56 protein-coding genes and 1 riboswitch (2 of these 57 running past the window's edge) are annotated in these 55681 nt (G+C 67.5%); of the genes, 43 read left to right on the top strand and 13 right to left on the bottom strand.

Going from position 1 to position 55681, the window contains the following annotated elements:
- Both fabZ and lpxA read left to right on the top strand, forming a co-directional pair.
- A protein-coding gene (gene fabZ / locus F793_RS0103005; RefSeq protein WP_018866985.1) for a 3-hydroxyacyl-ACP dehydratase FabZ crosses the window boundary here: on the top strand, nt 1–363 show its 3' portion. The gene continues 132 nt to the left of window position 1, outside the view; only the last 363 of its 495 coding nucleotides appear in the window; its start codon lies off the left edge, out of view; it ends in the stop codon at nt 361–363.
- Nucleotides 360–1142 (top strand): acyl-ACP--UDP-N-acetylglucosamine O-acyltransferase, encoded by a 783-nt coding sequence (lpxA, locus tag F793_RS0103000; RefSeq protein WP_018866984.1) that lies wholly within the window; start codon nt 360–362, stop codon nt 1140–1142. The genes fabZ and lpxA overlap by 4 nt, the downstream gene beginning before the upstream one ends.
- A gap of 420 nt (nt 1143–1562) precedes the next feature.
- Here lpxA and lpxB read toward each other — a convergent pair whose 3' ends face one another.
- From lpxB to F793_RS0102985, 3 genes are read right to left on the bottom strand one after another with little or no spacing between them, the layout of a single operon-like run.
- Nucleotides 1563–2729: a lipid-A-disaccharide synthase gene (lpxB, locus tag F793_RS0102995; RefSeq protein ID WP_018866983.1), complete on the bottom strand. Its 1167-nt coding sequence runs from the start codon at nt 2727–2729 to the stop codon at nt 1563–1565.
- A 40-nt stretch (nt 2730–2769) separates the two neighbouring features.
- On the bottom strand, nt 2770–3867 hold the full coding sequence (locus F793_RS0102990) for a DegT/DnrJ/EryC1/StrS aminotransferase family protein (RefSeq protein ID WP_018866982.1): 1098 nt from the start codon (nt 3865–3867) through the stop codon (nt 2770–2772).
- Nucleotides 3864–4877 (bottom strand): Gfo/Idh/MocA family protein, encoded by a 1014-nt coding sequence (locus tag F793_RS0102985; RefSeq protein WP_018866981.1) that lies wholly within the window; start codon nt 4875–4877, stop codon nt 3864–3866. The genes F793_RS0102990 and F793_RS0102985 overlap by 4 nt, the downstream gene beginning before the upstream one ends.
- A 119-nt stretch (nt 4878–4996) precedes the next feature.
- On the opposite strand from F793_RS0102985, the gene rnhB reads away from it, so the two are divergent.
- From rnhB to glpK, 17 genes are all read left to right on the top strand, one after another.
- Entirely contained in the window at nt 4997–5599 is a 603-nt protein-coding gene (gene rnhB, locus F793_RS0102980) for a ribonuclease HII (RefSeq protein WP_018866980.1), read from the top strand.
- Nucleotides 5596–9069, top strand: a complete 3474-nt coding sequence (dnaE, locus tag F793_RS0102975; protein WP_018882033.1) for a DNA polymerase III subunit alpha — start codon at nt 5596–5598, stop codon at nt 9067–9069. Before rnhB ends, dnaE begins: the two co-directional genes overlap by 4 nt.
- 94 nt (nt 9070–9163) lie before the next feature.
- Nucleotides 9164–10129, top strand: a complete 966-nt coding sequence (locus F793_RS0102970) for an acetyl-CoA carboxylase carboxyltransferase subunit alpha (RefSeq protein ID WP_018866978.1) — start codon at nt 9164–9166, stop codon at nt 10127–10129.
- Between the two features lie 76 nt (nt 10130–10205).
- Nucleotides 10206–11411: a tRNA lysidine(34) synthetase TilS gene (gene tilS / locus F793_RS0102965; RefSeq protein WP_018882034.1), complete on the top strand. Its 1206-nt coding sequence runs from the start codon at nt 10206–10208 to the stop codon at nt 11409–11411.
- A 105-nt stretch (nt 11412–11516) separates the two neighbouring features.
- Nucleotides 11517–12236, top strand: coding sequence for an ABC transporter substrate-binding protein (locus F793_RS0102960; RefSeq protein ID WP_018882035.1), 720 nt, complete (start codon nt 11517–11519; stop codon nt 12234–12236).
- Nucleotides 12229–12819: a SiaB family protein kinase gene (locus tag F793_RS0102955; RefSeq protein WP_019583900.1), complete on the top strand. Its 591-nt coding sequence runs from the start codon at nt 12229–12231 to the stop codon at nt 12817–12819. Before F793_RS0102960 ends, F793_RS0102955 begins: the two co-directional genes overlap by 8 nt.
- Nucleotides 12819–13211 carry a DUF1987 domain-containing protein gene (locus F793_RS0102950; RefSeq protein ID WP_018866974.1) on the top strand — a complete coding sequence of 131 codons (393 nt, stop codon included), beginning with the start codon at nt 12819–12821 and terminating at the stop codon, nt 13209–13211. The genes F793_RS0102955 and F793_RS0102950 overlap by 1 nt, the downstream gene beginning before the upstream one ends.
- A 59-nt stretch (nt 13212–13270) precedes the next feature.
- Nucleotides 13271–14080: a GGDEF domain-containing protein gene (locus F793_RS0102945; RefSeq protein WP_018882036.1), complete on the top strand. Its 810-nt coding sequence runs from the start codon at nt 13271–13273 to the stop codon at nt 14078–14080.
- The gene (locus F793_RS0102940; RefSeq protein ID WP_018877455.1) at nt 14080–15756 is read left to right on the top strand and encodes a SpoIIE family protein phosphatase; all 1677 of its coding nucleotides are present in this window, start codon (nt 14080–14082) and stop codon (nt 15754–15756) included. Before F793_RS0102945 ends, F793_RS0102940 begins: the two co-directional genes overlap by 1 nt.
- A gap of 105 nt (nt 15757–15861) precedes the next feature.
- Nucleotides 15862–17529: a CTP synthase gene (locus F793_RS0102935; protein ID WP_018875547.1), complete on the top strand. Its 1668-nt coding sequence runs from the start codon at nt 15862–15864 to the stop codon at nt 17527–17529.
- Between the two features lie 64 nt (nt 17530–17593).
- On the top strand, nt 17594–18436 hold the full coding sequence (gene kdsA / locus F793_RS0102930) for a 3-deoxy-8-phosphooctulonate synthase (RefSeq protein WP_018882037.1): 843 nt from the start codon (nt 17594–17596) through the stop codon (nt 18434–18436).
- A 66-nt stretch (nt 18437–18502) separates the two neighbouring features.
- Nucleotides 18503–19780, top strand: a complete 1278-nt coding sequence (gene eno, locus F793_RS0102925) for a phosphopyruvate hydratase (protein WP_018882038.1) — start codon at nt 18503–18505, stop codon at nt 19778–19780.
- 193 nt (nt 19781–19973) lie between these two features.
- Entirely contained in the window at nt 19974–20381 is a 408-nt protein-coding gene (gene ftsB / locus F793_RS0102920) for a cell division protein FtsB (RefSeq protein WP_018882039.1), read from the top strand.
- Nucleotides 20374–21120: a 2-C-methyl-D-erythritol 4-phosphate cytidylyltransferase gene (ispD, locus tag F793_RS0102915; protein ID WP_018882040.1), complete on the top strand. Its 747-nt coding sequence runs from the start codon at nt 20374–20376 to the stop codon at nt 21118–21120. The genes ftsB and ispD overlap by 8 nt, the downstream gene beginning before the upstream one ends.
- The gene (gene ispF, locus F793_RS0102910) at nt 21117–21617 is read left to right on the top strand and encodes a 2-C-methyl-D-erythritol 2,4-cyclodiphosphate synthase (RefSeq protein WP_018866966.1); all 501 of its coding nucleotides are present in this window, start codon (nt 21117–21119) and stop codon (nt 21615–21617) included. The genes ispD and ispF overlap by 4 nt, the downstream gene beginning before the upstream one ends.
- Nucleotides 21614–22009: a VOC family protein gene (locus F793_RS0102905; RefSeq protein ID WP_018882041.1), complete on the top strand. Its 396-nt coding sequence runs from the start codon at nt 21614–21616 to the stop codon at nt 22007–22009. Before ispF ends, F793_RS0102905 begins: the two co-directional genes overlap by 4 nt.
- Before the next feature lie 22 nt (nt 22010–22031).
- A complete protein-coding gene (gene glpK / locus F793_RS0102900) occupies nt 22032–23552 on the top strand; it encodes a glycerol kinase GlpK (RefSeq protein WP_018882042.1) in 1521 nt (506 codons plus the stop codon).
- Nucleotides 23553–23720: 168 nt separating this feature from the next.
- Here glpK and F793_RS0102895 read toward each other — a convergent pair whose 3' ends face one another.
- The 5 genes from F793_RS0102895 to F793_RS0102875 form a co-directional block, all read right to left on the bottom strand.
- Nucleotides 23721–24569 carry a pirin family protein gene (locus tag F793_RS0102895; protein ID WP_018866963.1) on the bottom strand — a complete coding sequence of 283 codons (849 nt, stop codon included), beginning with the start codon at nt 24567–24569 and terminating at the stop codon, nt 23721–23723.
- 85 nt (nt 24570–24654) lie between these two features.
- Nucleotides 24655–25020, bottom strand: a complete 366-nt coding sequence (locus F793_RS0102890) for a hypothetical protein (protein ID WP_018866962.1) — start codon at nt 25018–25020, stop codon at nt 24655–24657.
- Nucleotides 25021–25025: 5 nt separating this feature from the next.
- Nucleotides 25026–25892, bottom strand: coding sequence for an ABC transporter ATP-binding protein (locus tag F793_RS0102885; protein WP_018882043.1), 867 nt, complete (start codon nt 25890–25892; stop codon nt 25026–25028).
- Nucleotides 25892–26863 (bottom strand): iron ABC transporter permease, encoded by a 972-nt coding sequence (locus F793_RS0102880; RefSeq protein WP_018866960.1) that lies wholly within the window; start codon nt 26861–26863, stop codon nt 25892–25894. Before F793_RS0102880 ends, F793_RS0102885 begins: the two co-directional genes overlap by 1 nt.
- Before the next feature lie 6 nt (nt 26864–26869).
- Entirely contained in the window at nt 26870–27772 is a 903-nt protein-coding gene (locus F793_RS0102875) for a cobalamin-binding protein (protein ID WP_018882044.1), read from the bottom strand.
- A gap of 146 nt (nt 27773–27918) precedes the next feature.
- Nucleotides 27919–28127: riboswitch (cobalamin riboswitch) on the top strand.
- Nucleotides 28128–28221: 94 nt separating this feature from the next.
- On the opposite strand from F793_RS0102875, the gene bluB reads away from it, so the two are divergent.
- From bluB to cobS, 8 genes are all read left to right on the top strand, one after another.
- A complete protein-coding gene (gene bluB / locus F793_RS0102870; protein WP_018882045.1) occupies nt 28222–28974 on the top strand; it encodes a 5,6-dimethylbenzimidazole synthase in 753 nt (250 codons plus the stop codon).
- On the top strand, nt 28971–29873 hold the full coding sequence (cbiB, locus tag F793_RS0102865; RefSeq protein ID WP_018882046.1) for an adenosylcobinamide-phosphate synthase CbiB: 903 nt from the start codon (nt 28971–28973) through the stop codon (nt 29871–29873). Before bluB ends, cbiB begins: the two co-directional genes overlap by 4 nt.
- Nucleotides 29874–29889: 16 nt before the next feature.
- Complete coding sequence (cobD, locus tag F793_RS0102860; protein WP_026280839.1) at nt 29890–30891, top strand: threonine-phosphate decarboxylase CobD; 1002 nt, start codon at nt 29890–29892, stop codon at nt 30889–30891.
- A complete protein-coding gene (locus tag F793_RS0102855) occupies nt 30888–32375 on the top strand; it encodes a cobyric acid synthase (protein ID WP_018866955.1) in 1488 nt (495 codons plus the stop codon). Before cobD ends, F793_RS0102855 begins: the two co-directional genes overlap by 4 nt.
- The gene (gene cobU, locus F793_RS0102850) at nt 32372–32893 is read left to right on the top strand and encodes a bifunctional adenosylcobinamide kinase/adenosylcobinamide-phosphate guanylyltransferase (RefSeq protein ID WP_018866954.1); all 522 of its coding nucleotides are present in this window, start codon (nt 32372–32374) and stop codon (nt 32891–32893) included. The genes F793_RS0102855 and cobU overlap by 4 nt, the downstream gene beginning before the upstream one ends.
- Before the next feature lie 145 nt (nt 32894–33038).
- A complete protein-coding gene (gene cobT, locus F793_RS0102845; protein WP_018882048.1) occupies nt 33039–34100 on the top strand; it encodes a nicotinate-nucleotide--dimethylbenzimidazole phosphoribosyltransferase in 1062 nt (353 codons plus the stop codon).
- Nucleotides 34097–34660 carry a histidine phosphatase family protein gene (locus F793_RS0102840; protein WP_019592769.1) on the top strand — a complete coding sequence of 188 codons (564 nt, stop codon included), beginning with the start codon at nt 34097–34099 and terminating at the stop codon, nt 34658–34660. Before cobT ends, F793_RS0102840 begins: the two co-directional genes overlap by 4 nt.
- Before the next feature lie 247 nt (nt 34661–34907).
- A complete protein-coding gene (cobS, locus tag F793_RS0102835) occupies nt 34908–35681 on the top strand; it encodes an adenosylcobinamide-GDP ribazoletransferase (protein WP_018882050.1) in 774 nt (257 codons plus the stop codon).
- 3 nt (nt 35682–35684) lie between these two features.
- Here cobS and F793_RS0102830 read toward each other — a convergent pair whose 3' ends face one another.
- Complete coding sequence (locus tag F793_RS0102830; protein ID WP_018882051.1) at nt 35685–35894, bottom strand: hypothetical protein; 210 nt, start codon at nt 35892–35894, stop codon at nt 35685–35687.
- A 17-nt stretch (nt 35895–35911) separates the two neighbouring features.
- Nucleotides 35912–36334, bottom strand: coding sequence for a putative toxin-antitoxin system toxin component, PIN family (locus F793_RS0102825; protein WP_018866949.1), 423 nt, complete (start codon nt 36332–36334; stop codon nt 35912–35914).
- A gap of 84 nt (nt 36335–36418) precedes the next feature.
- On the opposite strand from F793_RS0102825, the gene F793_RS0102820 reads away from it, so the two are divergent.
- The 6 genes from F793_RS0102820 to F793_RS0102795 all read left to right on the top strand — a co-directional run bounded on the left by F793_RS0102820 (nt 36419) and on the right by F793_RS0102795 (nt 42452).
- On the top strand, nt 36419–37045 hold the full coding sequence (locus F793_RS0102820; protein WP_018882052.1) for a YIP1 family protein: 627 nt from the start codon (nt 36419–36421) through the stop codon (nt 37043–37045).
- 769 nt (nt 37046–37814) lie between these two features.
- Nucleotides 37815–39215 carry a flagellin gene (locus F793_RS0102815; RefSeq protein ID WP_018882053.1) on the top strand — a complete coding sequence of 467 codons (1401 nt, stop codon included), beginning with the start codon at nt 37815–37817 and terminating at the stop codon, nt 39213–39215.
- Between the two features lie 263 nt (nt 39216–39478).
- Nucleotides 39479–39715, top strand: coding sequence for a flagellar protein FlaG (locus tag F793_RS0102810; protein WP_018866945.1), 237 nt, complete (start codon nt 39479–39481; stop codon nt 39713–39715).
- A 482-nt stretch (nt 39716–40197) separates the two neighbouring features.
- Nucleotides 40198–41565, top strand: coding sequence for a flagellar filament capping protein FliD (gene fliD, locus F793_RS0102805; RefSeq protein WP_018882054.1), 1368 nt, complete (start codon nt 40198–40200; stop codon nt 41563–41565).
- Nucleotides 41566–41603: 38 nt separating this feature from the next.
- The gene (gene fliS, locus F793_RS0102800) at nt 41604–42011 is read left to right on the top strand and encodes a flagellar export chaperone FliS (protein ID WP_018866376.1); all 408 of its coding nucleotides are present in this window, start codon (nt 41604–41606) and stop codon (nt 42009–42011) included.
- Nucleotides 42012–42062: 51 nt separating this feature from the next.
- A complete protein-coding gene (locus F793_RS0102795) occupies nt 42063–42452 on the top strand; it encodes a flagellar protein FliT (protein ID WP_018882055.1) in 390 nt (129 codons plus the stop codon).
- A 99-nt stretch (nt 42453–42551) separates the two neighbouring features.
- Here the strand turns inward: F793_RS0102795 and F793_RS0102790 are convergent, their stop codons facing one another.
- Nucleotides 42552–44750 carry a bifunctional (p)ppGpp synthetase/guanosine-3',5'-bis(diphosphate) 3'-pyrophosphohydrolase gene (locus tag F793_RS0102790; protein WP_018882056.1) on the bottom strand — a complete coding sequence of 733 codons (2199 nt, stop codon included), beginning with the start codon at nt 44748–44750 and terminating at the stop codon, nt 42552–42554.
- Between the two features lie 124 nt (nt 44751–44874).
- Between F793_RS0102790 and F793_RS0102785 the strand changes: the two genes are divergently transcribed.
- The 6 genes from F793_RS0102785 to F793_RS0102760 all read left to right on the top strand — a co-directional run bounded on the left by F793_RS0102785 (nt 44875) and on the right by F793_RS0102760 (nt 49651).
- The gene (locus tag F793_RS0102785; RefSeq protein ID WP_018882057.1) at nt 44875–45708 is read left to right on the top strand and encodes an alpha/beta hydrolase; all 834 of its coding nucleotides are present in this window, start codon (nt 44875–44877) and stop codon (nt 45706–45708) included.
- 138 nt (nt 45709–45846) lie between these two features.
- Nucleotides 45847–46875, top strand: a complete 1029-nt coding sequence (locus F793_RS0102780; RefSeq protein ID WP_018882058.1) for a hypothetical protein — start codon at nt 45847–45849, stop codon at nt 46873–46875.
- 71 nt (nt 46876–46946) lie between these two features.
- Nucleotides 46947–47693: a class I SAM-dependent methyltransferase gene (locus tag F793_RS0102775; protein WP_018882059.1), complete on the top strand. Its 747-nt coding sequence runs from the start codon at nt 46947–46949 to the stop codon at nt 47691–47693.
- 26 nt (nt 47694–47719) lie between these two features.
- Entirely contained in the window at nt 47720–47977 is a 258-nt protein-coding gene (locus F793_RS0102770; RefSeq protein ID WP_018875521.1) for a DUF167 domain-containing protein, read from the top strand.
- Between the two features lie 56 nt (nt 47978–48033).
- Complete coding sequence (gene pyrC / locus F793_RS0102765; protein ID WP_018882060.1) at nt 48034–49068, top strand: dihydroorotase; 1035 nt, start codon at nt 48034–48036, stop codon at nt 49066–49068.
- Nucleotides 49069–49171: 103 nt separating this feature from the next.
- Entirely contained in the window at nt 49172–49651 is a 480-nt protein-coding gene (locus F793_RS0102760; RefSeq protein WP_018866368.1) for a hypothetical protein, read from the top strand.
- A gap of 10 nt (nt 49652–49661) precedes the next feature.
- On the opposite strand, the gene F793_RS0102755 is transcribed toward F793_RS0102760, so the two are convergent.
- Nucleotides 49662–51626: a bifunctional diguanylate cyclase/phosphodiesterase gene (locus F793_RS0102755; protein ID WP_018882061.1), complete on the bottom strand. Its 1965-nt coding sequence runs from the start codon at nt 51624–51626 to the stop codon at nt 49662–49664.
- Between the two features lie 115 nt (nt 51627–51741).
- Here F793_RS0102755 and F793_RS0102750 point away from each other — a divergent pair, with 115 nt between their 5' ends.
- From F793_RS0102750 to F793_RS0102735, 4 genes are all read left to right on the top strand, one after another.
- Nucleotides 51742–52116 carry a DUF1992 domain-containing protein gene (locus F793_RS0102750; protein WP_018882062.1) on the top strand — a complete coding sequence of 125 codons (375 nt, stop codon included), beginning with the start codon at nt 51742–51744 and terminating at the stop codon, nt 52114–52116.
- A 322-nt stretch (nt 52117–52438) separates the two neighbouring features.
- The gene (locus F793_RS0102745; RefSeq protein WP_026280840.1) at nt 52439–53497 is read left to right on the top strand and encodes a PA0069 family radical SAM protein; all 1059 of its coding nucleotides are present in this window, start codon (nt 52439–52441) and stop codon (nt 53495–53497) included.
- A gap of 77 nt (nt 53498–53574) precedes the next feature.
- Nucleotides 53575–54384: a hypothetical protein gene (locus F793_RS0102740; protein WP_018866364.1), complete on the top strand. Its 810-nt coding sequence runs from the start codon at nt 53575–53577 to the stop codon at nt 54382–54384.
- Nucleotides 54385–54399: 15 nt separating this feature from the next.
- The gene (locus tag F793_RS0102735; protein WP_018866363.1) at nt 54400–55287 is read left to right on the top strand and encodes a mechanosensitive ion channel family protein; all 888 of its coding nucleotides are present in this window, start codon (nt 54400–54402) and stop codon (nt 55285–55287) included.
- A 17-nt stretch (nt 55288–55304) separates the two neighbouring features.
- Here the strand turns inward: F793_RS0102735 and F793_RS0102730 are convergent, their stop codons facing one another.
- Nucleotides 55305–55681, bottom strand: partial view of an ExeM/NucH family extracellular endonuclease gene (locus F793_RS0102730; protein ID WP_018882064.1) — the 3' end only. Its footprint extends 1333 nt past the window's final position; 377 of the gene's 1710 nt are visible here — the last part of the coding sequence; its start codon lies beyond the right edge, outside the window — the gene reads right to left on this strand; it ends in the stop codon at nt 55305–55307.

Below are 55681 nucleotides of genomic sequence, written 5' to 3'. Positions count from 1 at the left end.
TATCTTACGGGGATCAAGAATGTCAGCATCAACGAGCCGTATTTTCAGGGCCATTTCCCGATCAAGCCGGTGATGCCGGGGGTCCTGATCCTCGAGGCCCTGGCCCAGGCGACCGGGCTCCTGGCGTTCAAGACGGAAGAGGCGCGCAACGAGAATCAGGACAAGCAGCAGCTCTACCTGTTCGTCGGCATCGACGAGGCGCGTTTTCGACGTCAGGTGGTGCCCGGCGATCAGCTTCACCTGCGGGTCGATCTCAAGCGGACGGTGCGCGGGATCTGGCGCTTCGATGCAGTAGCGAAGGTCGGCGAGGATGTCTGCGCCACCGCACAACTGATGTGTTCTGGCCAGGAAATTCCGGCGTGATTGATCCGCGGGCCGACGTCCACCCCAGTGCCGAGATCGACTCCTCGGTGGAGATCGGGCCGTTCTCGGTGATCGGTGCCAACGTGAAGATCGGCGCCGGGACCCGGGTCGGGCCGCACGTGGTGATTAACGGGCCCACGGAGATCGGGCGCGACAACCGGATCTTCCAGTTCTCCTCGCTCGGGGAGGAGCCGCAGGACACCAGCTATCGCGGCGAGCCGACCCGGCTGGTGATCGGTGACCGCAACGTGATCCGCGAATCGGTGACGCTGCACCGGGGCACCGAGAAGGGGCTGGGCGAAACGGTGATCGGGCACGACAACCTGATCATGGCGTACGTGCACATCGCCCACGACTGCACCATTGGCAACAGCATCATCTTCTCCAACGCCACTTCGCTGGCCGGGCATGTGGAGATCCAGGATCACGCAACACTGGGGGGGTTCACCCTGGTGCATCAGTTCTGCCGGGTGGGGACCTATGCCTTTACCAGCATGGGGGCCGCCCTGAACCGCGACCTGCCGCCGTACTGCCTGGCGAGCGGAAACTACGCGCGTCTGATCGGGATCAACAAGGTGGGGCTCAAGCGCAATGGCTTTTCCAACGAGGCCATCCAGGCGCTCCATCGGGTATTCATTCAGGGCATGCGCGGCCGGGCCGGCCGCGAGAGCCACCTCGACACGATGTTCGAGGAGACCGACGTCCCCGAGGTGCGCAACCTGATCGGGTTTGTCCGTGGCAGCCGGCGCGGCATCCTGCGCGGCGGCCGCCCCCACTGACCTTTGCGCTCCAACTCCCTCGGTCATTGAACCACAGAGGACACGGAGTGCACGGAGAAGGGCAAAGGCGATTCACAGGAAGGTCGGAAGGGGCGAAGAAATTCCGATTCAGATGGTTTCAGTAAACGGGCCTTTCTGGCGGACCGTTGCTGTAACCGCAAAGTGAATGGGCCATCACCGGTATGTGATCCGGGGGCGACCCATTCGTCATTTTGGGTCACAAAGCGACGTGGCGAACGGCGAGGGCGCCCCGTCTCACGGAACATAGTCGCGCTACGTTCGCAGCCACGCTCCCTCAGGAGCTCCCAGATGCCCCCGAGCCCACCGGCGCCTCACCCCTGTAACCCCTTCCTGCCTTCCCAGCTTCCTGTATACCGCCTTTGACCTTTCCCTTCTCCGTGCACTCCGTGTCCTCTGTGATTAAATCAGCGTCTCCCTAGTCAACAGATGGCCGTGCTGGAGGAGTTCCTGCGCCATTTCGGCGACGCGGCGGTCGGCCCCACCATCCCCCAGGCGTTCTCGCACGCGGGCCAGCCGTTCACGCATGGCCAACCGTTCCTCGGGGTGTGTGAGCAGGCTCATGGCATCCCGCGCGAGGCGCTCGGGGCTGGCATCTTCTTGCAGGTACTCGGGTACCAGGCGCTCGCCCCCGACGATATTGACCAGGGCGATGTTCTCGAGGCGAACGAGGCGCGAGAACACAGCATGGCTCACGGCCCCCATCCGGTAGAAGACCAGCATCGGGGCCTGGAGCAGTCCGGCCTCGAGCGTGGCTGTGCCGGAGGCAATCAGCAGGAGATCCGCCCCGGCCATCAGGGAATGGGTTTGCGTATCACCTCCCACGAACTGCAGGGGCAGGTCGTCCCAGGCCGCGAGCTCGGTCAAGCGATCGGTCGTTACCCCGGGTGCCATCGAAACCACGAACCGTACATCCGGATGCGCGGCATGGATGCGCCGGACCGTGTCTACGAGCATGGGCCAGTGGCGCTTCAGTTCGCCGCTCCGGCTGCCGGGCAACAGGCCGACCAGTCGCGTCTCGGGCAGCAGGTCCAGCGTTTCCCGAATCGGTGTTTGCGGCGGTTGCACCCGGTCCACCAACGGGTTGCCGACATAGCGCACCGGTACGCCGGCGGTCTCGTAGACCTCGGTCTCGAACGGGAACAGGACCGCCATGGCGTCGACGCAGCGGCGAATGCGCTTGATGCGCCCGGAGCGCCAGGCCCAAAGCTGCGGGCTGACGTAGAACAGCACGCGAATCCCGAGGCGGCGGGCATGTGCCGCGAGGCGCAGGTTGAACTCCACGTAGTCGACCAGGACCAGTAGGTCCGGACGCTCGGTTTCGAGATGGCGGCTCATGCGCCGGAACAGCCGGCGCAGGCGCGGGTAGTTCACCAGCACATCGACCAGGCCGACCACCGCGAGCTCGGAGACGTCGATCAGCGTGTCGACGCCGGCGGCCCGCATCTGTGTCCCGCCCATGCCCGAGTAGCGCAGTCCGGGCTCGAGCGCGGAGAGCTCGTGGACCAGCCCCGCCCCGAGGGCGTCTCCCGAGCTTTCCCCGGCGCAGATCACCACATGCTGCGTCATTGCCGGAGCGGGGCTCCAGTCGGCGCGGGGCGGGGTGGCGTCATGCGAGGGCTTCGCGGATCTTCCCGCAGATCATGTCGATGGTCGCGTCCTCGAGTTCCGGGAACACGGGCAGCGACAGGCAGCGCGCGGCGATGTCTTCGGTGACGGGCAGCGATTCCGGGCGATTCTTCAGGTCGGCGAAGGCCTTCTGCTGGTGCAGGGGCACCGGGTAGTAGATCGCGCAGGCGACCTCGGCGGCCTTGAGGGCCTCCATGATGGTATCGCGGTGATCGGTCAGCAGCGTGTACTGGTGGTAGACGTGGGTCCCGATACCGTCCTCGAAGGGCACCTCCACGGGCAGGCCGGCCAGGCCGTCGCGGTAGCGCGCGGCGACCCGGCGGCGCTCCGCGTTGTAGGTATCGATGTGCGGCAGCTTCACCCGAAGGATCGCGGCCTGCATCTCGTCCAGCCGGCTGTTGTAGCCGATCTCGTCGTGGTAGTAGCGCTCGCTGGAACCGTGATTGCGCAGACGGCGCAGGGCCTCGGCGGACGACGGGCAGCTGGTGGTGACCAGGCCGCCGTCGCCGAAGGCCCCGAGGTTCTTGCTGGGGAAGAACGAGAAGCAGCCGAAGGCATTGCCCGCACCGGTCTGCACGCCGTCGACCGTCGCGCCAAAGGACTGCGCACAGTCCTCCACGATCATCACCTTGTGCTTCTCGGCGATGGCCTGCAGGCGTGGCATGTCGGCTGGCTGGCCGAACAGGTGCACCGGCAGGATCGCCCGGGTGCGTTCGGTGATCGCAGCCTCTACCTGATCCGGATCGATGTTGAAGGTGCGCGGGTCGATGTCCACAAAGATCGGGTCGGCCCCGACGTAGCGGATGGCCTCGGCCGTGGCGATGAAGGTGAACGGGGTGGTGATGACCTCGTCACCCGGGCCGATCCCGGCCGCGGCCAGGGCCAGATGCAGGGCATCGGTGCCCGACGCGCAGGTGATCGCGTGCTCGACGCCGAGGTAGTCGGCCAGTTCCTGTTCCAGGGTCTGCACATTGGGGCCCAGGATGAAACGGGCGCCGGCCAGCACGTCCTGAAGGGCGGCATCGATTTCGGGGCGCAGGCTCTGGTACTGGCGCTGCAGGTCGACCATCGGGATCACGGCTTGACTCCTGTGGGGTTCGCATCGAGGTGGCTGTGCGGGCCGTCGGCCCGGCTCATGATGTTCAGGTTTTCATAGACCAGGTCGGTGATGCGGCTGGCCGTCTCCAGAGCGCGCTGGCCGTCGCGGCCGCTGACGACGACCGGACCCTGGCCGCGGACCGCGGCCACGAAAGCCTGGATCTCGGCGAGCAGGGCATCGGCCTCGTCGAACACGCTCTCCTCGCGATGGATGGCCGGGGCGCCGGTCTCCGGATCGGGGTCACCGATATGGTTCAGCGACAGGATGCGATTCTGGAAGTCGACGGATGCGTAGGCATGCGACTGGAAGATGCGCATGCGGCGCTCGGACTTGGTGCTGATGCGGCTGGAGGTGACATTGGCGACGCAGCCGTTCGCGAACTCCAGGCGGGCGTTGGCGATGTCGATGTCGCCGGTCAGCACCCGGGCACCGGAGGCGCGGATCTCGGTCAGCGGCGCGTCCACCAGCGACAGGATGATGTCGATGTCGTGGATCATCAAGTCCAGGACGACCGAGACATCGGTGGCGCGCGGCTTGTAGGGCGCCAGGCGGTGGGACTCGATGAATCGGGGATGCAGCGGGCTCTCGGTCAGTCGGCGCAGGGCGGCATTGAAGCGTTCCAGATGCCCGACCTGGAGTACCACGCCCTGCTTCTCGGCGATCCGGTTCAGGGCCTCGGCCTGCTCCAGGGTCGCGGTGATGGGCTTCTCCACGAGCACGTGGCAGCCGGCCTCGAGGAAATCGCGGGCGATGTCGTAGTGAAGGGTGGTGGGGGCGGCGATGGAAACCGCATCGACCTGCCCGATCAGGGCACGATGATCGGTCTCCGCACGGCAGTCGTTGTCGGCCGCCACGCGTTGGGCGGTTTCGGGGTCGGCGTCGACCACGGCCACCAGTTCGGTATCGGGGAGCGCAGCGTACTTGGCGGCATGCCATCTGCCGAGGTGGCCCACGCCGATGGCGGCGCAGCGTAACGGGGATTGGGACATGGGTAGGCTCGGATCCGGAGGGGGTGTGCTAGGATTTTCGGCGCTATTGTAACGGATCCCCGGCGCGGCGCATGGTCGCGTTCGGATGATTGCCCGCAGTTCACCGTGGTGGAGACTCCATGACAGAGGCAGCGCAGCGCCACGTCGCCGGCGTGGACGAGGTCGGGCGCGGGCCGCTGGCCGGGCCGGTGGTCGCGGCGGCCGTGATTCTGCCGCAGGACTACGCCTGTCCCGGCCTGACCGACTCCAAAAAGCTGAGTGCCCGGCGCCGGGAGGCGCTGGACGTACAGATCCGCGCGGATGCACTGGCGTGGTCGCTGGGGCGGGCCGAGGCCGCGGAGATCGACACACTGAATATCCACCGCGCCACTCTGCTGGCGATGCAGCGAGCCGTGGCCGGTCTGGCCCTGGCACCCGCGCACCTGCTGGTCGACGGGCGCTTTACCCCCGAGGGGCCCTGGACGGCCGAGGCCATCGTCGGCGGGGACGGTTCGGTGGCGGCCATCAGTGCAGCCTCGATCATCGCGAAGGTGGCCCGCGACGGCTGGTTGCGTGAACTCCACGGCGACTACCCCGAGTACGGCTTTGACCGGCACTCGGGCTATCCGACGGTGGCCCATCGCGAGGCCCTGGAGCGCCTGGGTCCGTGTCCCCAGCACCGGCGCAGCTTCGGGCCCGTAGCGCGTGCCATCGCCGCGCGGGAGCAGGAGGCCGGCGCATGAGCGAAGCCCATCCCGGCTTCGTGCACCTGCGGGTGCATTCGGAGTACTCCCTGGTCGACGGCCTGGTGCGGCTGAAGCCGCTGGTGAAGGCCGTCGTCGATGGCGGCATGCCGGCCGTCGCGGTCACCGATCATTGCAACCTGTTCGGGCTGGTGAAGTTCTACCGCGCCGCGATCGCACAGGGCGTGCAGCCGATTATCGGGGCGGACGTGCTGGTACGCGATGCGCGCGCCGACGGCAGCCTGGCACGGATGACGCTGCTGGCGCAGAACGATCCCGGCTACCGCAACCTGACGCGGCTGATCTCGCGGGCCTGGCAGGAAGGCCAGGAGAAGGGGATCCCGCGGGTGGACTGTGCCTGGCTGGACGCGGCGGCCGAGGGCCTGATCGCGCTGTCGGGGGGCATCGACGGGCTGTTCGTGAACGGTTCAGGGACCGCCCGCGCCCTGCTGGCCGAGGATCTGGAACCCTGGATGCGGCGCTTCCCGGGGCGCTTCTATCTCGAACTGGTGCGCTCGGACCGGCCGGGCGAGGAGGCCTGGATCGAGCAGGCCCTGGCCGCGGCCGAGGCCTTCGACCTGCCGGTGGTGGCGACCAACGATGTCCGTTTCCTGCGTCCGGAAGATTTCGAGGCCCACGAGGCCCGGGTCTGCATTCACGACGGCGTGACCCTCGATGATCCGCGGCGGCCGCGGCGCTATTCGGAGGCGCAGTACCTGCGTTCGCCGGAGGAGATGGCGGAGCGGTTCGCGGATATTCCCGAGGCCCTGGCCAACAGCGTCGCGATCGCGCGGCGCTGTTCGGTCAGTCTGACCCTGGGCGAATCGGTGCTGCCGGACTTCCCGGTGCCCGAGGGGTACACGGTGGAGGATCACCTGCGCGAGACCTCGGCGAGGGGTCTGGCCGCCCGCCTGGAGCGCTTCTGCTTCGCGCCGCAGGAGGACTACGAGGCGCGGCTGCAGCGGGAACTGGACGTGATCTGCCAGATGGGGTTCCCCGGGTACTTCCTGATCGTGGCGGATTTCATCCAGTGGGCCAAGGACAACGGCATCCCCGTGGGCCCGGGCCGTGGCTCGGGCGCGGGCTCGCTGGTGGCGTATGCGCTGGGTATTACCGACCTGGATCCATTGCGTTACGAGCTTCTCTTCGAGCGGTTTCTGAATCCCGAACGCGTCTCCATGCCCGACTTCGATGTCGATTTCTGCATGGAGAAGCGCGACGACGTGATCGACTACGTCGCCGAACGCTACGGTCGCGACAAGGTGTCGCAGATCATCACCCACGGGACCATGGCCGCGAAGGCCGTGGTGCGCGATGTCGGGCGCGTGCTGGGCCATGGCTACGGCTTCGTCGACCGGATCGCCAAGCTGATCCCGTTCGAACTGGGCATGACCCTGCAAAAGGCCCTGACCGAGAGCGAGGACCTGAAGGCGCTGTACGACGAGGACGAGGAGGTCCGCGCGATCATCGACCTCGCGCAGAAGCTCGAGGGCCTGACCCGCAACGCCGGCAAGCATGCGGGCGGGGTGGTGATCGCACCCTCCGCGCTGACCGATTTCTCGCCGCTGTACTGCGAAGACGATGGCGGATCGCTGGTGACCCACTTCGACAAGGACGATGTCGAGGCGGTCGGCCTGGTCAAGTTCGACTTCCTCGGCCTGCGTACGCTCACCATCATCGACTGGGCGGTCGAGAACGTCCGCAAGATGGATGCCGAGGAGCGGGTCGACCTGGACGCGATCCCGCTGGATGATCCGGACACCTTCCGCCTGTTGAAGGATTACCAGACCACCGCGGTGTTCCAGCTGGAATCCGGCGGGATGAAGGATCTGATCAAGCGTCTGCAGCCCGACAGCTTCGAGGAGATCATCGCGCTGGTGGCGCTCTACCGGCCGGGGCCATTGCAGTCGGGCATGGTGGACGACTTCATCGACCGCAAGCACGGTCGTGCCCAGGTCGAGTACCCGCATCCGGATCTGGAACCGATCCTGAAGCCGACCTACGGCGTCATCCTGTACCAGGAGCAGGTGATGCAGATTGCCCAGGTGCTGGGCAACTACACCCTGGGTGGCGCGGACCTGCTGCGGCGCGCGATGGGCAAGAAAAAGCCCGAGGAGATGGCCAAGCAGCGCGAGATCTTCCTCGAGGGCGCACTCGGACGCGGGGTCGACGAAGGGGTCGCGACCTACATCTTCGATCTGATGGAGAAGTTCGCGGGCTACGGCTTCAACAAGTCGCACTCGGCGGCGTATGCCCTGGTCGCCTACCAGACGGCGTGGCTCAAGGCGCATTATCCGGCGCCCTTCATGGCGGCGGTGCTGTCCGCGGACATGGACAACACCGACAAGGTCGTCGGGCTGATCGAGGAATGCCGCAACATGGGGCTGGAAGTCCTGCCGCCGGACGTGAACCAGTCCGATTACCGCTTTACCTGCCGCGACGCGCAGACCGTCGTCTACGGCCTGGGGGCGATCAAGGGTGTGGGCGAGTCCGCGATCGATACGCTACTGAAGGCGCGCGGGCAGGGCGGCGACTTCCACGGGCTGGTGGACCTGTGTCAGCGGGTGGATCTGGGCAAGCTGAACAAGCGCGTGCTGGAGACGCTGGTGCGTGCCGGGGCCATGGACGGTCTGGGCGCGAATCGCGCGACGCTGCTGAACGATATCCCCATGGCCGTGGCGGCCGCGGAGCAAACGGAGCGCAACGCCAGCCTGGGGGTAGTCGACCTGTTCGGCGACCCGGCCGCGGCCGTCATCCCGGAGAGCGCGACCCTCGAGGAGATGGAGGATGACGAACGCCTGCGGGGCGAGAAGGACACCCTGGGGCTCTATCTGACCGGTCACCCGGTGGAGCGCTATCGGGCGGAGCTGCTGCGCCTGACCGGGACCACCCTGCAGGCCCTGGAGGCCAAACTGGAGGATCGCCCCGACGAGACGCAGGGCCAGAAATGGCGCGGTAAGCAGGAGACCGTGCGCATAGCGGGCCTGATTGTCGGCGTGCGCGTGCGCAACACGCAGAGCGGGCGCATGGGGATCGTTACCCTGGATGACCGCAGCGGGCGGGCCGAGGTGGTGCTGTTCAACGACGACTTCACCCAGTACAAGGACCGCCTGGAACCGGACGCGCTGCTGGTCGCGGAAGGCACCGTCACGCTGGACGACTATGCCGGGGGTACCCGCATGCGGGCGCGGGCCGTCTACAGCCTGGACGAGGCGCGCGCGCAGTGGGCGCGGGCGCTGCACCTGTGCCTGGAGGGCGTGGTGCCGGAACAGGTCGCCCACCTGCGAGGGCTGATGGAGGCGCATCGCGAGGGGCCCTGCCGTGTGCACATGTGCTACCGCCGGGATGGGCTGGAGGCCGATATCAGCCTGCCGGAGGGCTGGACGATCCGGCCGGACGAACGCCTGTTGCGCGGCATCCAGCAGTCGCTGGGGCCGGACTGCGAGGCGCAGGTGCTGTACGGTCGATAGACCGCTGCGCATCGGCACGGGAGCGGCGCGCGCCGCGATTGGTTACAATTCGCGTCTTTCGCTGGCCTCTACCAACAAGCCTTCGGGACTCTGCATGAATCCGGACTTTCTCGACTTCGAACAGCCCATTGCCGAACTGGAGGCGAAGATCGGCGATTTGCGCTATGTCGGCGACGACGCCGAGGTCAACATCCAGGAAGAGATCCAGCGCCTGGAGGACAAGTGCCGGTCGCTGACCGAGAGCATCTTCGCCAAGCTCACGCCGTGGCAGGTCGCGCAGATGTCGCGGCATCCGCGGCGTCCCTACACGCTGGACTACATCCCCGATCTGTTCGACGAGTTCGAGGAGCTGCACGGGGACCGCGCTTTTGGCGACGACCCGGCGATTGTGGGCGGGGTGGCGCGTCTGGATGGTCGCCCGGTGATGCTGATCGGCCATCAGAAGGGGCGCCAGACGCGGGACAAGGTGTACCGCAACTTCGGCATGCCGCGGCCAGAGGGGTATCGCAAGGCCCTGCGCCTGATGGAGATGGCCGAGCGCTTCCGCATGCCGGTGCTGACCTTCATCGATACCCCCGGCGCCTATCCGGGCGTCGGTGCGGAAGAGCGCGGGCAGAGCGAGGCCATCGCGCGCAACCTGCGGGTGATGGCGCGCCTGGATACGCCCATCATCGCCACGGTGATCGGCGAGGGCGGATCCGGCGGGGCGCTGGCCATCGGCGTCGGGGACGCCACGCTGATGCTGCAGTATTCGACGTATTCGGTCATCTCGCCCGAGGGCTGTGCCTCCATCCTCTGGAAGAGCGCGGAGAAGGCCTCGGAAGCGGCCGAGGCGCTGGGAATCACCTCCGAGCGCCTGAAGGAGCTGGGGCTGGTGGACCGGATCGTGCCGGAACCTCTGGGCGGTGCCCATCGCGACCCGGAGGCGATGTCGACGCGCCTGCGTACCGCGCTCCTGGAGACCCTGGACGGCCTCGAGGGACTGGATCCGGGCAAGCGTCTCGAGCGGCGCTATCGCCGCCTGATGGACTACGGTGCCTTCCAGGAAGCCGCTTCCTGAGCGGGGCGCCCCGGCGCCCGATCCCGTAGCCACCGCGCTGCGGGCATTTCTCGACCCCCCTCCTGCCCGCCGGCGCGTGCGCATTGCCTTCAGTGGCGGCCTGGACTCCACCGTCCTGCTGCACGCGGCGGTGCGTCTGGGCATTCCCGGTCTCGAGGCCATGCACGTGGACCACGGTCTGCGGGCCGACTCCGGGCGCCAGGCCGAGCATTGCCGTGCGGTGGCCCGGGCGCTGAACTGCCCGTTCCGGACCTGCAGGCTGGAACCGCTTGATCCGCGCCCGTCGGGGCTGGAGGCCGCCGCGCGCGAGGCGCGCTACATAGCATTGCGCGACGGGCTGGAGGAGACGGATATCCTCCTCGCCGCGCAGCACGCGGACGATCAGGCCGAGACCTTCCTGTTGGCGGCCCTGCGCGGCAGTGGACCCGACGGGTTGCGGGGGATGCGCCCACTGCGACGGGAAGGGGCCACCTGGCTGGGCCGGCCGCTGCTGGACCTTCCCCGGGCGGCGCTGGTCGAGTATGCCCGGCGCGAGGGTCTCGACTGGTACGACGATCCGAGCAATCGCGATGCGCGCTTTGATCGCAATTTCCTGCGCCAGTCGGTCCTGCCGCTGTTGCGCGAACGCTTCGGGAGTGTGACCGGCCTGGCGCGGGCCGCCGGCTGGCAGCGGGAGGTCGCCGGTCAGCTGCGGACGCATTTCGCCGATCACATGGAGGCGGCACGGGACCCGGAGTCCGGTGGGCTGGACCTTGCTCACGTGCGCAGGCTGGATAACGGGTCCGCCCGCGGGCTGGTGCGGCACTGGCTGCAGGCACAGGGGCTGCGGCCGCCGGGTCACGCACGCCTGGGGGAATTCCTGCGCCAGGTGGTGGCGGACAACCCCGACGCCAGCCCGCGGGTGGAATGGGAAGACGGCTGGATGCGCCGCTACCGCGATCAACTATGGGCCGGGCCGCGGCAGGAGGGGCGCGAAGGGCAGAAGCCTCCGCCCGATCAGGAGTGGCCCGCGGACCAGCCGGAACTGCGGCTCGCGGACGGGCGGCGCCTGACGCGTTCGGGCCTGCGGAAGCTCGGCGTCGCGCCCGATGCCCCCCTGACCGTTAGCTATCGCCGTGGGGGCGAGCGGGTCGCGACGCCGGCCGGCCACCGCCCGCTGAAGAAGCTGATGCAGGAGCGCGGGATCCCGCCCTGGGCGCGTCAGCGGATTCCGTTGTTGCGTCAGGCGGATGGCGTGATTGTCGCAGTCCTCTGGCCGGACCGAGCTAACGCGCGGAGTTGACGGAGCCGTCCGAATCGGACAATTCTTGGGCCGTCTTCATGGGTTTCGGGTGAGCGGCACGTGACAGGTTTCGCGGCACAGTGCGGGCGACGTACGGGCACAGCCTTGCTGGCGGCCGCGGCGTTTCTGGCGGCGCCGCTGGCAGCCGACACGTTAACGCTGACCACCGAGAGCTATCCCCCCTTCAATTTCGAGACCGAATCCGGGGAGCTGGACGGGATCTCCGTCCGCGTGATGGATCAGCTCCTGGAGGCCGCGGGAGTGGACGCGGAGATCCGGCTCCTGCCCTGGAGCCGCGCCTATGCCGAGGCCCAGTCGGTCCCCGGTACCTGCGTCTTTTCAACGACGCGCACGCAGGAGCGCGAGGATCTGTTTACCTGGGTCGGCCCCCTGGTCGAGAACCAGTGGCATGCATTCGTGCTGGAGGGGTCGGACGTAAATGCATCGTCCCTGGCCGAACTGGAGCGTTACCGCGTGGGCGGCTATCGCGACGATGCCGTGGCCCTGCATGTCGAACGTCAGGGGATTCCGGTGGATACCGCCCCCAATGATCGGCTGAACGCGCGCAAGCTGGCGGCCAACCGGATCGATGTCTGGGTGAGCGGTGAGCACCTCGCGCCCTGGTATGCGCGCCTGGAAGGGATCGGGGAACTCGAATCCCTGTTCGCGTTCAACGATACGGTGATGTCGCTCGCCTGCCACCCGGAGACCGAGCGCGGACCGCTGGACCGCATGCAGGAAGAACTGGATGCGATGCGCACCGACGGACGCTACGCGGCGATCGTCGAGGCCGTACTGAACAGCAATGGAGAGCGAGATGAGTGAGGCAGCCGAGGCGCAGGCGGCGTCATCGACCCTGATTGCCGAAGAGGTGCTGGGGTTTCAGCGCAACATGACCCGGCGCGGCATCATCTTTTCGTTCACCGGTTACATCTCCGAGGGCATCCTGAAGGCCCTGGGCGATGCGCTGCGCCAGAAGATCCGGCTCGAATCCACCGACACGAAGACCGTGAACCGGGTCTTTTCGGTCTTTGTCGAGCAGGTGCAGAACATCATCCGGTATTCGGCCGAACGCATCGAGCACGATGACGAGCCCCCCGTCGAGCTGAGTTCCGGGATGATCACGGTCGGTTCGGAGAACGGCCGCTTCTTCGTCATCTGCGGCAATGTCATCGGGCGCAAGGACGCCGACACCCTGGCGGCGCGCCTGCGCGAACTGGCCGCGATGGACAGCGACGAGCTGCGTCGCTTCTACAAGGAAAAACTGCGCGAGCCGCCGGACGAGGGCAGCAAGGGCGGCAGTATCGGCCTGATCGAGATCGCACGGCGGGCGAGCGAACCGATCCAGTTCGATTTTCAGCATATTTCCGATGCCCAATCCTACTTTGTCCTGAAGGCCTACATCTGATGGCAGTCGTCGAGACCATTGAACACGAGGCAACCGACCGGACCCCCGCGGTGCAGTTCGATTTCGCGGCCGGGCAGTACCGACTGTCGGGGGAGTCGTATCCGGAAGATGCGGCGAACTTCTACGGCCCCCTGACCCAGGGGCTGCGCCAGGCAATCGAGGACCGCGCCAGCGACGAGGTGGAATTCACGGTGGAAATGATCTATTTCAATTCGTCCACCGCGAAGGCCCTGATGAACATGTTCCAGATCCTGGAAGACGGGGCGGAGGCCGGGCTGAAGGTCCGTATCAACTGGTGCTATCACGAGGATGACGAAACCATGGAGGAGTTCGGCGAGGATTTCTCCGAGGACTTCCAGCACGCCGACTACCGCATGTGTCCGCTGACATGACCGCCCCCTCTCGTGACGACTCCATGAAACCCTCCAGCCGGCCCCGCGACGGGCAGGAGATGGACGAGGGCCTGGCCGACTTTTCCCTGTTCGAGCAGGAAAAGGCCATCATGCAGCGTTCCGAGCAGATGCTGGAGGCGCTGGACGCAGTGGCCGACGGGGTGAAGGTGCTCGCCAAGGCCTATTCCGAGAGCTACCGCGCGCAGCGGCGCATGATGCGCATGAGCGATCGCATGCAGGCGGATCTCCAGGATGCCAACCGGCAGCTGCGCGAACAGGCCGAACACCTGGCCCAGCTCAACAATGCCCTGTCCGACGAGGTCCGCGAACGCGAGCGCCTGACGGCCGAGCTGGAGCGCCTGGCGCTGGAGGACGCCCTGACCGGCCTGTTCTCGCGCCGCCGCGTGATCGACTGTGTCGAGGGCATGGCCGACAGCGTGGGTGACGCGTCGCACTCGCTCGCGGTGATGATGCTGGATCTCGACGACTTCAAGACCCTCAACGATACCCATGGCCATGCCGCCGGGGACTTCGCGCTGGAAAGCTTTGCCGAGATCCTGCGCGGCGAACTGGGGGCGGAACAATACGCGGGGCGCATGGGCGGGGAGGAATTCCTCATCGTGGCCGCGGACCTGGACGTCGAGGCCGCCCTGGCCCTGGCCGAAAGGATCCGCTCGGCGGTGGAGAACGCCCGCCTGCACTGGAAGGACGAGCCGCTGTCCCTGGCGGTATCGATCGGGCTGGTGGTGACCACGAACCCCTGGCCGGATGCCGGCGAACTGGTCGCGCTCGCCGACGACCTGCTGTATCGCGCCAAGAACGAGGGGCGCAACCGTGTCATCGTGCAGACGCACGGCGACCACGGATGATGCCGGAGACCCGGCGCCGCAACCGGAGCCTCGTTGCCAAGCTGGCGGTCGCCACGCTGCTGGCCGCGCTTGCGCTCAGCCTCCTCAGTAGCGCCTACGTCATTGCCTCCGACTGGAATGCCTTCCGGGCCGAGACCCAGGCCCAGGTCGATCGTCTGCAGCGTCTGGTCGAGCCGCCCGCGGCGGAGGCCGCCTTTCAGTTGAGCGCCGATCAGGCCGACTCGCTGGTCCAGGGCCTGCTCGTCTTCGACGAGATCCGGCGGGTGGAGATCCTCGACGATTTTGGCAATACTCTGGCCGAGGACGAACGGGCGGCGGAGGCCGCGTCCGGGGACTGGGCGCAGTGGCTTTTTGGCGACCTGCGGGCACACGAGCTTGAACTCACGCATCCGGGAACCCGGGGCAACGTTCAGGGCGTGGGGCAGCTGCGCATGGAGCTGGACCCCGGTGTCCTGGGGCGGATCTTCGTGGCGCGCCTGCAGACCGGGGTCGTGACCAGCGTGACCCAGGCCGTGATCGTCTCGCTGGTCGTCGTGGTGCTGTTCTACTTCCTCATGCTGCGTCCGATGCTGAAGATCTCCCGCGCCGTGGCGGATACTGATCCGGACCAGCCAGCCCATTGGCCCATGCCCCGCCTGGGGCATCACGAGAATGACGAGCTGGGGGCCCTGGGGCGTTCGCTGGACCGCTTGCTGCGCGCCTTCCAGGAGGGACTGGATGCGCGCGACGGGGCCCGCGGAGAGCTGAAGGCGCTGAACGCCGATCTGGAGCGCCGTGTGGAGGAGCGCACCCGACAGCTGGAAGACGAAAAGGCCGAGACCGAACGGGCGATGGCCCAGGTGGACGAGGCCAACCGGGAACTGGAGCGCAGTAACCGCCTGGTGGTGGAGAGCATTCGCTATGCCCGGCGCATCCAGACCGCGATGCTGCCGGACAAGCACGCCCTGGACGGACATCTGGACGAGGTGCAGATCTACTGGGAGCCGCTGCACCTGGTCGGCGGGGACTATTTCTGGGTCGAGGCCATCGACGGCCACAGCATCCTGGTGGTGGCGGACTGTACCGGGCATGGCGTCCCGGGGGCGTTCATCACGCTGGTGGTGGCGTCGGCGCTGGACCGCATCCTGCACGAACACCGTCTGCTGGAACCCTCCGCGATCCTGCGCGAGATGGACCGGCTGGTGCGTTCACGGCTGCGTCAGGACGGTCAGGATTCGGATTCGGATGACGGGCTGGAGGCCGCGGTATGCGTCTATCGGCCGGAAGACCGGATGCTGGCCTTCGCCGGGGTCGGGCTGCCCCTGATGATCGAACGCGGTGGCGAGATCGAGGAAATCCGCGGCGTGCGCGGGGGGCTCGGCTACCGCAGCCTGGAGCCCGCGCAGCCGGTCGACCACGAGGTGCCGGTGGAGCCGGGAACCGAATTCTTCCTGATCACCGACGGTGCGCATGATCATGTCGGGGGCGAGCCGCCACGCTTGTTCGGGCGCCGTCGGCTGCGCCAGGTCCTGGCCGAGAAGAGTGGCCGCGATCTGTCCGCCAAGATCGACGCTGTCGTGCGTGTGCTGGAGGATTATCGCGACGGAGAACCCCGGCGCGACGACATGACCCTGGTGGCCTTCCGCCCGCTGGCACGGGGTTCCCGGAACGAGGTGTTGCCCCCGCCTTCCGATTGAGCAGGGGCGGGTGCTCTGGTACTCTTTCAGGCGTTTTCCGCCCACCCCGCGTGCCAGGTTCGCGCCGGGACGGGGCGCTTGTCAGCTCCCAGCCAGGTTTCCCGCATGACGCGTTTTGTTTTCATCACCGGAGGCGTGGTCTCGTCTCTGGGCAAAGGTATTGCATCCGCCTCGCTGGGGGCGATCCTCGAGGCCCGCGGGCTCAAGGTGACCCTGCTCAAGCTGGATCCGTACATCAACGTCGATCCGGGCACCATGAGCCCGTTTCAGCACGGCGAGGTCTTCGTCACCGACGACGGCGCCGAGACCGACCTGGACCTGGGGCATTACGAGCGCTTCGTGCGCATCCGTACCTCGCGGCGCAACAACTTCACCACCGGCCAGATCTACGAGAACGTGATCCGCAAGGAACGCCGCGGGGACTACCTCGGCGGTACCGTGCAGGTGATCCCGCATATCACGGACGAGATCAAGCGCTCCATCCACGAAGGGGCGGGCGATGCCGACATCGCGCTGATCGAGATCGGCGGTACCGTGGGCGACATCGAGTCCCTGCCGTTTCTCGAGGCGATCCGCCAGATGGGCGTGGAACTCGGCCACGAGAATGCCCTGTTCATGCACCTGACGCTGGTCCCGTATATCGAGGCCGCGGGCGAGATCAAGACCAAGCCAACCCAGCACTCGGTCAAGGAACTGCGTTCCATCGGGATCCAGCCGGATATCCTGCTGTGCCGCTCGACCCAGGCAATCCCGGACGGCGAGCGGCGCAAGATCGCGCTGTTCACCAACGTCGAGGAGAAGGCGGTCATCTCGGCGGTGGACGTGGACAACATCTACAAGATCCCGCTCTGGCTGCATTCGCAGAAGCTCGACGAGATCGTGCTGCGCAAGCTGCATATCGAGGCGCCGCAGGCGGATCTCTCGGACTGGAAACACGTGGTCAATGCCATGGAGTTCCCGGAGTCGGAGATCACCGTCGGCATGATCGGCAAGTACGTGGACCTGACCGAATCCTACAAGTCCGTGAACGAGGCCCTGACCCATGCCGGGGTACAGGTCGGCACCCGCGTCCGGATCCGCTATCTCGACTCGGAGAAACTGGAAGGCGCCGAGAACGAGGCCGCACGGGAACTCGAGGGCCTGGATGCCATCCTGGTGCCGGGCGGCTTCGGCGAGCGCGGCGTGGAGGGCAAGATCGCCGCGGTGCGCTACGCACGCGAACACGACGTGCCCTATCTCGGGATCTGCCTCGGCATGCAGGTCGCGGTGATCGAGTTCGCGCGCGATGTCGCGGGCCTGGAAGGCGCGCACAGCACCGAATTCGCGCCCGATACCCCGCATCCGGTGATCGCGCTCATTACCGAGTGGCAGGATCAGGAAGGCCGTATCGAGCGGCGCGATGCCGACAGCGACCTGGGCGGCACCATGCGCCTGGGAGCCCAGAGTGCGCGGCTGTCGTCCGGTTCGCGCATTGCCGAGGCCTATGGTCGCGAAAAGGTGGAAGAACGCCACCGCCATCGCTTCGAGTTCAACAACGCCTACCGCGAACGGCTGGAGGCGGCCGGGCTGCGCATCTCGGGCGTGTCGGAATCCGGCGAACTGGTGGAGGCCGTGGAACTCCCGGGGCATCCGTGGTTTGTCGGCTGCCAGTTCCACCCGGAGTTCACCTCCACGCCGCGCGATGGCCACCCGCTGTTCACCGGTTTTGTGCGTGCCGCCCGGGACTACCAGGAAGCGCGCGAACCCGAAACCACCACGGCGCTGACGGAATAGGGCGCCGATACACGATTTTTCGCGGCCGTGCCCGGAGGGTGGCGGCCGCCGTACAGGACAGGACATGCAGCTTTGTGGTTTTGAAGTCGGCCTCGACCGGCCCTTTTTTCTGATTGCCGGACCCTGCGTCATCGAGTCCGAGGCCATGGCGCTGGAGACGGCCGGGGCCCTGAAGGCGATGGCGGATGACCTGGGCATCCCGTTCATCTACAAGTCGTCGTTCGACAAGGCCAACCGGTCGTCCACCCGGAGCTTCCGCGGCCTGGGCATGGCCGAGGGTCTGCGCATCCTCGACAAGGTGAAATCGGAGATCGGCGTGCCGGTACTGACCGACGTGCACGAGGACACGGCGCTGGACGAGGTCGCCAGCGTAGTGGATGTGTTGCAGACGCCGGCGTTCCTCTGCCGTCAGACCAACTTCATCCAGAATGTCGCGCGCCAGGGGCGTCCGGTGAATATCAAGAAGGGCCAGTTCCTCGCACCCTGGGACATGGGCAATGTCGTCGACAAGGCGCGCGAGGCGGGCAATGACCAGATCATGGTCTGCGAGCGCGGGGTTTCGTTCGGCTACAACACCCTGATCTCCGACATGCGCGGCTTGGCCCAGATGCGCCAGACCGGGTGCCCGGTAATCTTCGACGCGACCCATTCGGTGCAGCAGCCGGGTGGGCAGGGCGCGTCCTCCGGTGGCCAGCGCGAGTTCGTACCGGTGCTCGCGCGCGCCGCGGTGGCGGCCGGGGTCTCCGGGCTGTTCATGGAGACCCACCCGGATCCCGAGAGGGCCCTGTCGGATGGCCCCAATGCGTGGCCGCTGCCAAAGATGGCCGAACTGCTGCAGACGCTGAAGGCGCTGGACGCCGCGACCAAGGCGCAGCCGTTCGCGGAGGCGGAATACGGCCTCGGCTGACCCCCGATTTTTCGATAATGCGTCCCGGGCGGCTCCGTCCGGGCGGGTACTTTTCAAGGAGAGAGCATGTCCCAGATTGCGGAGATTCACGCCCGCGAGATCATCGACTCCCGGGGCAACCCGACGGTCGAGGCCGATGTTGTCCTGGATTCCGGCGCCATGGGGCGCGCGGCGGTCCCGTCCGGTGCCTCCACGGGGGCCCGCGAGGCCCTGGAGCTGCGCGATGACGAGAAGCGCTACGGGGGCAAGGGCGTACTGAAGGCGGTGAGCCATGTGAACGGCGAGATCCGCGACGCGCTGCGCGGCATGGAGCTCGACCAGACCGCGGTGGATCGCCGCATGCTGGAACTGGACGGCACCGAGAACAAGTCGCGCCTGGGGGCGAACGCCCTGCTGGCCGTCTCCATGGCGGCCTCGCATGCCCTCGCGGCCGATCGCGAGCAGCCGCTGTTCGAGACGCTGGGCGGGGAAGACGCCACGCTGCTGCCGGTGCCGATGATGAACATCATCAATGGCGGGGCCCACGCGGACAACAGCGTGGATATGCAGGAGTTCATGATCCTACCGGTGGGCGCGGACTCGGTGCGCGAGGCGGTGCGCTACGGCGCCGAGGTCTTCCATGCGCTGAAGAAGGTCCTGGCCAAGCGCGGCCTGGCCACGGCGGTGGGCGACGAGGGTGGCTTTGCCCCCGATCTGCCGTCCAATTCCGCGGCGATCGAGGTGATCCTGGAGGCCATCCACAATGCCGGCTTCAAGGCGGGCGAGGACATCTGGATCGGCCTCGACTGCGCCAGCTCCGAGTTCTACCGCGACGGCCACTACCACCTGGACTCCGAGGGCAAGGCCTTCTCGGCGGACGAATTCTCCGACTATCTCGCGCACTGGGTGGACCAGTACCCGATCCTGACCATCGAGGACGGGATGGCCGAGGATGACTGGGATGGCTGGAAGACCCTGACCGAGCGCCTGGGCAAGCGCGTGCAGCTGGTGGGCGACGACCTGTTCGTCACCAACACGCGCATCCTGCAGGAAGGCATCGACAAGGACATCGCGAACTCCATCCTGATCAAGCTCAACCAGATCGGCACCGTCACCGAGACGCTGGAAGCGATCGAACTGGCGCGCAAGGCCAACTACACAGCGGTGATCTCGCACCGCTCGGGCGAGACCGAGGACGTCACCATCGCGGACCTGGCGGTCGCCACTCGAGCCGGCCAGATCAAGACCGGTTCGCTGTCGCGTTCCGACCGGGTGGCCAAGTACAACCAGCTGATCCGGATCGAGGAACACCTGGGGAGCCGGGCCAGCTACCCGGGTATGTCGGCGTTCACCTTCGGGCGCTGAGGCGGTTGCGGGGCGGCCGTGTCGAGGATGCAGTCCGCAGCCTGCGGCGCGGTTCCTGTCCCGGGGCGTCCGGGCCTCGTAGAATGCCGGGCATGCCGGCCACTCGTAAAAGCCCTCGTTCCGTTGTACCCGCGCTCGGCGCGGTGCGCGGGCGAGGGCTTTTCTTTGGGTTCAAGTCGATGGAGTGCGGGTGATGCGCGGCCTGCTGATCGGGCTGGCGCTTGTGCTGCTGGCACTGCAATGGCCCCTGTGGCTGGGCGAGGGGAGCTGGCGCGACGTGCGCGACCTGCGCGAGCAGGTCGAGCGCCAGCAGGCCTCGAACGCCGAACTGGAGCAGCGCAATCAGGCCCTGGAGGCGGAGGTGCGAGACCTGCGCGGCGGAACCGAGGCGGTGGAAGAACGGGCCCGGCGCGACCTGGGGATGATCCGCGAGGACGAGGTCTTCTTCTTCGTGGTGGGCGAGGACGAACCCGCCACGCTGGACATCGAGCCGCTCCCCGGATCGGCCGGGCAGACCGAGCCCGGTCCCGACTCGCGGGTGCCCGAGGAGGCCGAGCCGGCCACCGACACCCTGCCACCGGAGGATCCCTTTGATGGCTGACACCGGGGGCGCAGCGGCGCGCGAACCGGCCTTCTGGGCACTGATCCCGGCGGCCGGCATTGGCCGGCGCATGGGGTCCGACCGTCCCAAGCAGTACCTGACGCTGGGTTCGCGGACGATCCTGTCGCATACCCTCTCGATCTTCCTCGAGCATCCGCGCATTCGCGGCGTGGTGCTGGTGCTGGGACCCGACGTGGATCCCGACGCCCTGGATCTGCCGCTGGCGGGCGGGCGGCTGTTCCGTGCCGCCGGCGGAGCGGAGCGGGTGGATTCCGTGCAGAATGGCCTGGACTTCCTGGCCGAACGGGCGCACGCGGACGACTGGGTACTGGTCCATGATGCGGCCCGTCCCTGTCTGCCGCAGGCGGATGTGGACCGCCTGTTGCGTGAGTTGCGGGATGACGCGGTGGGCGGGTTGCTGGCCAGCCCCAGTACCGACACCATCAAGTGGAGCGATGGCGGCGGCCGCGTGGAGCGGACGCTGGACCGGGAGCGGGTCTGGCGCGCCCTGACCCCACAGATGTTCCGGCTGGGGATGCTGCGAGAAGCGAATGCGCGCGCACGCGATGCGGGTCATGCGGTGACTGACGAGGCCAGCGCGATCGAGTTTCTGGGGCAGGCCCCGCGGCTGATCGAGGGTTCGGCGATGAATATCAAAATCACGCGGGCGGAAGATCTGGAGCTGGCCCGTCTCTACCTGATGCAGCAGGGCCGGCTGGAAGGACGGTTCAGCGCATGAGCGGGTTGCGCATCGGCCAGGGCTTCGATGTGCACGCCTTCGGTGAAGGGGATCATCTGGTCCTCGGCGGCGTGCATATCCCGTTCGAGCGTGGCTTCGTCGCGCATTCGGACGGCGACGTGCTGCTCCATGCCGTCTGCGATGCCCTGCTCGGCGCCGCCGCCCTGGGTGACATTGGACGACACTTTCCGGATACCGATCCCGCATTTCGCGGCGCGGACAGCCGCGTCCTGCTGCGGGAGGTCCTCCAGCGTGTTGCGGCGGCCGGCTGGCGCCCGGTCAACATCGACTCCACCGTGATCGCGCAGGCGCCAAAGCTGGCGCCGCACGTCCCCGCCATGCGCGATCATATCGCCGCGGATACCGGCCTGGTGCCCGAGGCCGTCAGCGTGAAGGCCACGACGACCGAACATCTCGGGTTCACCGGGCGCAAGGAGGGCGTGGCGGCGCAGGCAATCGTGCTGCTGGAACCGGCCTCGGGGATGCTGCGGGTATGACCGGGGCCGGGCGCGGGAATGCGGGAGTCCTCGGCCTGCATCACGCCAGCCTGGTCATTGCGGACGTTCAGGCCGCGCGCGAGTTCTACGGGCACCACCTTGGGCTGGCGCCGCTGGAGCGGCCCGAACTCGGATTTCCGGGGCTGTGGTACGACCTCGGCAACGGCCAGGCCCTGCACCTGCTGCGGGTGCCCAACCCGGACCCGACCGAGCGGGCGGTACGGTGCGGGCAGGACCGTCACCTGGCGCTGCGCGTGGAGGACCTGGAAACCTTCGCGGCGCGGCTGGAGGCCGCGGGCTTCGCGGTGGAACACAGCCGCTCCGGCCGCCCCGCGGCATTCGTGCGGGATCCCGATGGCAACGCCATCGAGTTGATCGAGGACGGTGCCTGAATCGGCCAGGGAGAGTCCCCTCATGAGCGACGCGCGCTACATCCTCGCCCTGGACCAGGGCACCACCAGCTGCCGGGCCATCCTGTTCGACCGCGCGGGCACGATCGTCGGCGTGGCGCAGAAGGATTTCGGCCAGATCTATCCCCAACCCGGCTGGGTGGAACACGACCCGATGGAGATCTGGGGCACCCAGATCGGTGTGGCGCGCGAAGTACTGGAGACCCGCGGCATCAAGCCCTCCCGGCTGGCGGCGATCGGCATCACCAATCAGCGCGAGACCACGGTGGTATGGGACCGCGCCACGGGGGAGCCGATCGCCAATGCGATCGTGTGGCAGGACCGGCGTACCGCCGCGTTCTGCGACGAACTGAAGGCGCAGGGCCTCGAGGGCCTGCTGCGCGAGCGTACCGGTCTGGTCGTGGATGCCTATTTCTCGGCCAGCAAGCTGCGCTGGCTCCTGGATCACGTGGACGGGGCGCGCGAGCGCGCGGAACGGGGCGAACTCGCCTTTGGCACCGTGGACAGCTGGCTGATCTGGAACCTCACCCGCGGGGAACGTCACGTGACCGATGTGACGAACGCCGCGCGCACCCAGCTGTTCAACATTCACACCCTGGAATGGGATTCCGATCTGCTGGAGCGGTTCGAGGTCCCTCCCGCGATGCTGCCCGAGGTGGTGGACTCCAGTGGCGTGCTGGGCGTCACCGGCGCCGAGATGTTCGGTGGCGCGGAGGTCCCGATCGCCGGCGTGGCGGGGGACCAGCATGCGGCCCTGTTCGGTCAGGGCTGTTTCGAGCCCGGCATGGCCAAGAACACCTACGGGACCGGCTGTTTTCTGCTGATGAACACGGGTGGCACGCCGGTGGAGTCCCGATCCGGCTTGCTCACCACCCTCGCGTGGTCGCTGGACGGCCGGGTGGAATACGCGCTGGAGGGCTCGATCTTTATTGCCGGGGCCGCGATCCAGTGGCTGCGCGACGAGCTTCACCTGATCGACGCGGCCGAGGATTCCGAGTACTACGCGGGCAAGGTGGCGGACGCCGACGGGGTCTACGTGGTGCCCGCCTTCGCCGGGCTGGGTGCGCCGTACTGGGACATGTACGCGCGCGGCGCCATCTTCGGCCTGACCCGTGGAACGCGCAAGGAGCACATCACCCGCGCCACGCTGGATGCGCTGGCCTATCAGACACGCGATGTGATCGATGCCATGGCGCAGGACGCCGGGATCGGGCTGAAGGCCCTGCGGGTCGACGGCGGGGCCGTGGCCAACAACGTGATGATGCAGTTTCAGGCCGACATGCTCGGGGTGCAGGTCGAGCGCCCGGCGGTGACCGAGTCCACCGCGTTGGGGGCCGCCTGGCTCGCGGGACTGGCGGTCGGCTTCTGGACCCGTGACGAGTTGGCGCAGAAGGGTGGGCTGGACCGGGTGTTCGAGCCGCAGATGGACGCGGCCACGCGGGAACAGTACTACCGCGGCTGGAAGAAGGCCGTGAAGCGCACCATGGGCTGGGCGCGCGAGGACGACAGCGACTCGACGCCGTAGCGGGTGATGGTCTGGGGCCTTGCCGACGCGGGCGGGGGCTTCGCCGCCACGGCGGCTCCCACAGGGGGCTGCAGGTAGAGCGATGGCTTCGACAGGCAGCCCGGCCCAGATCACTGTGGGAGCGGGCTTGCCCGCGAGCCCCTGCCAGGCTCGGATTGGGCCCGGGGCTCAGTCCATGCTGGCCGGCTCGGCGGCGAGCTGGCCGGACTGGTAGTCGCTGATGGCCTGTTCGATCTCGTCGGAGGTGTTCATCACGAAGGGGCCGTAATGCGCGATCGGTTCGCCCAGCGGCCGCCCCTTGAACAGCAGCACGCGGGCATCCTGCTGGGCGATCAAGTGGATCTGGGTCTGGCCGCTCCACACACCCATCTGGCCGGTCTGCAGGCCGATGAGCTCGCCGTCGAACACGTAGGCCAGCACGCGGTCCTCGAGCTGCACGGCGAGCGACAGGCGATAGCCGGCGGGCAGCGTCAGGTCGGCCATCGCGGCGCCTTCGCCAATCTGCGCCAGCGGGCCCTCGGTATCCCCGGCACTGGTCTGCCAGGATCCGGCAATGGCCTTGAAGCGCAGCGGGTCGTCGTCTTCCGGCAGGTGGCGCATTGCGTCGGCGTGCACGTCGCGATAACGCGGCGGGTCCATCTTGCGCCGGGCGGGCAGGTTTACCCACAGCTGGAAGCCGTGCAGGCCCTCGCTGTCGAGCAGGGGCATCTCGGAGTGGATCACGCCGCGGCCGGCGCTCATCCACTGGGCCTCGCCGGCCTCCACGCGGCCCTGATTGCCCATGGAGTCCTCGTGCGTCAGGCCGCCATGGACCAGGTAGGTCAGGGTCTCGAAGCCGCGATGCGGGTGGGCGGGAAAGCCGCCGATGTAGTCCTCGCGCGCGCTTGCCTTGAGCTCGTCCAGCATCAGGAAGGGGTCCAGCCCGCCACGAAAGTCATGGATGCGCCGAATCTTCACCCCGGCCCCGTCCTGGGTGGGATGGGAGGTCTTCACGCTGTCCGGCGGTGTCGGGTTCATGGCGTTCTCCTTCGCAACAGGTCTGCACCATACCGACCATGAAACGAAAAGAAAATTGCATCGTTTCCCGTCATGGGGCCTTTTGTCAGGCGGTGGACAGATCCCAGGAATCGGCAAACGCCTCCAGGCTCTCGATGAAATCGGGATCGTGTTCCTGACGGTTGATGGTCAGGTGCAGGACGACGGCCTGCGGGTCGGGCGGGTGCCCGGTGGTTAGCGTCCAGGCCAGGCCGTTGGGGCAGTCGGGCAGGGACAGGCGCACGCCACCGTTGATGACCTCGCGGTGCACCCGGAACTCGCCCCACAGGCAGTAGACCACGCCGGCATCGGGACCGTTGTCCTGGATCAGCGTGTCGATGGCATCACTGTGAGCGGGCAGGGCGGGGACGTTCAGCCGCCGCTGCAAGGTTTCGGCATCCAGGGTCGCGGGCAGGTTGCGGAAGAATTCCATGGCGGTCACTCGTTGCGCGGCAGGAACACGGGCAGGCCGTCGACCTCGCCTACGCTCAGGCGCTGGTTGTAGAGGCGTTCCAGGGCACTGGGCACGAGCATGGTGGCGGTCGGGCCCCAGCATGCCTGGCCGTCGGGGAACAGCAGGAGCAGATGGTCGCAGTAGCGCGCGGCCAGGTTGACGTCGTGCAGGACCAGTACGGCGGCCCGGTGCGCCTGGGCAACGATGCCCTGCACGCGGTTCAGCACGGCGACCTGGTGATGCAGGTCCAGCTGACTGGTGGGCTCGTCCAGCAGGAGCAGGCTGGGGTCCTGGGTCAGCACGGTGGCGATGGCCAGACGCTGCCGCTCGCCCCCGGAGAGCGTGTCCACCATGCGGTGCTCCAGCTCGGCGAGATCCATCTCCGCCAGGGCGGCCCGGGCGCGGGCGTAATCCTCGGAGGTCTCGATGTCCCAGGGGCGCAGGTAGGGGTGCCGACCGATCAGCGCGGTCTCCAGCACCGTCGCGGGGAAGCCGTCGTGGTGGGTCTGGAAGACCAGGCCGATGCGCCGCGCCAGTTCCGCGCGGGGCAGGCGGGTGATTGCCTGGCCACGGACCTCGATGGTGCCGGCGCGTGCGGTCCGCAGGCCGGCGAGCGTTTGCAGCAGCGTGCTCTTGCCCGCGCCGTTGGGGCCCAGGATGCCCCAGCACTGCCCGGGGTCGACGGTCAGTTCCAGCGGGGCGCCGGGTGCGCGCCCCGGGATGTCGATCACCAGGTCGCGGGTGGCGAGTAGCGTATCCGGGCCCGGCTTCTGGTGGACGCTGCGCGCGCCCAGGCCCGGGGCTTCATGCGGCCGGCTGTGGGCGGGGGCGATGGGTGGACGGGGTGCCATCAGCGGCTCCGGTACAGCAGGAACAGGAACACGGGGACCCCCAGCATCGCGGTGATTACGCCGACCGGCAACTGCTCCGGGGCGATCATGGTGCGGGCGAGGGTGTCGGCCAGGGTCAGCAGGATGCCGCCGCCCAGCGCGGAGGCCGGCAGGATCACGCGCTGGTCGTTGCCGAAGACCAGGCGCAGCATGTGCGGCACGATCAGCCCGACAAAGCCGACCGCGCCGACCTGCATGACTGCGGTCGCGGTGATCAGCGCGGCGGCGACATAGATGCTCCATTCCACCGGGCGCACCGCCACCCCGAGTGCCGCGGCCTGCATCGGGCCGCGCGCGAGCACGTTCAGCGTGCGGCCCAGCGGCAGGGCGAGGAACACGACCAGCACCAGCAGGATCCAGGCGGGATAGGGGTTTCGCGCGTGGGACACATCGCCCATCAGCCAGTACAGCATGCCCGGTAGCTCGGCCGTGGGGCTGACTGCGAGCAGGAAGCTGATCATGGCGCCCCAGCCCGCCGCGACCACCACGCCCGTCAGAAGCAGGCGCGTGGGGGTCCAGCTGCCGGTACCGTGCGCCAGGCCGAACACGATCACCGTGGACAGCAGGGCACCGGCGAACGCGGCCAGGGAGACGGAAAACATCGACAGGCCCGCGAGCATCGCCAGCAGGGCGCCGACGGAGGCGCCGCCGGAGAGGCCCAGCACGTAGGGGTCGGCCAGCGGGTTGCGTAGCAGCACCTGCATCAGCGCGCCGGCCAGACCCAGCAACCCGCCTGCGGCAAAGGCCGCCAGGGCGCGCGGCAGGCGCAGCTCCAGCACCAGCGTGTCGTGCAGGCGGCTGCCCTCGCCGAGCATCACCGCCAGCAGGTCGCCGGGCGCGATCGCGACACTGCCGAAGGCCAGCGCGATCAGCACCGCCAGCAGCGACGCCGGCAGCAGGACCGCGGCGGCAAGGAGGAAGGCGCGGGTCACGAGGGGTCAGTCCACCCGGCGGAGTCGGGCCCGCTCGAGCTCCTCGCACATCAGGCGGGTGCCCTCGGCGATGCGCGGGGTATGGCGCTGCAGCAGGGACGGCGGGATGAAGAACAGGTTGTCGCGCTGGACCGCGGTCATGTCCTCCCATTGCGTCCAGGCGATGACCCAGTCGGGGCGATCCTCGCCCATGCCGCCGCCAATGATGACCTCCGGATCGGCCTCGATGACCGCCTCGCGATCCATGCGCGGGACCAGGCGATCCAGGTGGCCGAATACGTTTACCCCGCCGCACAGGCGGATCGCCTCGCTGATCAGGTGGTCGTCGTTCACCGTCATCAGGGGCTGTTCCCACACCTGATAGAACAGGCGTACCGGGTCGCGTTCGGCGTAGTCCTGGCGCAGGGTGTCGATCGCCTCCTCGAAGCTTCGCACCGCCTCGTCGCCCTGCGTCTCGGTGCCGGCGAGCTGGGCCATGCGGCGCATGCTGGCGGCCACGCCGTCGAAGCTGCGGGGCTCCGACACGTAGACGTGGAAGCCGAGCTCGCGCAGGTGTTCGATCTGGGATTGCGAGTTTCCGCTGCGCCAGGCAACGACCAGGTCCGGATCGAGCTGCACGACGCGCTCCATATCGATGCGGCTGTAGCCGCCCACGCGGGGGAGCATCTCCGCCTCCGGCGGGAAATCGCTGTGCTGAGTGGCGCCCACCAGCTTGTCGCCGGCCCCGACCGCGAACAGCACCTCGGTGATATGCGGGGCGAGGCTGACGATACGCTCGGCGGGTTGTTCCAGCCGGATCTCGTGACCGTCATCGTCGGTCACCGAGACCGGGTCGGCCAGTGCCGGCGCGGTGCAAAGCAACGTCGCGACGAGCAGGGCGGAGGAGCGTCCGAGGGTCTTGAAATTCATAAAAATCCGGTGGTTGTGGCGCTGTTGCGAGGTCGAATGGAGGACGTCTGCGGTAGTGCGCGCAAGCCGCAAAAGCGTTTCATCATAGCAGCATGGGCAAGATGGTTTGGTGCCCAAATTGGTCGGGGGCGCGCCGAACGCGTATCATACGGCGGCTTGAATCAGGTGCCTGCAATGCGCAGGTGAAACGGGAAGCCGGTGCAAATCCGGCGCTGCCCCCGCAACGGTAAGTGAGCGGCGAACCACACCGCAGGCTTGGCCACTGTGCCCCCACGGGTCACGGGAAGGCGTCTGTGGCATCGGCAGCCGCCGACGCTCGCGAGCCCGGAGACCGGCCTGGTGATGACGCATCCTGCGATCGTGCGGCGGGCAACGATCGAGGGCACGGGCACCATCTGCGGTGCCCGTTCCTTCGTGGTTTCGCCGTGCCGTCGCCCCGACGGAAACGCATGACGAACCCAGACCCCAAACCGACAGCAGAGCATCCGAACGCGTTCGCCTCGGCCGAGCGCGAGGCGGTTTATCGCGTGATCGGGGAACGCCGCGACATGCGCCATTTCCGTCCGGATCCGGTGGATGGCTCTACGCTGCGCCGGCTGCTGGAGGCCGCCCACCGCGCCCCCAGCGTCGGGTACATGCAGCCCTGGCGCTTCCTGCGGGTAACCGACCCGGCCCTGCGCGAGGCCCTGCATGCCCACGCCGCGGACGAGCAGGCCCGCACCGCCGAGGCCTGCGGGGAGCGCGCGGCGGAGGTGCACCGTCTGAAGCTGGAAGGGATCCGCGAGGCGGGGGAGTTGCTGGTCGTGGCCCTGACCGACGGCCGCGAACGCTATGTGCTGGGGCGCCGGACGCTCCCGGAGATGGACCTGTGCTCGGCGGCCTGCGCGATTCAGAACCTGTGGCTGGCGGCCCGCGCGGAGGGGCTGGGCATGGGCTGGGTCTCGCTGTTCGATCCGGACTGGCTGGCGCGGCAGCTGGACATGCCGGAGGGCGGCTATCCGATGGCGGTGCTGTGCCTCGGTCATGTGGAGCGTTTCTACGACCGGCCGATGCTGGAGACCGCGGGCTGGGATCGCCGGCGGCCCCTGGAAGAACTGGTCTTTCAGGATCGCTGGGGCGTGCCCGGCGAGCTGGCAGCCGACCCGGATGCGGCAGGCGCCGGAAACGGGGCGGACGATCGGACCGGATCCGACAGCGCATGAGCGCCTTCCTGATCCTGATGGGCGCCCTGATCCTGGATCGCTTGTTCGGCGATCCGCGGCGATTCCATCCGCTGGCCGGGTTTGGTCGGCTGGCGGCCTGGGCCGAGTCCCGCTGGCATGCGCCCAGTCGCCTGCGCGGGGCGTTGCTGCTCGCGGCGCTGGTCCTGCCATGGGTGGCGCTGGCCGCTCTGGGGGCGTCGCTGGCCTGGGGCTGGTTGCTGTCGCTGGCGATCCTGACCCTGGCGATCGGCTGGCGCAGCCTGGACGAACACGCCGAGGTGGTCGCGCGGGCCCTGGAGACGGATGATTTGCACGGTGCCCGCACGGGCGTGGGGATGCTGGTCAGTCGGGACACGGAGGCCCTGGACGTGCGCGGGGTGAGCGGGGCGACCATCGAGTCGGTCCTGGAGAACGGCAACGATGCGCTGTTTGCCACGATCTTCTGGTTCCTGGTCGCCGGGGCGCCGGGCGTGGTGGCCTACCGGCTGGTCAACACCCTGGATGCGATGTGGGGGTACCGTAACGAGCGGTATGCCACGTTCGGCTGGGCGGCCGCGCGGCTGGATGACGCCATGAACCTGATCCCGGCGCGTCTGACGGCCCTGGCCTATGCCCTGGCGGGGCGCGGGCGGGACGCATTGCAGTGCTGGCGTGAACAAGCCGCCGGATGGAAGAGCCCGAATGCCGGGCCGGTGATGGCCGCTGGGGCCGGTGCGCTGGGCGTGGTGCTGGGCGGCCCGGCGCCCTATGGCGGCCAGCGCGAGTGGCGTCCGCGTCTGGGCATGGGCCGCCTGGCCGATGCCGCGGGCATTCGCCAGGCGGTGGCGCTGGTGGACCGGGCGCTGGCGATCTGGATGGCGTTCATCGTGATGGGGGTGATTGTCGTTGTCCTGTTCTGATCGGCAGAAGGCCCCCATGCCCGAATCCCGGGCGCTCATGCAGGTGCACGGGGGTGGCGTGCGCCAGGCAGCTGCGCGCTACGGCATTCCGGCAAGCGAGTGGCTGGATCTCTCCACCGGCATCAACCCGCATGGCTATCCCGTGGGCGAGGTCCCGCAGCGGGTCTGGGCGCGGCTGCCGGAACCGGACGACGGGCTCGAGGCCGCGGCCGCTGACTATTACGGCACGGCGGCCCTTCTGCCCGTCGCGGGCTCGCAGGCGGCGATCCAGTTGTTGCCGGCGCTGCGCTCGGGTTCGGCGCGCGTCGGCATCCTCGAACCCAGCTACAACGAGCACGCCCGGGCCTGGCGCAAGGCCGGGCACACGGTACGCCCGCTGAGTGGCGAGGCGATCGCCGCCGCGCTGCCCGATCTGGACGTGCTGGTGCTGGTCAACCCGAATAACCCGACGGGTCAGTGCTTCGAACGTGCGGACCTGCTGGCCTGGCATGCGGAACTGGCCGCGCGTGGTGGCTGGCTGATCGTGGACGAGGCCTTCATGGATGTGACGCCGGGGGCCAGTCTCGCGCAGGACGCACCGCGCGAAGGCCTGGTGGTGCTGCGTTCTCTCGGCAAGTTCTTCGGGCTGGCGGGCGCGCGGGTCGGGTTCGTGATCGCCGACGGCGCGATGCGCGCGCAGCTGGCCGCCCGACTGGGTCCATGGGGCCTCGCCGGACCTTCGCGCTGGGTTGCTACTCGGGCGCTGACCGACCGTGCCTGGCAGGCCGAGACACGTAGCCTCCTGCAGGCGCGCGGCCAGCGCCTGGCGGAACGGCTGCGTGCGCACGGGCTGGCGCCCACCGGCGGCACCGCGCTGTTTCAGTGGTGCCGGGTGGAGGATCCCGCGGGCTGGCAGGACCATCTGGGCCGGCAGGGCATCCTGGTGCGTCGATTCGATGCGCCCGGGAGTCTTCGGTTTGGCCTGCCGGGTGACGCGGCCGAGTGGCAGCGTCTCGAAGCGGGGCTGCAGCGGGCATGACGGGCACGACGCTGATGGTGCAGGGGACGACCTCGGATGCTGGCAAGAGCGTGCTGGTGGCGGGGCTCGCGCGGGTGCTTTATCGCCACGGACTGTCGGTGGTGCCGTTCAAGCCGCAGAACATGGCGCTGAACAGCGCCGTCACCGCCGATGGCGGCGAGATTGGCCGGGCCCAGGCCCTGCAGGCCGCCGCCTGCGGCCTGGAACCGCATACGGACATGAATCCCGTACTGCTCAAGCCCAGCTCGGACGAGGGTGCGCAGGTGATCATCCACGGGCGGCCCGCGGCGGAACTGGATGCGCGGGCCTATCACGACTACAAGCCGGTGGCCCGCGAGGCGGTGCTGGCGTCGCACGGGCGCCTGACCGATCAGTACGACCACGTGCTGGTGGAAGGCGCGGGCTCGCCGGCGGAAATCAACCTGCGCGCGGGCGATATCGCCAACATGGGCTTCGCCGAGGCGGTGGACTGCCCGGTGATCCTGGTCGCGGATATCGACCGGGGCGGGGTTTTCGCGCATCTGGTGGGCACGTTGGCGCTTCTGAGCGAGACCGAGCGTGCGCGGGTTCAGGGCTTCGTCATTAATCGTTTTCGCGGCGATATCAGCCTGCTGCAGCCGGGGCTGGACTGGCTGGAACAGGAGACCGGCAAGCCGGTGCTCGGCGTGATTCCGTACCTGCACGGGCTTTATCTGGATGCCGAGGACGCCCTGCCGCGCGAGGCGGTGCCGGAGAAGGCTACGGATGCGCTGAAGGTGGTCGTGCCGGCCCTGCCGCGCATCTCCAACCACACCGATTTCGACCCGCTGCGCCTGCACCCGGCGGTGGATCTGCGGTTTGTCGGGCCCGGCGAGTCGTTGCAGCCGGCGGATCTGGTGATCCTGCCGGGCTCCAAGTCGGTGCCCGACGACCTCGTCTGGCTGCGCGATCAGGGCTGGGAGGCCGCGCTGCAACGGCATGTGCGCTACGGTGGCAAGGTGCTGGGCATCTGTGGGGGCTTTCAGATGCTGGGGCGCGCCGTGCACGACCCCGACGGCGTCGAGGGCCGGACCGGTTCCACGCCGGGGCTTGGCTGGCTCGATATCGAGACCCGCCTGGCCCCCGAGAAGCGTCTGGAGCGTGTTCACGGGGATCGTGTGCTGGGCCGGGAGGCAGGCGTGGAAGGCTACGAGATTCATGCGGGCATCACGACCGGGCCCGGACTGGAGCAGCCGCTGCTGCATCTGGCGCACGGGCCGGATGGCGCGTGCAGCGAGGACGGTACGGTGGCCGGTACCTACGTGCATGGCGTATTCGACCGTTCGGAGGCCGCCGATGCCTTGCTGCACTGGGCGGGTATGCGGGCCGGTTTGGGACAGGGAGAAGACCTGGCCGCGGCGCGCGAACGCGGTCTTGCACGCCTGGCGGATACGCTGGAGGAACACCTGGACATGAAGCGTGTACTGACCCTGCTGCGGGCGGAATCGGGAGAGCCGGTGGCATGAAGACCCTGGTCCTGGGCGGCGTGCGTTCCGGGAAGAGCCGGCTGGCCGAACGCCTGGCGGCGGAATCCGGCCGGCCGGTCACCTATGTCGCCACGGCACGGGCCGACGATGCCGAGATGGCGCGCCGGATCGAGCGTCATCGTGCCGACCGCCCCGGCGACTGGGGCCTGGTCGAGGCGGACACGGGACTGGCGCGGGCACTGGAACAGGCCGCTGGCCCGGGCCAGTGCCTGCTGGTCGATTGCCTCACCCTGTGGCTGACCCAGCTCCTGTGCACCGATGACGAGGCCCGGATCGAACGCGAGCGCGAGGCCCTGATCGAGACGATTCCGGGCCTGCCGGGCACGCTGGTGTTCGTCTCCAACGAGACGGGGATGGGCATTACCCCCATGGATGCGCTGTCCCGCCGCTTCGCCGACGAGGCTGGCTGGCTGCACCAGCGCCTGGCCCCCGAGATGGACCGCGTGGTCCTCACCGTCGCCGGTCTCCCGCATGTGCTCAAGGGTGACCTTCTGTGATCCAGGGCGGGCTTTGCTGTGGCCAGGGTGACGAGGGTTCGCGGGCAAGCCCGCTCCCACAAGGCTGCCGCACATGCCTTTGTGGGAGCGAGTTTGTTTGTGGGAGCGGGCTTGCCCGCGAAGACGGATCGAATAGGGAGAACATGTGACCGAAGACTGTGACTGGCTGCAGGTGCCGCCGGCGTCCCTGAGCGCCGAGGCGCGCCAGGCAGCGGCCGAGCGGCAGGCCCAACTGACCAAGCCGCCGGGTTCGCTCGGGCGGCTGGAGGCGATCGCCGAACGCCTGGCCGCCATGCAGGGCGTGGCCCAGCCGACGCTGGAGCAGGTGCACATCGCGGTGTTCGCCGGTGACCACGGCGTTGTGGCCGAGGGTATTTCCCGTTTCCCGCAGGCCGTGACGGCGCAGATGGTCGCGAACTTCGCGAACGGCGGTGCGGCGATCTCGGTACTGGCGCGGCACCTGGGCGCGTCCATCGAGGTGATTAACCTGGGTACCGTGGCTCAGCCACCGGCCGTCAGCGGCGTGCAGCAACTCAATCTGGGTCCCGGCACCGCCAACCTGGCCCGCGAACCGGCGATGATGCCGGCGCAGCTGGAGCGCGCGCTGAACGCCGGCCGCCAGTGCGCCGAGCGCGCCCGAAGAGGCGGGGCGCAACTGTTCATCGGTGGCGAGATGGGCATCGGCAATACCACGGCGGCCGCCGCACTTGCCTGTTCATTGCTGGACCTGCCGCCGGCCGATCTGGCCGGGCCCGGCACGGGTCTGGATGCCAATGGCGTGCGTCACAAGGCCGAGGTGATCGAACAGGCGTTGAGCACTCACGTCGATGTGCGCGGTGATGCGCTGGGTAGCCTGCGTTGTCTGGGTGGCTTCGAGATCGCTGGCCTGGCCGGCGCCTATATCGCCGCAGCACAGATCGGGTTGCCGGTACTGGTGGACGGCTTCATCAGCACCTCGGCGGCGCTGGTGGCGGAACTCCTGTGCCCGGGCACCGCGGAGTGGTTCTTCTACGCCCACAGTTCGGCGGAGCCGGGCCACCAGCGACTGCTGCAGGCGCTGGCGGCCGAGCCACTGCTCGATCTCGGTATGCGCCTGGGCGAGGGGAGCGGGGCGGCCACCGCCGTGCCCCTGCTGCGCTTGGCCTGCGAGCTGCATTCGGGGATGGCGACTTTCGCCGAGGCGGGTGTGAGCGGAGAGGGCAGTTGAGCACGGACGCCACACGCATCGGCCTGCTGCGGCACGGCGAGACCACGGGCCAGGGGTTTTGTGGGCGTGGCAGCGATGTCCCGCTGACGGAAGCAGGCTGGCACGCAATGCGCGAGACACTCGCGCGTGACGCCGACTGGGATCGCGTCGTCTGCTCGCCGTTGATGCGATGCCTCGGGCCTGCCGAGGCGTTCGCCGGGCAGGCAGGCGTGCCACTCGCCGTGGACGAACGCCTGGCCGAACTCGACTTCGGCGACTGGGAAGGCCGTACGGCGGCAGCGCTGATGGAGACGCAGGCCAACGCCCTGGGTCGCTTCTGGGAAGATCCACTGAATCACGCGCCGCCCAATGGCGAGTCGCTTGGGGCGTTCCGCGAGCGTGTGGTCGCCGGTTGGAATGACCTGGCGCCCAACGAAGGGGAGCAGGTCCTCGTGATCGCCCACGGTGGTGTCATCCGCCTGATCCGCGCCCTGCACGAGGGCTGGCCGCTGGAAAAACTCCTGAGTATCGACGTCCCGCTCGCGTCCCTGCATATTGTCGAGCCATGGCAGGCCTACTGATGATTACCCATCCCGCGCTGCACCAGGACCCCGAGCCAACCCGAGCCCGGGCACTTGCGTGCTGTTCTGTGGGAGCGTGCTTGCACGCGAAGCCCCTGCCCGCGTCGGGCTGTGGCAAAGGCTTCGCTGCCCGCGTCATTGGGGACAAAACCTGTAGGAGGCCAGCCCCCTGGCCGATGGGGCGTTGGCATAGTTCCGATCGGCCAGGGGGCTGGCCTCCTACAGGTCGGGATGGCGGAGGGGGTGTATGAACCCCGTGATGACGCCCCTCTGGCTGGCTATCCAGTTCCTCACACGCCTGCCGACCCCCGCGCTGGAGCCGCGCCCCGAGGATTTGGGGCGTTCGGTACTGACCTATCCGCTGGTCGGGCTCATCCTGGGCCTGATCGTGGTGATCGTCGGCATCGGGCTGTCCGCCATTCCCGGCGCGCCGACGCTCCTTGTCGCGGCATTGGTGCTGACATTCTGGGTGGCCCTGACGGGCGCACTGCACCTGGACGGTCTGGCGGACACGGTGGATGCCTGGGTCGGGGGGCAACGCCATCCGGAGCGCGCCCGCGGGATCATGAAGGACCCGGCCTGCGGTCCCATGGCTGTCGCCGCGCTGATCCTGATACTGGCGCTGAAGGGCACGGCACTGGTGGCCGTGGTGGAAGCCGGTGCGTGGATTGCCGTCCTGCTCGCCATCGTGCTGGCGCGCCTGGTGCCGCCGGTGCTGTTTCTGACCACTCCCTACGTGAACCCGGTGGGGCTGGGCGCGGAGATGGCACAACACCTGCCACACAGGGCCGCCAAGGGCACCGTTGGTGTCGCTGCCCTGCTGGTACTGGTGCTGGGGCTGGTGTCGGGGCTGTGGGGCGTGATCCCGGGTCTGATCGCCGCCGGGGCGCTGCTGTGGGGCGCCACCCGCCTCCTGAAACACTGGCTGGGCGGCTTCACCGGCGATACTGCCGGCGCCACGCTGGAGCTGGTGGAGACCTCCGTGCTGGTCATCCTCGTGCTGGCGCTCGGACTTTATTAGCCCTCAATCCGGCGAGGCCCCTCCCATCGCCTTGTCCAGCAGTGCCAGACCTTCCTGTTCCCGGCCCTGACCACGCTGGGCGCGCACTCGGAAACGAGTTTCCGCATCGTGTTCAGCAATCATCAACGTGGCCATCTCGTCCACAAGGCGGTTCACGCTGGTCCCGCGTTCGCGCGCCAGCGCCTTCAGCCGTTCGTACTTCTCATCAGGCAAACGTACGGTTAAAGCCGTCATGTGCGGATCTCCTTCAGCAGTTCGGCGGGATCGAGGATACGAATCTCCGGAAACTGCAGGTCCATCTGGACAAAATCGCGTTGGTTGCGCGTCACAATCATCTGGCAGCCGGCCGCTACCGCGAGTTCAATCAGGTGATTATCGCCTTCATCACGGAGGTTGGGTCGCCATCCAAAGTAGATTCGTGACCACATGCACCGCGCGGCGAAAATATCCAGCAACCGTTCCCGTTCGGCGGTCTCTAGCAGGCTCCCTTCAAAAAGCTCCGAGCGACCCAGCACATCCTCGTACTCCCGGAACAAGGCAGTGCCCATAACGGGCGTCACGCGCCCTTCGATACAAGCACGGATGGCTTGATTCGCCGGGCCGATGCCCATACAGGCGCCGACGAAGACGTTGGTATCGAAGACCACCTTCATGTCGAAATGGTATCATTTATGCCACCAGCGATGAGTGTGTCGGTGTGTCATGTGATGGTCATGTTTTTGCCACATACTCTCGAAATGACCGTGAGCGGCCAATTCAACCCACTGCGCTGGACGTCGCGTGCGCTCATCAACCCTCTGGGCGCGGTGCGTGACGCGCAGGCGATCGAGCAGGCGCCGCCCTGGTGGCAGACCTTCCTGCGACTTGTCTTACCGGTCCTGCTGCTCAGCGTGGTGATCAGCCAGGTCCTGTACCAGATCATTCCCACCGGACTGCCGGCCGAGGCGATGCCCGGGGTATGGGGGTTTGGCGTCTACAGCGTGCTCGCCATGAGTATCGGTGTGCTGGGCCTGGCGTGGTCCGCGCACTACCTGGGCGAACTCTTCCAGGGGCGCGGGGACCCGGACCGGGCCATGCTGGCGGTCAGTATCGGCCTGCTCCCGGCCTGGGTCGCCAAGGTCGCCGCCGCCTTTCCCTGGCCGTGGGGCAACGGCATCAGCCTGCTGCTGATCCTGTATTCGCTGTGGCTGCTGTACTGGTCGCTGCGTGGCATCCTCGGGCTGCGCCGCGGCAACCGCATCGGCCTGTTCGTGGCCACCGTCTTCTGCGGCGCCTTCATCACCCTCATCTTCGGCTGGGCCCTGATGGACCTGATCCCCGGCGCCACACCCGAGCACCGCATCGGCACCACCTGGCTGATCTGAGCCCCCGTTGTCGGGGCAACACTTGTAGGAGGCCAGCCCTCTGGGCGATCGGGTCGGACATCTGGCATTGATTAAGGAAATCGCCCAGGGGGCTGGGCTCCTACAGGAGCGGGACCGGCGGTGGGGGCTATCGCGTTGCGTGGGTGGTGCGGAGCCAAGGTTGAGTTCCGGGGCCTGTGTACAAAGCCTCTGAAACGCCGATCAGGTACTCGTCCTCACGATCCATCAGATTAATCAGCCGCGCGAGCCGCTGCGGTGGCGTCGTGACGGTCACAGAGCGCCACCCGTGGGGTCGGCATGCGTATCGATGGGGCGGTGCGGCGCCCTGCGTGGGTGCACGACGATATCCACCCAGCGTTCTCCCAGCAGATGTGGTCGCCACCCTGGGGTGGCCGTCCCGTGCTCCCCGTTTCCGTAACTTTCTGCCACAGAACCGTCATCCCGGAAACGGTGCAGCGGTTATCCGGGATCTCTGCGGTGCGGGCCGCCCGTCGGTTGGGGGCTGGTCCGGCGTCTGGAGGTCCCGGCTCTCCGCTGCGCTGCGGCTGGGGTGACGGCGGGGTGTTTGGTACGGATGATGGCGTGGCTGTGGCGGGTTGGAGGGCGCATGCGGCGCGGGCGGCAACGATTTGCCGCCCGCGGTGAAAAAAATTTGGAGGATGGGCTAAAGGTTCTGTGGGGGAGGTCGTTAAGGGTCCTGAGAGCGGGGATCGTCCCGTTCACCAGAACCGCCCGAGGCGGTGACGAACGACTCTACAGGAGAGCGATCATGTCCCAAGTAATCAACACCAACGTTCTTTCCCTGAACGCGCAGCGTAATCTGGGCAATTCCCAGGGTGCGCTGGCTCAGAGCCTGGAGCGTCTGTCCTCGGGCCTGCGTATCAACAGCGCCAAGGACGACGCGGCCGGTCTGGCCATTTCCGAGCGTTTTACCACCCAGATCCGCGGCCTGAACCAGGCCGTGCGTAACGCCAACGATGGCATCTCCTTCTCGCAGACGGCGGAAGGTGCGCTGGGCACGATTGGAGACAACCTTCAGCGTATTCGTGAGTTGGCGGTGCAGGCCGGTAACGACTCGAACTCCTCTCAGGATCGCCAGGCACTGAATAACGAAGTTTCGCAGCTGGTCGCCGAAATCAATCGAGTGGCCGATTCCACCCAGTTCAATGGTCAGGACATCCTGAACGGCACGTTGGAAGAGCTGGTATTTCAGGTTGGGGCCAATCGCAACCAGACGATCAGCGTAGAAGGAGTGAATGCTCAGGGCTCGCAGCTCGGGGCTCAGGTGGCTGACGGCGCGGCGGCACTGCTGGGAGACTTTACCGACGGTCTGGTCCTTTCTGATCTGGGTGGGGATTCTCTTTCGCTGCAGGGCGTTGGCATCGACCTGACCGATCTTGACGCGGACGCCACGTCGCTCGCACAGGTGGTGAACCGTATCAACGATGCTTCGGCAGATTCCGGAGTTCGCGCCTCTCTGGCCCCCACCGCAGAAGCTACTTTGGCGGTGACAGCCGCGGATGATGACGGCACATTGAACATCAATGGCGTCAACATCGCGATTGCAAATGGTGATGGTGCGGAAGAGATCGCCGCAAAGATCAACGACCTCTCGTCTCAAACCGGCGTGCGCGCGGATTTTGATGGTAACGATCTGACCCTGGAATCGAACTCGGATATCCAGATGTCGGTGACTGGTGGTGGCGCTCTGGATGTCGAGGGCCTTGGGGACGGTGACTCCGGTTCCATCCTGCGCGGCATCGAACTCTCCAGGGAGATTGGTGGGGATATTCTCATCGGTGGTGAAGATTTCGCAGCGCTGGGGTTAAGCGATGATGTGGCTGATCAGGAATCCCTCTCGATGAATGACATTGACGTGTTGAGCCGAGAAGGTGCGACAGACACGTTGCGCGTGGTCGACTTTGCCCTGGATCAGGTCAATGGGCTGCGTGCGGAGCTTGGTGCCGTACAGGTACGATTCGAGAACACGATCTCCAACTTGGAGATCTCGTCGGAGAACCTGTCCGCCGCCCGTTCGCGGATCCAGGATGCGGACTTCGCGGCCGAGACCGCCGAGCTGACCCGCGCCCAGGTGCTGCAGCAGGCGGGTACCTCGGTGCTGTCGCAGGCCAACGCCGTTCCGCAGAACGTGCTGGCCCTGCTGCAGTAAGCTCGATCACTCGGGCTTCTGGTTGAGGGAGGATGGCGAGGGCGCCATCCTCCCCTTCTGAAGAGGACAGCGATATGAGTGATGGAATCGGCAATATCACATCACCGCTGGTGGCAGTGAACCCGCGCGGGGGGGAGGGGGCCAAGGTCCCGGGTCCCGGTGCGGGTTTTGTTCGTGGCGAGGGGCGGCCGGAGGCCGTTGCGCGTACGGGCATTAGCACGGAATCTTCGGCTCGTGGCTCCACCGGACCGGCGATCGAGGCCATGGATATGGATGAGGTCAATCAGGTGGTCGAGTCGATCAATTCCTACCTGCAATCCACCAAGCGGGCGCTGGAGTTCAGTGTGGACGACAGTAGTGGCCGAACGGTGATCACGGTGATGGACGGAGAACGCGAAGAGGTGATCCGCCAGATCCCGCCGGAGGCCGTGCTGGCCCTGGTGGAACAGTTCCAGACCGAGCAGGAGCTCGGCGGTACGGGGCTCGCGGATAAGGCCTGAGGGCTGTTGTTACACCTACAAGCGTGATGTTGTGTTGAGCCGGGCCCGGCAGCGGGTCCGGCTTTTTTGGTTCCGGCGTCTGGGTGTGGCTGCCTCATTCCTTCTCGACCGTGCGCCCCCTATGTCATCCCGGCCGAAGCGGAGCGTAGAGCCGGTATCTCTGGAGACGGGACTATCCCAAGCGGCGGGATTCGCCAGGCGTGGGAGATCCCGGATAACTGCTTTGCAGTTTCCGGGATGACGGGGCTGGGGGTTGGGGGTGATTGTGGCAGGTGCGAGTGTCGGCTATGTGCCAGGTTCTGGAGATTGCTTCGCTTCGCTCGCAACGACGGGATTTTCCGAGGGATCAAGTCGGGGCGCGGTATGCCGATTTTGAGGCGGTTTTCCTGCGGGGGGCTCAAGTTTTGGGCTAGGCTGTCGTAAATAGATATATCGCACGTGCAAAGGGTCCGGGACGCCGGGCGCCGAGGAGCAGAAAGACCATGGCCATTAGTTCACTGGGTGTCGGTTCGGGGCTGGATCTGAATCAGATCGTGGGCGACCTGATCAATGCCGAACGCGTCCCGAAGGAGCAGCGGTTCGATCGCCGGGAAGGTCGGATCGAGGCGCAGATCTCGGCATTCGGCAATCTTACGAACGGCGTGGAGCAGCTGGGTGGGAGTCTGGGCCAGCTGGCTGGATTCGAGTTGTCCCAGTCCGCAGAGGTGTCGGATTCCAGTGTGGCCAGCGTGACGTCCGACGGCACGGCGGCGAATGGCAATTTCTCGCTGCAGGTGGATCAGCTGGCGCAGGCGCAAAGCGTGGCCACCGCGGCGGGGCAGTTCGCCGACGGGGATGCCGAGGTGGGTGCCGGTCAGTTGGAGATCAGCGTGGGCGGCGGGAACGCCATCACCATCGACGTGGAAGAAGGCGATACCCTGCGGGACGTGCGCAATGCGATCAACGAGGCCGGGGGCGGTGTCACGGCCTCCATCGTGAATGACGGCAGTGGCGCGCGCCTGGTCCTGAATGCGACGGAGACAGGGGCCGATAACACGATCTCGGTCGCGGTGAACGGGGACACGGCGGCGACCAACGAGGGTCTCGGCCGCCTGGCCAGCGACAACCTGGAAACCACGCAAGAGGCCCGCGATGCGGTGGCCGTGATCAACGGTCTGACCGTGACCAGCCCGACGAACACGCTGGACGACACGATCGAGGGCCTGAGCATCGAGCTGCAGGGGACGTCCGCGTCGCCGGTGACCGTTTCGGTGAGCGAAGACCAGGACCAGCTGCGCGAGGCCCTGCAGGGTTTTGTCGAATCGTATAACGCCCTGGTTGGCCAGACCCGTGAGCTGACCTCGTTCAATCCGGACTCGGAGGAGGGATCGGTTCTGACGGGGGACAGCACGGTACGGGGGATTCGCAGCCGCCTCGGCAATGCCCTGATCCAGCCGGCCCAAGTGCCGGATGCCAATGCCCAGACCCTCGCGGAGCTGGGGATCGTCTCCAACCGCGACGGGACGCTCTCGTTCGACGGCGCGCGTTTCGACCGGGCGATGGAGACCGACGGCTTCGATCGCGTCACCGAGATCGTGCGCGAGGTTGGTGGCCGGATGCAGGAGGTCACCAACAGCTTTATTGGGCCGGAAGGTTTGATCAATGCGCGTACGGACGGGCTGCGCAATGACCTGGAGCGGATTGGGCAGCAGCGCGAGGACCTCGAGGTCCGTCTCGAACGTATGGAACAGCGCCTGATCGGGCAGTTCTCGCGGATGGACAGTGCCGTGGCGCAGATGCAGAGCACGGGCGATTTTCTGATGGGGCAGCTGGCGAATATGCCGCTGGCCCAGAACAATTCTCGTCGATAGTCGCGCCGCTGGGGCGAACGGATAACGGAGAGCAACGCATGTACGGACCGGGCATGAATCGAGCGGTGAACCAGTACCGGCAGTCGGGCGCGCTGGCCGAGGCCCAGGTAGCGGACCCGTACCGGCTGATCCAGATGCTTTTCGAGGGCGCACTGGAGCGGATTGCCGTGGCCAAGGGTGCGATGCAGCAGGGTAACGTGGGCCTGAAGGGCGAGAAGATCGGCAAGGCGATCGATATCGTCGAGTCGCTGCGGGCCGTGCTGGACCACAAGCACAATGCCGAACTGGCCGGGAACCTGGATGCCCTGTACGAATACATGAGCCGTCGTCTGCTGGAGGCGAACGCCCAGAATGACCCCGCGGCTCTGGACGAGGTGGCCAAGCTGCTGCGCGAGATCAAGGCGGGCTGGGACGAGATCCCGGCTGACCAGCGCCGGGCAGGCTAGCGGAAGGCCTTGCATGGCTCTTTGCGCGGTTTTTGAGTCCGGCCTTTACCCATGAGCGGTCCCGCCACTTCGAACAGTGGGGCCGGTTCGGAAGCCACGCTCGAAGATGCCGTCGAGGCGATCCGCACCCACATGGCGCGCGCGGTGGCTGAAGAGGACTGGGAAGAGCTCCAGGAGCTGGATCGGCAGGCGCGCAGCCTGGTTGAACGGGCCTTCGGCCCGGAGCCGGTGCCGCTTCGCGATGACTCCGGGGCGGCATTGCGTGCCGCGCTCGAGGAGCTTGGCCGCTTCTATGAAAGCTCGGTACAGGAGCTGGCCCAGCGCCGCACCGAGGTCGCGCAGCAGATCCGCGAACTGAAATCCGGTCGCAAGGGCACCAACGCCTACGAGACCACCCGCCGATATTCCATGCGCACCGGTCGGGGGCATCCCGAGGGTTAGGGCAGAAGCCTGTTCCGTATCTCCTGTAGGAGCCGAGCCCTCTCGGCGATGCGGCACTGGACAGGCCCGGATCGCCCAGAGGGCTGGGCTCCTACATGTCTACGTGGAGGCCGCGGGTGGGAGGCGGCGGACGGTCTGGATGCTGCCGAGGGCCTGGAGGCGGTCGAAGAGGTTGCTGAGTTCGCCGAGGTCGCTGTATTCGGCTTCCAGTTCCATGCGCACGCTGCGGTCCTCGCGGTTGGTCTGGGTGTTCACGCGCAGGAGATTGATGCCGCATTCGGAGAAGGCGTTGCCGACCTCGCCGAGCAGGCCGGGGCGGTCATGGGCGTCCACCTCCAGGGTGATGGCCTCGCGTTCCGGTTCTTCGCCCCAGGAGACCGGGATCAGGCGGCCGCGCTTTTCCTCCGGCATGCGCAGGATGTTCACGCAGTCGCTGCGGTGGACGGAGACGCCGGCACCGCGGGTGATGAAGCCGATGATGGGGTCCCCGGGCTGCGGGTTGCAGCAGCGCGCCCGGGTGGTCAGCAGGCCGCCGACGCCGCGGATCTTGATGTCGTCCTCTTTGGCCTCGCCGTCATGGCGCCGCGGGCGCTGGGGCGCCGGCGCCGCGGCGGGCTTTTCCCGACCGCGCGTCTCGCGCATCTGCTGGGAGATGCGCCCGGCGATCTGGGCCGTGGTGATGTCGCCGGCACCCAGCGCGACCAGCAGCTCGTCGAAGGTCTGGTACTTCATGGCCTCGGCGAGGGCGCCGCGGTCGAGGTCCTGTCCGCAGCCGAGACGCTGGCATTCGCGATCGAACAGGTGCTTGCCGGTGGCCAGGTGTTCGTCCTGGTGCTGCTGGCGGAACCAGGTGCGGACCTTGGAGCGGGCGCGGGCGGTGTTCAGGTAGCCGAGATTGGGGTTCAGCCAGTCGCGGCTGGGGCCGCCCTCGCGAGTGGTCAGGACTTCGACGCGCTCGCCCGACTTCAGCTTGTAGGTGAGCGGCACGATGTGCCCGTCCACCTTGGCGCCACGGCAGCGGTGGCCGACCTCGGTATGGACGGCGTAGGCGAAGTCCAGCGGCGTCGCGCCCAGGGAGAGATCCAGTACTTCGCCCTGGGGGGTAAGCACGAACACGCGCTGGTGCAGGGGTTCGCTCTGGATCTCGTCGAGCAGGTTCTGATCGTTGTTGTCGGCGGCCTCCAGCAGCTGGCGCAGGCTGTTGATGGCGCGGTTGAGAGCCTGGTCCTCGCGCCCGCCTTCCTTGTAGCGCCAGTGGGCGGCGACCCCCAGCTCGGCGAAGTCGTCCATCTCGCGGGTACGGATCTGCACCTCCACCACCTTGCCCTCAGGTCCGACCACGGCCGTGTGCAGTGACTGGTAGCCGTTGTCCTTGGGGTTGGCGATGTAGTCGTCGAATTCGCTGGGCAGGTGGCGCCAGTCGTTGTGGACGATGCCAAGTACGGTGTAGCAGGTCGCCAGCTGGTCGACGATCACGCGGGTGGCGCGCAGATCGTACAACTCGGACAGTGAGGTCCGCTTGCGCTGCATCTTCTTCCAGATGCTGTAGATGTGCTTGGGCCGCCCGAAGACCCGTGCCTCGATGCCTTCGGCGCGCAAGCGGTCCTTAAGAGTCTGCGCAAACGCTTCTACATAGGTCTCTCTTTCCGTGCGGTTTTCTTCCAGGCCTCTGGCGATCTCGCGATAGGTCTCCGGTTCCAGGATGCGCAGGGCGAGGTCTTCCATCTCCCACTTGAGCTGGCCGACGCCCAGGCGGTTGGCCAGGGGCGCGATGACGTCCAGGGTCTCCTGCGCGAGGGCGCGGGCGCTGTCATCCGGCTCGCGTACCAGCAGGCGCAGGTGCTGCACGCGGAACGCCAGTTTGATCAGCACGGCACGCACGTCGTCGACCATCGCCATCAGCATGCGGCGCAGGCGCTCGGCCTGTTCCGGCCGGCCCGCCGGCGCCTCGAAACGGCGCCGCACCAGGGCCGCGACGTTGGTGGTGAGACGCGCGATAGCCGCACCAAAGTCCGTTTCGATCCGGGCCGGGGTGATCCGGGAGGCCAGATAGACGGGTACCAGCAGGGTTGCGATCAGCGTCTGGCGGTCCACGTTGAGGTGGCGCAGGATCTCGGCCACGTCCAGCGGGTGGGATTCGAGCCCGGCGGCCTCGACCGCCTCCAGCGCCAGGTCCAGTGCCTCGGCCAGTTGCTGGCCGGTGGAATCGTCCAGCGGCTGGCTGCCCGCGAAGTGGCGCAGCAGCGCATCGCGGTCGAGGCCCTGCAGATCCGTATTGGTAAGCAGCGAATGGCGCATGGGGTAGGGTCGTTTCAGCCAGATCGTTCGCGGGCATTGTACCGGTCCGGGCGCACGGGCGAGAGCGCTTCACACGCTCGGTGTTTGCCTTGCACAGGGGCGACTGGGCGGTCAGGATCGGGATATGGCCAATCTGTTCAAGATCCTGGGACTCGCGGGGCTCGGATACGCCCTGATGACCGGGTTGATCTTCGTGACCCAGGACCGTCTGGTCTACATGCCTTCCAGCAACCTGACCGGCACGCCGGAACGCATTGGACTGGACTACGAAGACGTCGAACTGGTGACTGCGGACGGGGTGCGGCTGCATGGCTGGTTCGTGCCGTCGCCGCAGGGCGAGGAGTCGCCGGTCTTGCTGTTTCTGCATGGCAATGCCGGCAATATCAGCCATCGACTGCACTCCCTGCAGCTCTTCCATGAACTGGGGCTTGCCGTCCTGATTATCGACTACCGCGGCTATGGCCGCAGCGCGGGCCGCCCGGACGAGGCGGGCACCTACGCGGATGCCCGCGCCGCCTGGGAGTACCTGACGGAAGCGCGCTCGATCGCCCCCGACTCGGTCGTGGTGTTCGGGCGTTCCCTGGGGGCGGCGGTGGCGGCGGATCTGGCCACCGGGGTGGAGCCGGGCGCGGTGATCCTGGAATCGGCCTTTACCTCGGCCGCGGATCTCGGAGCGCGCCACTATCCGTGGCTGCCGGTGCGGGCCCTGTTGCGCCACGAATACGACACCCTGAGCCGCATCGAGGCCATCACCGCGCCGCTGCTGCTGGCCCACAGCGTGGACGACGAGATCGTGCCGTTTGCCCATGCCGAACGGCTGTACGCGGCCGCCGGGCAGGTCCGACTGCTGGAAATGGAAGGCGGCCATAACGAGGCCTTTCTGGCCACCGGGGATGCCTACCTCGAAGGCCTGCGGGCATTTCTGACCGAGGCGGGTATCGAGCTTGACGAGCCCTGACGGAAGCCCTGCGACATTCTGGCGGGCCCCGGCCCGCCAGGAGACCGTGTCTCCAGCGCGGGAGATTGGTAGACTGCGCCGCTGTTCTGGCCGGAATGGATGCCGATGGAGAGGCGATGCGCCTCCCGCTCCCACCGAATGATGGAATCCGCTGACAAAGCCCCGCTGACGGTCACCTACCGTCGAGCACAGGATCCGGACGGCGCCTCGGCGTCCGTGGTGATTCGTTTTGGTCGCACCAGTGGTGTCGAGCGCAAGCCCGGACGCCTGGAGATCCACGTGGGGCTGGAGCCGCTGGGCCGCGATACGGACTGGGTGGAGTGCTGGTCGCTGCGGGACGGCGTACGCGGGGAGACAGGGGCAGACGGCTCGTTGACCTACCTGCGCGGCCGCGACTGCCTGGTGGGTTGCTGGCACGCGCCGCTGGATGCCCGCGCGGACCCGGAACCGCTGACGGAACGCGCCTACCGCGAGATCCTGTCCGGTTGTCGGGCGCTGGGCTTTGACCACCTGATGCGGGTCTGGAACTACCTCCCGGCCATCAATGATCCGGTCGACGGGCAGGAGCGCTATCGCGGGTTCTGCAGCGGGCGTGCGCAGGTCTTCGAGGCCTTGCCGGAGTACGAGCGCGTCCTGCCGGCGGCCACGGCGATCGGCACGCACTCCGACGGCCTGCTGATCTACTTCATTGCGACGCGCGAGCCCGCGGCGCGCATCGAGAATCCGCGCCAGGTCAGTGCCTACCGCTACCCCCGGCAGTACGGGCCGCGCAGCCCCTCGTTTGCCCGCGCCAGCCTCTGGCAGCCGGGCCCGCAGGCCGCCGAGCTGTTCATTTCGGGCACGGCCAGCATCGTGGGCCATGAAAGCCGCCATGTGGGGGATCTCGAGGCGCAGATTGACGAGAGCCTGCGCAATATCGGGGCTTTGCTGGAGCAGGCCTCCACCCACCACCCGGTGCGAGCGGAAACGCCGCAGGCGCTCTCGCTGCTCAAGGTCTATCTGCGCCACGCCGAGGATGCGCCCGCCGCGGAGAACCACCTGCGTGCGCGCCTGGGTCACCACATCCCCTGGCTTCTGCTGCATGGCGACATCTGTCGCGAGGAATTGCTGGTGGAGATCGAGGGACAGTACTCGGAGCGCCTGTGCGAGGCGCTCGCAATGCCATGATGAACTGACGCCGGATCGGGTCGGCCGCCGTGTCTGGTCGGCCCCTGGTCCCCTGCCTGGGAGAATACGCAATGCAGCCAACGACCAAGAAGCCGCACCCGGTCCTGAAGGACTACTACGGGGACGAGGGCAGCCGCCGCGCCTACGTCGACGACCTGTTCGACCGGACGGCCCCGTACTATGACCGCATCCTGCGGGTCGGTTTTTTCGGGACGGGGCAGGCCTATCGCCGCTTCGTGCTGAAGAAGTCCGGCCTGAAGGCCGGGATGAACGTCCTGGATGTGGCGACCGGGACGGGGCCGGTCGCGCAGGAGATCCGGAAGGTGGTGGGCGACGACCATCTGACCTGCGTGGATCCGAGCCGGGGCATGATGGACATCGCCCGCACCAAGATGGACGCGACCTTCGTCCAGAGCCTCGGCGAGCAGATGCCGCTGCCGGACCGCCAGTTCGACCGCCTGTACATGGGTTACGGGCTGCGCCATGTGCGGGATCTGCATGAACTGTTCAGCGAGTATTTCCGCGTGCTCAAGCCGGGCGGTCGCTGCACCATCCTGGAGGTCTCGCGGCCACGGACCCGGCGCCAGTTCGCGCTGGCGCGTTTCTATTTCCGGGACTTCGTGCCGTTCGTCGGCAAGGTGTTGACCCGCGATCCCGACGGCCACCTGTTGATGCGCTATTTCTGGGACACCATCGACCAGTGCGTGCCGCCGGAAGAGATCCAGGACACCCTGCGCGCGGTCGGGTTCGACGACGTACAGCGGGATGTGCAGTTGGGCGTGTTCAGTGCCTACATGGCGACGCGGCCCGCCGAGTAGAGCGTATACATGGCTCAGTGTTTCGCATGGCGCGGCTGAAGGTGAAGGTCGCTCCGGGCAGCAAGCGCAACGCGGTGGCCGGCTGGATGGGGGAGACCCTCAAGCTGCAGGTCCAGGCGCCTCCGGAGAAGGGCCGCGCCAATGCGGCCGTGATCGAGCTGCTGGCAGCGAAACTGGCATGCCCGAAGTCGGCTGTGCGGGTGGTGGCAGGCGCGAACTCGCGTAACAAGACGTTACTGGTGGAGGGCTGGTCCGAGACCGACTTGCGCTCCGCGCTATCCTGATAACTGATGACTGTGACGGGCCCGTACCGTGCGGGCCCCTGCGAAGGGAACTACGGATGAACCGCCTGACCCTGACCCGACCGGACGACTGGCACCTGCACCTGCGGGATGGCGATGTGCTGGCGTCGGTGCTGCCGGATACCGCGCGCCGCTTCCGGCGCGCGATCATCATGCCCAACCTGAAGCCGCCGGTGACCACGCTGGAGGCTGCGGCGGAGTACCGCGACCGCATCCTGGCGGCGTTGCCGGAGGAGGCCGATTTCGACCCCCTGATGACGCTCTATCTGACCGAGGGCACGACCCCGGGCATGATCGACGCGGCAAAGGCCTCCGGCTTTGTGCACGGGGTGAAGCTGTACCCGGCCGGGGCCACGACCAACGCGGCCAGCGGGGTGACGGATATCCGCCGCTGCTACCCGGTGTTCGAGGCCATGCAGCGGGTGGATCTGCCGCTGTTGATCCACGGCGAGGTGACGGATCCGGACGTGGACATCTTCGATCGCGAGGCGGTGTTCATCGAGCGCCACCTGGAGCCCTTGATCCGCGACTTTCCGGAGCTGCGCGTGGTGCTGGAGCACATCACGACCGAGTCGGCCGTGCAGTTCATCCAGGACGGGCCGGCCAATGTCGCGTCCACCTTCACGCCCCAGCATCTGCTCTACAACCGCAATGCGCTGTTTGCCGGCGGGATGCGCCCGCATCACTTCTGCCTGCCGATCCTCAAGCGCGAGCGCCATCGCAAGGCACTGGTGGAGGCCGCGACCAGCGGCCATCCGCGCTTTTTCCTGGGCACGGACAGCGCGCCGCATCCGCGCCACGCGAAGGAGTCGGCCTGTGGCTGCGCGGGAATCTATTCCGCGCATGCGGCCATCGAGCTGTATGCGGAGGCCTTTGCCGCCGCGGATGCGCTGGATCGTCTGGAGGGATTCGCCAGCCATTTCGGGCCCGATTTCTACAAACTGCCGCGCAACACCGACACCCTGACGCTGGAACGCTCACCCTGGACCGTGCCCGAGGCAGTACTCTTCGGGCATGACCCGGGTGTACCGCTGCGCGCGGGCGAGACCATTGCCTGGCAGCTGGCCCGGTAATCAGGGGCCGGGCTGTATCCAGGGTGCGATCGGACAACGCGAACCCTGAAGGACGCGCGCGGTCAGCAGGTCAGGCAGCCACCGACAGGACGAGGACCAGGATATGACGGAACCGAATGTGCAACGCGGAACCCTGTGGTTCTGGCTGGCCATCAGCCTGGGGGTGGCGCTGCTGATCATTGCGCTGGGGGTCGGGCTGGAACCGGCCGGGGCGGCCATCCTGCGGGCCCCGCTCAGTTCGCCCGCGGCGGGTGCGCTCGGCTTCGGCCTGCTGATGGTCTGGGCCGCGTACGCCTATGCCCTGTCCGCCGGACGGGCGGCGGGGAGCCAGGAGATGGGGGTCGTGATCCTGAATCTCGGGCTGCCGGTGGCGCTCATCCTGCTGTGGCGCGCGGAGCTCAACGCCCTGGCGTTCTTTGTCGCGATCGGGTGGACGCTGACGCTGGGCGGGATGGCCGTGCGCCTGTTTCGGCGCGAGGCGCTGGCCGGGGTGATGATGCTGCCGATCATCGGGGTAAGCCTGACGGCGATCCTGCTGTCGCTCACGCTCTGGGTGGTGCCGGCCGCGACCGGCGGCGCCTGATCCCGGGCCGCTACCTTCCGGTCGACGGCGCCACCGCGCGGCTCGGTGCCGGGATTCCCTGGCAATAGTCGAGAAAGGCGCCGGCGTCCATGGGGCGGGCGAACAGGTAGCCCTGGAAGCGCAGATTGCTGTGCGTGGCCAGCCACTGATGCTGGGCCTCGGTCTCGACCCCCTCCGCGACGACTTCCAGCTCGAACTGCCGGGCGATGTCGCATATGGTCCGCACCATCGCCTGATCACCGGGGTCGTGGTCGACCTGACGCACGAAGCTGCGATCGATCTTGAGTTCGTCGAACGGCAGGCGCTTCAGGTAGCTCAGTGACGAGAACCCGGTGCCGAAGTCGTCGATCGAGAAGCGCAGGCCCATGTCGCGCAGGGCCTGCATGATGTACACGACGCGGTCGGTATCCTCGGCGACGACGTGTTCGGTAATCTCCAGTGTGATGCGATGCGCGTGTTCACGGCCCAGGTGGCGCGCGATCAGCTCCTGCATGCGCTGCACGAAGTTCAGGTGCACCAGCTGGCGCGGGCTGATGTTGATCGCGAGCTGTTCCAGGTGGAAGCCGGCGCGATCCCAGTTGCGCAGGGTCTGGAAGGCCCGAGCGATCACGGTGTCGCCCAGTTCGCTGATGAAGCCGGTCTGCTCGGCGATCGGGATGAATTCCGCGGGGGAAATCGGGCCCAGTTCGGCGCTGTTCCAGCGGATCAGGCTTTCGGCGCTGCGGATGCGGCCGTCGCGGTCGAGCTGCGGCTGGAAGAGCACCTCGATCTCCCGGTTCTGCAGCGCGAAATGCAGGCAGCGCTCGATCTGCAGGTGCCGTTCCACCGCTTGCGACAGTTCGTCGCTGAAAACGACCACGCCGTCGCGCCCGCGATCCTTCACCTCGTACATGGCGATGTCGGCCTCGCGGACCAGCTGGTGCGAGTCGATCCCCGCGTGCGGCTCGATCAGGCGGATGCCAATACTGGCACTGACATGCAGATGATGATTGCGGATGATGTAGGGCGTCTTGACCACCCGCAGCAGCGAGTGCGCCAGGCGCCGGGCCGCCCGTTCGCAGGTATGCCGGTCTTCCTTTCCGGGGGCGACGATCACGAACTCGTCGCCGCCCAGACGGGCGAGATGGTGGCCCGGCGGCAGGGTGTTGGCGAAGTCGCGGGTCACGGACTTCAGCAACTCGTCGCCGATGTCGTGGCCCAGAAGGTCGTTGACCGTCTTGAAATGATCCAGGTCGATCAGCAGCAGAAACGAATGCTGGCGATGATGCTGCAGCACCTCGAGGCTCTGCTCGAGGTGCTCGATGAAGGCGGCGCGGTTGTTGAGCCCGGTGAGGGCGTCGTGCGAGGCCTGATACAGGCTGTCGCGCAGAAGCCCGAAGCTGCTGCTGGCGGCGTAGTACAGCACCAGGGCCAGGGTCGCGGAGAAGGCGGCCAGCACGTAGCCATACCAGTCACCGATCAGCAGGAAGTAGCCGGCCAGCGGCACCATCATGGCCGGGATCAACGGGCGGAAGACCCACGGGGCTGGGTAGAGCAAGGCCGCGACGACCGTGGTGGCGCCGATCTGCGTGAAGATGGCGATGTAGTGCAGGTTCTGGGCATCGAGGCGCACGAAGACCAGAAAGATCCAGGTCCACAGCGCCAGGTAGAGATAAAGAAAGAGAGTCAGCCGCAGGCGCCAGCGGCTGCGCTGCTCCGGTGACAGCGGCGATCGGTGGTACCGCCAGAAAAGCTGGACTCCCCAGAGCGAGGCGGCAAACATCACCGCGTACCAGGAGGCGGCCGCGACAAGCGCATCGTGCAGGGCGCCCAGCAGGATATACCCGAGCCCGGGCAGCAGCGATAATGCCACCAGCACCGGGATCTGCCGAGTCAGGTAGGTGTCGAAGCGCGGGTCCGCGCGCAGGGCCTCGCGGGCCGGCGCGAGGGAACGCACGGCGGACGCCGACGGGTTGTCTCGCGAAGTGGCTGCCATCGGGGTCCGTGCGCTGGTCGTGTTGTGCGGGTGAGGCGGACCTTACGGTAAACCCGTTCGGTCCTCAACAGGTCGGGTTCGGCCGGCATAACGGATGCGGTTGACGGGGCGAGCGATGCTGCTTAATGAGGCACAAATCGAGGCGAAACTGGCGGATGCGGCGCGTCGCGGGGCGTTCGACGACCTCCCGGGGGCTGGCCGGCCGCTGGAGCTGGACGATGACCGCGCGGTGCTGGAAGAGCTGCGCATGGCCTATCGCGTGCTGAAGAATGCCGGCTATGTGCCGGAGGCGGTGCGGATCCGGGGCGAGATCGCATCGGCGGAGGCCCTGCTGCAGGCGGCGGATGACGAGGCCTCCCGGCAGCACGCCGCGCGGCGCCTGCGGCTCCTGCTGGACCGGCTGAACCAGAGCGGCGAAGGCCGGGCGATGGTGTCGGAGTCCGGCTACTTTCGCCAGCTGTGCGAGCGCATGGACGGGTCGGCCCGATGACCGAGCGCTGCGGTCCCACGAGGGGGCTTGCACGGGGGCGCGGGGCGACCCTAGGGAGACGCTGATTGAATCGCGCGTCCGCGCTCAAGTCGCTTTTGCGTGCGAACAAGGCGCGGTGACCGCCGTGCAGTCGTTCTGCACAAGGGAGCCGCAACGCCGTGCGCGCGCAAAAGCGGCCGAGCCCCTGCTTTCAATGGCTTGTGGGGTTGGTGCCCCCTGTTCCCCGATCCTGCGTTGCACCGCTTGCGGGTAGAACCACTACCCGCTGCACGACGCGCCTTGTCTCGGAAAACAGGGGGCGCCAACGCGGACGTGCGATTCAATCAGCGTCTCCCTAGACCCGCATGCCCGCTTCGAGCCCACCCGGAGCGAACCCTTCGATGATGGCTGGGAAGGCGATGGCGAGGCGCCGCCGCCACTGCGTACGGAGGTGACCGTCGAGCATCCACGCCGCGTGCTGTCATGGAACCAGTCGCCGGATGTGCCCTTCGAGCTTTCGCTGAACCCGTATCGGGGCTGTGAACACGGCTGTGCCTACTGCTTCGCCCGCCCGGCGCATGCCTACGTCGGGTTGTCCCCGGGCCTCGACTTCGAGAGCCGGCTGTTTGCCAAGGTGGGCGCGGCCGAATGCCTGCGGCGCGAGCTGGCCCGCCCGTCCCACCGTGTGACGCCCCTTGCGCTGGGTATCAACACCGATGCCTATCAACCCGTGGAACGGGACTGGCGGATTACGCGGCAGCTGCTGGAGGTCCTGGCGGAGACCGGGCATCCGGTGTCGATCGTGACCAAGTCGGCCCTGGTGGAGCGCGATCTGGATCTGCTGGGCCCGATGGCCGAGCGCGGGCTGGTCCAGGTCGCCGTATCGGTGACGACGCTGGACCGCAACCTGTCGCGGCACCTGGAGCCGCGCGCCGCGGCTCCGCAACGGCGTTTCCAGACCATCCAACGGCTGAGCGCGGCGGGCGTGCCCGTGAGCCTTCTGGTGGCGCCCCTGATCCCGGTGCTGACGGATGGCGAGGTGGAGTCTTTGCTGGAGGCGGGTGCGGCCGCCGGGGCGGTGGCTGCCGGCTATGTGCTGCTGCGTCTGCCACGCGAGGTGGCGCCGCTGTTCGAGGACTGGTTGCGCCATCACCACCCGCTCAAGGCAGACCATGTGCTGCAGCGCCTGCGTGAGGCCCATGGTGGCAAGCTGTATGACGCGACCTTCGGGCACCGCATGCGCGGGGCGGGGGCGTATGCCGAGCTGCTGCGCCAGCGCTTCCGGCTGGCCCGGCGGCGGGCGGGCCTGGGTGGCCGCTTGGTGGAGCTGGACTGCAGCCAGTTCGTGCCGCCGGCACGCCCGCGGCGGAGACGCGAGGAGGGGCAGCTGGACCTTTTCTGAGCGGGGAACGCGCGGCGCCGTCTCCCGGGCGTCCGTTTCTGGTTTACAGTGAGGCGGTGCATGGCAAGGACGGGATGATGGCGGAGACCTCGACAACGCGTACCGATCCCGCGACCTGGTGGGGGCGCCGGCCGCTGGCCTCGGGCGCGCACGGTCGCTGGTCCATCGGTCCGCTGGACCTGTGGCTCCTGCATGGGGCGCAGGAATGGCAGATGGTGATGGAACGACCGCGCGACGCGGCGGACGCGACCCTGGCGATCGACGTCCCCTGCACTGAACCCTTTCCCGCCGGTGCCCGGGACCTGCTGCGGTTTGCCGGGGCCCCGGCCGATGCCGAGCCGGAACTGCGCGTGGCCCTGGCCGATCGTCCGATGGTGAGCCGCCCGCAGAATCCGTTCTACGTGCCGGCCCATGGGCAGGTCACCCTGTACCTCAGTTCGCCGGCCTGGGTGCAGCTGCACCTGGGGGCGGCGCGGGTGCAGGAATTCCCGGTGTATACGCCTTCCGATACCTGGTTCGGCCCCAATACCGTGAATGGCGAGCTGTGCTACGCGACCCGGACCCAGGCGCGCCTGGACCTGGCCGATGTGCCGGAACGGCCGCATCGTGTGGTGACGCCGCTGACCATCGCCAACAAGGCGGACGATGCCCTGTTCCTGGAGCGCGTGAACCTGCCGGTGCCGCGACTGCCGGTGTATGCCGATCGCCACCATCGGCTGTGGACCCCGGCCGTGCGCATGGAGCGCGAGGAGGACCGTGACATGGCGGCGATGAAGATCGACCCGGGGCCGCCCGGGGCCGCGACGGGGGCGCAGCGTATCGCCGAGCCCCGCGAGGCCGGCGGACGGCATTTGATGGTGCGGGCGTTCAGCGCCCTGTTTCAGTAGGGGGCGACGCACACGATGAATGAATGGCTACAGGCCGCGCAGGCCTTCGTCACCAGCGAGGCGTTCCTCGCGGCCGTCCGCGCGGCGGTTTATCTGCTGGTGGGTCTGCTGGTCGCGCGTCTGGTGTCGCGCGGGCTGGCGCGGGTGCTGGAAGACAAGCTCGATGCCCAGCAGGTGATGCTGACCCGGCGCATCAGCTTCTATGTAATCGTGCTCCTGGTGCTGGCCTCGGCCCTGCGCGAGCTGGGCTTCGACCTGACCGTGCTGCTGGGTGCGGCCGGGATCCTCACGGTGGCGCTGGGCTTTGCCTCGCAGACCTCCGCCTCCAACCTGATCTCCGGGCTGTTCCTGATCGGTGAGCGGCCGTTCTCTGTCGGGGATGTGATCAAGGTGGGGGATGCCACCGGCGAGGTGCTGTCCATCGATCCGCTCTCGGTGAAGCTGCGGACCTTCGACAACCTGATGGTCCGGGTGCCCAACGAGAGCCTGGTGAAGTCCCAGCTGACCAACCTCAGTCGGTTCCCGATCCGTCGGCTCGACATGCAGATCGGGGTCGCCTATCACACCGATCTCAAGCAGTTGCGCGACGTGCTGATGGGGGTCGCCGAGGGCAACCCGGTCTGTCTGGAGGAGCCCAAGCCGTTGTTCATCTTCCTCGAGTACGGCGACTCCGCGTTGAAGATCCAGCTCTCGGTCTGGGCGCGGCGGGAGAAATTCCTGGACCTGCGTAACTCCATGCACGAGGGGGTGAAGGCGGCACTGGACGAGGCCGGTATCGACATCCCGTTTCCGCAGAGGACCCTGGGCAGCCTGGGCGGGCCGTTGCCGGTACGGATTGTCGACAACGTGTCGGCGGCCGAGGCGGAGGCCGCCGTGCCTGCGGAACCGGACGCCCGCGACTGAGTGGCCGCAGTCACCGACTAGTCCAGGTACAGGTCGGCCCAGACCGGATCGTGATCCGAGGCGCGCCAGGGCCCGTCGGCCGGGGCGCGGCCATCAAATCCGAGGAATTCCGGTTCGTCGGCGTTGACCGCCCAGGTGGCGCCGTCCCGGACTCGTTCACGCAGCGTGTCGGGCCCCAGCAGGTAGTCCAGCTGCCCGGCCTGGCCGCGAAAGACGTAGGTATGGGCGGTAGTTGGGTCGTCGTGCACGAGATCGTGTTTTCCTGCGGCATGGAGGACGTGCAGGGGGTCCTCGGCGGCATAGGCGTTGAGATCGCCCAGGACCACGACGGGAGCATCCGCGAACTCGCCGGTTTGCTGTTCGCGTATCCAGGCGACGAGGCGTTCGGCCTGCG

Source organism: Thioalkalivibrio sp. ALE22 (assembly GCF_000381445.1).
Lineage (GTDB): Bacteria > Pseudomonadota > Gammaproteobacteria > Ectothiorhodospirales > Ectothiorhodospiraceae > Thioalkalivibrio.
Note: the sequence above shows the minus strand (reverse complement) of the source record. Positions and strands in the feature narration are given on the sequence as shown.

Excerpts from the sequence above, each read along its gene's own strand:
- lpxB (WP_018866983.1), bottom strand. The coding sequence starts at position 2,729 with ATGACGCAGCATGTGGTGATCTGCGCCGGGGAAAGCTCGGGAGACGCC.
- F793_RS0102985 (WP_018866981.1), bottom strand. The coding sequence starts at position 4,877 with ATGTCCCAATCCCCGTTACGCTGCGCCGCCATCGGCGTGGGCCACCTC.
- rnhB (WP_018866980.1), top strand. The coding sequence starts at position 4,997 with ATGACAGAGGCAGCGCAGCGCCACGTCGCCGGCGTGGACGAGGTCGGG.
- dnaE (WP_018882033.1), top strand. The coding sequence starts at position 5,596 with ATGAGCGAAGCCCATCCCGGCTTCGTGCACCTGCGGGTGCATTCGGAG.
- F793_RS0102970 (WP_018866978.1), top strand. The coding sequence starts at position 9,164 with ATGAATCCGGACTTTCTCGACTTCGAACAGCCCATTGCCGAACTGGAG.
- F793_RS0102955 (WP_019583900.1), top strand. The coding sequence starts at position 12,229 with ATGAGTGAGGCAGCCGAGGCGCAGGCGGCGTCATCGACCCTGATTGCC.
- F793_RS0102950 (WP_018866974.1), top strand. The coding sequence starts at position 12,819 with ATGGCAGTCGTCGAGACCATTGAACACGAGGCAACCGACCGGACCCCC.
- F793_RS0102945 (WP_018882036.1), top strand. The coding sequence starts at position 13,271 with ATGGACGAGGGCCTGGCCGACTTTTCCCTGTTCGAGCAGGAAAAGGCC.
- F793_RS0102940 (WP_018877455.1), top strand. The coding sequence starts at position 14,080 with ATGCCGGAGACCCGGCGCCGCAACCGGAGCCTCGTTGCCAAGCTGGCG.
- F793_RS0102935 (WP_018875547.1), top strand. The coding sequence starts at position 15,862 with ATGACGCGTTTTGTTTTCATCACCGGAGGCGTGGTCTCGTCTCTGGGC.
- kdsA (WP_018882037.1), top strand. The coding sequence starts at position 17,594 with ATGCAGCTTTGTGGTTTTGAAGTCGGCCTCGACCGGCCCTTTTTTCTG.
- eno (WP_018882038.1), top strand. The coding sequence starts at position 18,503 with ATGTCCCAGATTGCGGAGATTCACGCCCGCGAGATCATCGACTCCCGG.
- ftsB (WP_018882039.1), top strand. The coding sequence starts at position 19,974 with ATGCGCGGCCTGCTGATCGGGCTGGCGCTTGTGCTGCTGGCACTGCAA.
- ispD (WP_018882040.1), top strand. The coding sequence starts at position 20,374 with ATGGCTGACACCGGGGGCGCAGCGGCGCGCGAACCGGCCTTCTGGGCA.
- ispF (WP_018866966.1), top strand. The coding sequence starts at position 21,117 with ATGAGCGGGTTGCGCATCGGCCAGGGCTTCGATGTGCACGCCTTCGGT.
- F793_RS0102905 (WP_018882041.1), top strand. The coding sequence starts at position 21,614 with ATGACCGGGGCCGGGCGCGGGAATGCGGGAGTCCTCGGCCTGCATCAC.
- glpK (WP_018882042.1), top strand. The coding sequence starts at position 22,032 with ATGAGCGACGCGCGCTACATCCTCGCCCTGGACCAGGGCACCACCAGC.
- F793_RS0102895 (WP_018866963.1), bottom strand. The coding sequence starts at position 24,569 with ATGAACCCGACACCGCCGGACAGCGTGAAGACCTCCCATCCCACCCAG.
- F793_RS0102890 (WP_018866962.1), bottom strand. The coding sequence starts at position 25,020 with ATGGAATTCTTCCGCAACCTGCCCGCGACCCTGGATGCCGAAACCTTG.
- F793_RS0102885 (WP_018882043.1), bottom strand. The coding sequence starts at position 25,892 with ATGGCACCCCGTCCACCCATCGCCCCCGCCCACAGCCGGCCGCATGAA.
- F793_RS0102875 (WP_018882044.1), bottom strand. The coding sequence starts at position 27,772 with ATGAATTTCAAGACCCTCGGACGCTCCTCCGCCCTGCTCGTCGCGACG.
- bluB (WP_018882045.1), top strand. The coding sequence starts at position 28,222 with ATGACGAACCCAGACCCCAAACCGACAGCAGAGCATCCGAACGCGTTC.
- cbiB (WP_018882046.1), top strand. The coding sequence starts at position 28,971 with ATGAGCGCCTTCCTGATCCTGATGGGCGCCCTGATCCTGGATCGCTTG.
- cobD (WP_026280839.1), top strand. The coding sequence starts at position 29,890 with ATGCCCGAATCCCGGGCGCTCATGCAGGTGCACGGGGGTGGCGTGCGC.
- F793_RS0102855 (WP_018866955.1), top strand. The coding sequence starts at position 30,888 with ATGACGGGCACGACGCTGATGGTGCAGGGGACGACCTCGGATGCTGGC.
- cobU (WP_018866954.1), top strand. The coding sequence starts at position 32,372 with ATGAAGACCCTGGTCCTGGGCGGCGTGCGTTCCGGGAAGAGCCGGCTG.
- cobS (WP_018882050.1), top strand. The coding sequence starts at position 34,908 with ATGAACCCCGTGATGACGCCCCTCTGGCTGGCTATCCAGTTCCTCACA.
- F793_RS0102825 (WP_018866949.1), bottom strand. The coding sequence starts at position 36,334 with ATGAAGGTGGTCTTCGATACCAACGTCTTCGTCGGCGCCTGTATGGGC.
- F793_RS0102820 (WP_018882052.1), top strand. The coding sequence starts at position 36,419 with ATGACCGTGAGCGGCCAATTCAACCCACTGCGCTGGACGTCGCGTGCG.
- F793_RS0102815 (WP_018882053.1), top strand. The coding sequence starts at position 37,815 with ATGTCCCAAGTAATCAACACCAACGTTCTTTCCCTGAACGCGCAGCGT.
- F793_RS0102810 (WP_018866945.1), top strand. The coding sequence starts at position 39,479 with ATGGATATGGATGAGGTCAATCAGGTGGTCGAGTCGATCAATTCCTAC.
- fliD (WP_018882054.1), top strand. The coding sequence starts at position 40,198 with ATGGCCATTAGTTCACTGGGTGTCGGTTCGGGGCTGGATCTGAATCAG.
- fliS (WP_018866376.1), top strand. The coding sequence starts at position 41,604 with ATGTACGGACCGGGCATGAATCGAGCGGTGAACCAGTACCGGCAGTCG.
- F793_RS0102795 (WP_018882055.1), top strand. The coding sequence starts at position 42,063 with ATGAGCGGTCCCGCCACTTCGAACAGTGGGGCCGGTTCGGAAGCCACG.
- F793_RS0102790 (WP_018882056.1), bottom strand. The coding sequence starts at position 44,750 with ATGCGCCATTCGCTGCTTACCAATACGGATCTGCAGGGCCTCGACCGC.
- F793_RS0102785 (WP_018882057.1), top strand. The coding sequence starts at position 44,875 with ATGGCCAATCTGTTCAAGATCCTGGGACTCGCGGGGCTCGGATACGCC.
- F793_RS0102780 (WP_018882058.1), top strand. The coding sequence starts at position 45,847 with ATGATGGAATCCGCTGACAAAGCCCCGCTGACGGTCACCTACCGTCGA.
- F793_RS0102775 (WP_018882059.1), top strand. The coding sequence starts at position 46,947 with ATGCAGCCAACGACCAAGAAGCCGCACCCGGTCCTGAAGGACTACTAC.
- F793_RS0102770 (WP_018875521.1), top strand. The coding sequence starts at position 47,720 with ATGGCGCGGCTGAAGGTGAAGGTCGCTCCGGGCAGCAAGCGCAACGCG.
- pyrC (WP_018882060.1), top strand. The coding sequence starts at position 48,034 with ATGAACCGCCTGACCCTGACCCGACCGGACGACTGGCACCTGCACCTG.
- F793_RS0102760 (WP_018866368.1), top strand. The coding sequence starts at position 49,172 with ATGACGGAACCGAATGTGCAACGCGGAACCCTGTGGTTCTGGCTGGCC.
- F793_RS0102755 (WP_018882061.1), bottom strand. The coding sequence starts at position 51,626 with ATGGCAGCCACTTCGCGAGACAACCCGTCGGCGTCCGCCGTGCGTTCC.
- F793_RS0102750 (WP_018882062.1), top strand. The coding sequence starts at position 51,742 with ATGCTGCTTAATGAGGCACAAATCGAGGCGAAACTGGCGGATGCGGCG.
- F793_RS0102740 (WP_018866364.1), top strand. The coding sequence starts at position 53,575 with ATGGCGGAGACCTCGACAACGCGTACCGATCCCGCGACCTGGTGGGGG.
- F793_RS0102735 (WP_018866363.1), top strand. The coding sequence starts at position 54,400 with ATGAATGAATGGCTACAGGCCGCGCAGGCCTTCGTCACCAGCGAGGCG.